At 54.8% G+C, this 56,004-nt stretch carries 57 protein-coding genes and 1 pseudogene (2 of these 58 running past the window's edge); 30 read left to right on the forward strand and 28 right to left on the reverse strand.

All coding sequences use genetic code 11. The annotated features are described in order from the left end of the window. The 15 genes from torA to PGS10_RS22420 all read right to left on the reverse strand — a co-directional run. On the reverse strand, nt 1-1,442 hold the 5' portion of the coding sequence (torA, locus tag PGS10_RS22350; protein WP_315711282.1) for a trimethylamine-N-oxide reductase TorA. It extends 1,078 nt beyond the left edge of the window; only the first 1,442 of its 2,520 coding nucleotides appear in the window; it begins with the start codon at nt 1,440-1,442; its stop codon lies off the left edge, out of view. A gap of 9 nt (nt 1,443-1,451) precedes the next feature. Continuing rightward, nucleotides 1,452-2,615: a NapC/NirT family cytochrome c gene (locus PGS10_RS22355; RefSeq protein ID WP_006798114.1), complete on the reverse strand. Its 1,164-nt coding sequence runs from the start codon at nt 2,613-2,615 to the stop codon at nt 1,452-1,454. Nucleotides 2,616-2,840: 225 nt separating this feature from the next. Next, a complete protein-coding gene (gene ccmI / locus PGS10_RS22360) occupies nt 2,841-3,707 on the reverse strand; it encodes a c-type cytochrome biogenesis protein CcmI (protein ID WP_316423517.1) in 867 nt (288 codons plus the stop codon). Beyond that, nucleotides 3,704-4,171, reverse strand: coding sequence for a cytochrome c-type biogenesis protein (locus PGS10_RS22365; RefSeq protein ID WP_045378283.1), 468 nt, complete (start codon nt 4,169-4,171; stop codon nt 3,704-3,706). Before PGS10_RS22365 ends, ccmI begins: the two co-directional genes overlap by 4 nt. Continuing rightward, entirely contained in the window at nt 4,168-4,725 is a 558-nt protein-coding gene (locus PGS10_RS22370) for a DsbE family thiol:disulfide interchange protein (RefSeq protein ID WP_015370115.1), read from the reverse strand. The genes PGS10_RS22365 and PGS10_RS22370 overlap by 4 nt, the downstream gene beginning before the upstream one ends. After that, complete coding sequence (locus tag PGS10_RS22375) at nt 4,722-6,677, reverse strand: heme lyase CcmF/NrfE family subunit (protein WP_047066758.1); 1,956 nt, start codon at nt 6,675-6,677, stop codon at nt 4,722-4,724. The genes PGS10_RS22370 and PGS10_RS22375 overlap by 4 nt, the downstream gene beginning before the upstream one ends. Then, a complete protein-coding gene (ccmE, locus tag PGS10_RS22380; protein ID WP_015703212.1) occupies nt 6,674-7,150 on the reverse strand; it encodes a cytochrome c maturation protein CcmE in 477 nt (158 codons plus the stop codon). The genes PGS10_RS22375 and ccmE overlap by 4 nt, the downstream gene beginning before the upstream one ends. Continuing rightward, nucleotides 7,147-7,371: a heme exporter protein CcmD gene (ccmD, locus tag PGS10_RS22385; protein ID WP_045395139.1), complete on the reverse strand. Its 225-nt coding sequence runs from the start codon at nt 7,369-7,371 to the stop codon at nt 7,147-7,149. The genes ccmE and ccmD overlap by 4 nt, the downstream gene beginning before the upstream one ends. Further along, entirely contained in the window at nt 7,368-8,114 is a 747-nt protein-coding gene (locus PGS10_RS22390) for a heme ABC transporter permease (protein WP_045378274.1), read from the reverse strand. The genes ccmD and PGS10_RS22390 overlap by 4 nt, the downstream gene beginning before the upstream one ends. Nucleotides 8,115-8,147: 33 nt before the next feature. Beyond that, the gene (ccmB, locus tag PGS10_RS22395; protein WP_045378271.1) at nt 8,148-8,807 is read right to left on the reverse strand and encodes a heme exporter protein CcmB; all 660 of its coding nucleotides are present in this window, start codon (nt 8,805-8,807) and stop codon (nt 8,148-8,150) included. Further along, complete coding sequence (ccmA, locus tag PGS10_RS22400; protein ID WP_316423518.1) at nt 8,804-9,427, reverse strand: cytochrome c biogenesis heme-transporting ATPase CcmA; 624 nt, start codon at nt 9,425-9,427, stop codon at nt 8,804-8,806. The genes ccmB and ccmA overlap by 4 nt, the downstream gene beginning before the upstream one ends. Before the next feature lie 184 nt (nt 9,428-9,611). Continuing rightward, entirely contained in the window at nt 9,612-10,994 is a 1,383-nt protein-coding gene (locus PGS10_RS22405) for an MFS transporter (RefSeq protein ID WP_047050258.1), read from the reverse strand. Between the two features lie 27 nt (nt 10,995-11,021). Beyond that, nucleotides 11,022-12,002, reverse strand: coding sequence for a hypothetical protein (locus PGS10_RS22410; RefSeq protein ID WP_316423519.1), 981 nt, complete (start codon nt 12,000-12,002; stop codon nt 11,022-11,024). Beyond that, nucleotides 11,999-13,141 (reverse strand): hypothetical protein, encoded by a 1,143-nt coding sequence (locus PGS10_RS22415; protein ID WP_316423520.1) that lies wholly within the window; start codon nt 13,139-13,141, stop codon nt 11,999-12,001. The genes PGS10_RS22410 and PGS10_RS22415 overlap by 4 nt, the downstream gene beginning before the upstream one ends. 49 nt (nt 13,142-13,190) lie before the next feature. After that, nucleotides 13,191-14,618, reverse strand: coding sequence for a bifunctional 2-methylcitrate dehydratase/aconitate hydratase (locus PGS10_RS22420; protein WP_316423521.1), 1,428 nt, complete (start codon nt 14,616-14,618; stop codon nt 13,191-13,193). Nucleotides 14,619-15,029: 411 nt separating this feature from the next. Between PGS10_RS22420 and PGS10_RS22425 the strand changes: the two genes are divergently transcribed. Then, nucleotides 15,030-15,917 carry a LysR family transcriptional regulator gene (locus tag PGS10_RS22425; RefSeq protein WP_047044392.1) on the forward strand — a complete coding sequence of 296 codons (888 nt, stop codon included), beginning with the start codon at nt 15,030-15,032 and terminating at the stop codon, nt 15,915-15,917. A 218-nt stretch (nt 15,918-16,135) separates the two neighbouring features. Here the strand turns inward: PGS10_RS22425 and PGS10_RS22430 are convergent, their stop codons facing one another. The 5 genes from PGS10_RS22430 to PGS10_RS22450 form a co-directional block, all read right to left on the reverse strand. Beyond that, nucleotides 16,136-17,350: an acyltransferase family protein gene (locus tag PGS10_RS22430; RefSeq protein ID WP_316423522.1), complete on the reverse strand. Its 1,215-nt coding sequence runs from the start codon at nt 17,348-17,350 to the stop codon at nt 16,136-16,138. A 114-nt stretch (nt 17,351-17,464) separates the two neighbouring features. After that, the gene (locus PGS10_RS22435) at nt 17,465-18,301 is read right to left on the reverse strand and encodes an MBL fold metallo-hydrolase (protein ID WP_316423523.1); all 837 of its coding nucleotides are present in this window, start codon (nt 18,299-18,301) and stop codon (nt 17,465-17,467) included. A 10-nt stretch (nt 18,302-18,311) separates the two neighbouring features. Further along, complete coding sequence (locus tag PGS10_RS22440) at nt 18,312-18,638, reverse strand: hypothetical protein (RefSeq protein ID WP_045395158.1); 327 nt, start codon at nt 18,636-18,638, stop codon at nt 18,312-18,314. A 41-nt stretch (nt 18,639-18,679) separates the two neighbouring features. Further along, nucleotides 18,680-19,243, reverse strand: a complete 564-nt coding sequence (locus PGS10_RS22445; RefSeq protein ID WP_047044385.1) for a peptidylprolyl isomerase — start codon at nt 19,241-19,243, stop codon at nt 18,680-18,682. 94 nt (nt 19,244-19,337) lie between these two features. Next, complete coding sequence (locus PGS10_RS22450) at nt 19,338-20,120, reverse strand: alpha/beta fold hydrolase (protein ID WP_316423524.1); 783 nt, start codon at nt 20,118-20,120, stop codon at nt 19,338-19,340. A 325-nt stretch (nt 20,121-20,445) separates the two neighbouring features. Between PGS10_RS22450 and PGS10_RS22455 the strand changes: the two genes are divergently transcribed. Beyond that, nucleotides 20,446-21,240: an SDR family NAD(P)-dependent oxidoreductase gene (locus PGS10_RS22455; RefSeq protein ID WP_045395163.1), complete on the forward strand. Its 795-nt coding sequence runs from the start codon at nt 20,446-20,448 to the stop codon at nt 21,238-21,240. A 330-nt stretch (nt 21,241-21,570) separates the two neighbouring features. Further along, on the forward strand, nt 21,571-22,179 hold the full coding sequence (locus tag PGS10_RS22460) for a hypothetical protein (protein ID WP_047078453.1): 609 nt from the start codon (nt 21,571-21,573) through the stop codon (nt 22,177-22,179). Between the two features lie 50 nt (nt 22,180-22,229). Here PGS10_RS22460 and PGS10_RS22465 read toward each other — a convergent pair whose 3' ends face one another. After that, entirely contained in the window at nt 22,230-22,991 is a 762-nt protein-coding gene (locus PGS10_RS22465; RefSeq protein WP_047044377.1) for a transporter substrate-binding domain-containing protein, read from the reverse strand. A 321-nt stretch (nt 22,992-23,312) separates the two neighbouring features. Here PGS10_RS22465 and PGS10_RS22470 point away from each other — a divergent pair, with 321 nt between their 5' ends. From PGS10_RS22470 to PGS10_RS22500, 7 genes are read left to right on the forward strand one after another with little or no spacing between them, the layout of a single operon-like run. Then, on the forward strand, nt 23,313-24,179 hold the full coding sequence (locus tag PGS10_RS22470) for a MurR/RpiR family transcriptional regulator (protein ID WP_316423527.1): 867 nt from the start codon (nt 23,313-23,315) through the stop codon (nt 24,177-24,179). 11 nt (nt 24,180-24,190) lie between these two features. Then, a complete protein-coding gene (gene ddpX, locus PGS10_RS22475; protein ID WP_047078452.1) occupies nt 24,191-24,772 on the forward strand; it encodes a D-alanyl-D-alanine dipeptidase in 582 nt (193 codons plus the stop codon). Further along, a complete protein-coding gene (locus PGS10_RS22480) occupies nt 24,769-26,331 on the forward strand; it encodes an ABC transporter substrate-binding protein (protein WP_316423529.1) in 1,563 nt (520 codons plus the stop codon). Before ddpX ends, PGS10_RS22480 begins: the two co-directional genes overlap by 4 nt. Before the next feature lie 60 nt (nt 26,332-26,391). Continuing rightward, nucleotides 26,392-27,411 carry an ABC transporter permease gene (locus PGS10_RS22485; protein WP_047078450.1) on the forward strand — a complete coding sequence of 340 codons (1,020 nt, stop codon included), beginning with the start codon at nt 26,392-26,394 and terminating at the stop codon, nt 27,409-27,411. Next, complete coding sequence (ddpC, locus tag PGS10_RS22490; RefSeq protein ID WP_047044371.1) at nt 27,412-28,305, forward strand: D,D-dipeptide ABC transporter permease; 894 nt, start codon at nt 27,412-27,414, stop codon at nt 28,303-28,305. Continuing rightward, a complete protein-coding gene (locus PGS10_RS22495) occupies nt 28,305-29,294 on the forward strand; it encodes an ABC transporter ATP-binding protein (RefSeq protein WP_047044369.1) in 990 nt (329 codons plus the stop codon). Before ddpC ends, PGS10_RS22495 begins: the two co-directional genes overlap by 1 nt. Further along, nucleotides 29,287-30,231, forward strand: a complete 945-nt coding sequence (locus tag PGS10_RS22500; protein ID WP_015370095.1) for an oligopeptide/dipeptide ABC transporter ATP-binding protein — start codon at nt 29,287-29,289, stop codon at nt 30,229-30,231. Before PGS10_RS22495 ends, PGS10_RS22500 begins: the two co-directional genes overlap by 8 nt. A gap of 570 nt (nt 30,232-30,801) precedes the next feature. On the opposite strand, the gene exaC is transcribed toward PGS10_RS22500, so the two are convergent. Next, nucleotides 30,802-32,322 (reverse strand): acetaldehyde dehydrogenase ExaC, encoded by a 1,521-nt coding sequence (gene exaC, locus PGS10_RS22505; protein ID WP_045395180.1) that lies wholly within the window; start codon nt 32,320-32,322, stop codon nt 30,802-30,804. A 265-nt stretch (nt 32,323-32,587) separates the two neighbouring features. On the opposite strand from exaC, the gene PGS10_RS22510 reads away from it, so the two are divergent. After that, a complete protein-coding gene (locus tag PGS10_RS22510; RefSeq protein ID WP_047078728.1) occupies nt 32,588-34,369 on the forward strand; it encodes a sigma-54-dependent Fis family transcriptional regulator in 1,782 nt (593 codons plus the stop codon). Here the strand turns inward: PGS10_RS22510 and PGS10_RS22515 are convergent, their stop codons facing one another. Both PGS10_RS22515 and PGS10_RS22520 read right to left on the reverse strand, forming a co-directional pair. After that, nucleotides 34,370-34,966 (reverse strand): undecaprenyl-diphosphatase, encoded by a 597-nt coding sequence (locus PGS10_RS22515; RefSeq protein ID WP_047078727.1) that lies wholly within the window; start codon nt 34,964-34,966, stop codon nt 34,370-34,372. Between the two features lie 59 nt (nt 34,967-35,025). After that, a complete protein-coding gene (locus tag PGS10_RS22520) occupies nt 35,026-35,964 on the reverse strand; it encodes a LysR family transcriptional regulator (protein ID WP_047078726.1) in 939 nt (312 codons plus the stop codon). Between the two features lie 102 nt (nt 35,965-36,066). On the opposite strand from PGS10_RS22520, the gene PGS10_RS22525 reads away from it, so the two are divergent. The 3 genes from PGS10_RS22525 to PGS10_RS22535 all read left to right on the forward strand — a co-directional run bounded on the left by PGS10_RS22525 (nt 36,067) and on the right by PGS10_RS22535 (nt 37,581). Next, nucleotides 36,067-36,672 (forward strand): FMN-dependent NADH-azoreductase, encoded by a 606-nt coding sequence (locus PGS10_RS22525; protein ID WP_047078725.1) that lies wholly within the window; start codon nt 36,067-36,069, stop codon nt 36,670-36,672. A gap of 78 nt (nt 36,673-36,750) precedes the next feature. Continuing rightward, the gene (locus PGS10_RS22530) at nt 36,751-37,050 is read left to right on the forward strand and encodes an ArsR/SmtB family transcription factor (protein WP_047044355.1); all 300 of its coding nucleotides are present in this window, start codon (nt 36,751-36,753) and stop codon (nt 37,048-37,050) included. 9 nt (nt 37,051-37,059) lie between these two features. Continuing rightward, a complete protein-coding gene (locus tag PGS10_RS22535) occupies nt 37,060-37,581 on the forward strand; it encodes a rhodanese family protein (protein WP_045395190.1) in 522 nt (173 codons plus the stop codon). Here PGS10_RS22535 and lpxO read toward each other — a convergent pair. After that, the gene (gene lpxO / locus PGS10_RS22540; RefSeq protein WP_045395192.1) at nt 37,578-38,480 is read right to left on the reverse strand and encodes a lipid A hydroxylase LpxO; all 903 of its coding nucleotides are present in this window, start codon (nt 38,478-38,480) and stop codon (nt 37,578-37,580) included. The genes PGS10_RS22535 and lpxO overlap by 4 nt on opposite strands. Nucleotides 38,481-38,688: 208 nt before the next feature. Here lpxO and PGS10_RS22545 point away from each other — a divergent pair, with 208 nt between their 5' ends. Continuing rightward, nucleotides 38,689-38,868 carry a hypothetical protein gene (locus PGS10_RS22545; protein WP_045395194.1) on the forward strand — a complete coding sequence of 60 codons (180 nt, stop codon included), beginning with the start codon at nt 38,689-38,691 and terminating at the stop codon, nt 38,866-38,868. A 40-nt stretch (nt 38,869-38,908) separates the two neighbouring features. Here PGS10_RS22545 and stpA read toward each other — a convergent pair whose 3' ends face one another. Further along, nucleotides 38,909-39,310, reverse strand: a complete 402-nt coding sequence (stpA, locus tag PGS10_RS22550; RefSeq protein ID WP_045395232.1) for a DNA-binding protein StpA — start codon at nt 39,308-39,310, stop codon at nt 38,909-38,911. Nucleotides 39,311-40,027: 717 nt separating this feature from the next. On the opposite strand from stpA, the gene alaE reads away from it, so the two are divergent. Next, nucleotides 40,028-40,477 (forward strand): L-alanine exporter AlaE, encoded by a 450-nt coding sequence (alaE, locus tag PGS10_RS22555; RefSeq protein ID WP_015370082.1) that lies wholly within the window; start codon nt 40,028-40,030, stop codon nt 40,475-40,477. A 64-nt stretch (nt 40,478-40,541) separates the two neighbouring features. Here the strand turns inward: alaE and PGS10_RS22560 are convergent, their stop codons facing one another. Then, nucleotides 40,542-40,904 carry a DUF2002 family protein gene (locus PGS10_RS22560; RefSeq protein WP_015370081.1) on the reverse strand — a complete coding sequence of 121 codons (363 nt, stop codon included), beginning with the start codon at nt 40,902-40,904 and terminating at the stop codon, nt 40,542-40,544. A 149-nt stretch (nt 40,905-41,053) separates the two neighbouring features. On the opposite strand from PGS10_RS22560, the gene PGS10_RS22565 reads away from it, so the two are divergent. Next, complete coding sequence (locus PGS10_RS22565) at nt 41,054-41,401, forward strand: DUF883 family protein (RefSeq protein WP_015370080.1); 348 nt, start codon at nt 41,054-41,056, stop codon at nt 41,399-41,401. Between the two features lie 76 nt (nt 41,402-41,477). Here PGS10_RS22565 and PGS10_RS22570 read toward each other — a convergent pair whose 3' ends face one another. Beyond that, a complete protein-coding gene (locus PGS10_RS22570; protein ID WP_316423533.1) occupies nt 41,478-42,836 on the reverse strand; it encodes a PLP-dependent aminotransferase family protein in 1,359 nt (452 codons plus the stop codon). 90 nt (nt 42,837-42,926) lie between these two features. On the opposite strand from PGS10_RS22570, the gene PGS10_RS22575 reads away from it, so the two are divergent. The 13 genes and pseudogenes from PGS10_RS22575 to leuA form a co-directional block, all read left to right on the forward strand. Further along, the gene (locus PGS10_RS22575; protein WP_047044343.1) at nt 42,927-43,358 is read left to right on the forward strand and encodes a carboxymuconolactone decarboxylase family protein; all 432 of its coding nucleotides are present in this window, start codon (nt 42,927-42,929) and stop codon (nt 43,356-43,358) included. Between the two features lie 183 nt (nt 43,359-43,541). Next, nucleotides 43,542-43,787: a glutaredoxin-like protein NrdH gene (nrdH, locus tag PGS10_RS22580; RefSeq protein WP_047044340.1), complete on the forward strand. Its 246-nt coding sequence runs from the start codon at nt 43,542-43,544 to the stop codon at nt 43,785-43,787. After that, on the forward strand, nt 43,784-44,194 hold the full coding sequence (nrdI, locus tag PGS10_RS22585) for a class Ib ribonucleoside-diphosphate reductase assembly flavoprotein NrdI (protein ID WP_045395202.1): 411 nt from the start codon (nt 43,784-43,786) through the stop codon (nt 44,192-44,194). The genes nrdH and nrdI overlap by 4 nt, the downstream gene beginning before the upstream one ends. Beyond that, nucleotides 44,167-46,311, forward strand: coding sequence for a class 1b ribonucleoside-diphosphate reductase subunit alpha (gene nrdE / locus PGS10_RS22590; RefSeq protein ID WP_047078723.1), 2,145 nt, complete (start codon nt 44,167-44,169; stop codon nt 46,309-46,311). Before nrdI ends, nrdE begins: the two co-directional genes overlap by 28 nt. Nucleotides 46,312-46,321: 10 nt before the next feature. After that, complete coding sequence (nrdF, locus tag PGS10_RS22595) at nt 46,322-47,284, forward strand: class 1b ribonucleoside-diphosphate reductase subunit beta (RefSeq protein WP_015370074.1); 963 nt, start codon at nt 46,322-46,324, stop codon at nt 47,282-47,284. Between the two features lie 345 nt (nt 47,285-47,629). Continuing rightward, nucleotides 47,630-48,832 (forward strand): glycine betaine/L-proline ABC transporter ATP-binding protein ProV, encoded by a 1,203-nt coding sequence (gene proV, locus PGS10_RS22600; RefSeq protein ID WP_045395207.1) that lies wholly within the window; start codon nt 47,630-47,632, stop codon nt 48,830-48,832. Further along, on the forward strand, nt 48,825-49,889 hold the full coding sequence (gene proW / locus PGS10_RS22605; RefSeq protein ID WP_045395210.1) for a glycine betaine/L-proline ABC transporter permease ProW: 1,065 nt from the start codon (nt 48,825-48,827) through the stop codon (nt 49,887-49,889). Before proV ends, proW begins: the two co-directional genes overlap by 8 nt. A 14-nt stretch (nt 49,890-49,903) precedes the next feature. Next, nucleotides 49,904-50,899, forward strand: coding sequence for a glycine betaine/L-proline ABC transporter substrate-binding protein ProX (proX, locus tag PGS10_RS22610; RefSeq protein WP_047078722.1), 996 nt, complete (start codon nt 49,904-49,906; stop codon nt 50,897-50,899). A gap of 228 nt (nt 50,900-51,127) precedes the next feature. After that, nucleotides 51,128-51,283: pseudogene (locus tag PGS10_RS25140) on the forward strand (hypothetical protein); the annotation flags it as partial. A gap of 63 nt (nt 51,284-51,346) precedes the next feature. After that, on the forward strand, nt 51,347-51,877 hold the full coding sequence (gene mprA / locus PGS10_RS22615) for a transcriptional repressor MprA (RefSeq protein WP_015370069.1): 531 nt from the start codon (nt 51,347-51,349) through the stop codon (nt 51,875-51,877). A gap of 131 nt (nt 51,878-52,008) precedes the next feature. Further along, a complete protein-coding gene (emrA, locus tag PGS10_RS22620) occupies nt 52,009-53,181 on the forward strand; it encodes a multidrug efflux MFS transporter periplasmic adaptor subunit EmrA (protein WP_015370068.1) in 1,173 nt (390 codons plus the stop codon). A 15-nt stretch (nt 53,182-53,196) separates the two neighbouring features. Further along, a complete protein-coding gene (emrB, locus tag PGS10_RS22625) occupies nt 53,197-54,735 on the forward strand; it encodes a multidrug efflux MFS transporter permease subunit EmrB (RefSeq protein WP_045395214.1) in 1,539 nt (512 codons plus the stop codon). 137 nt (nt 54,736-54,872) lie between these two features. Next, nucleotides 54,873-56,004: the 5' portion of a 2-isopropylmalate synthase gene (gene leuA / locus PGS10_RS22630; protein WP_047078721.1), read on the forward strand. It continues 527 nt past the right edge of the window; the window shows 1,132 of its 1,659 coding nt (coding positions 1-1,132); it begins with the start codon at nt 54,873-54,875; the stop codon falls past the right edge of the window.

A 56,004-nucleotide genomic window follows, 5' to 3' on the forward strand; every position in this document is an offset into this window, starting at 1 on the left:
ATATCCGGATAGGTGACTTTCGTGCCGTTATAGTCGATGGTCTTACCTGGGTTCGCCAGCGCATCGGCGATGCGCGCCACCGGGAACGGCGTAATATCTTTCGCCGCCGGCGACGTTGGGCTACCGGCGGAGATCCCCGCCAGAATGCCGCCGCGCGCGGTTGGGCTACCGCCTGAAGAGTAGTGATAACTAAAGCCGAAACCGCCGCCGGGCAGGCCAATCTGCCCCAGCATCGCCGCCAGCGTCACCATCATCCAGTGGGCCTGTTCGCCATGATGCTGACGCTGAATGCCCCAGCCGCCCATGATCATGGTGCGATGCTTCGCCATATCTCGCGCCAGCTGCTTGATGGTCTCAGCATCAACGCCGCTGATATCCGCAGCCCAGTTGGCATCCTTGACGACGCCATCTTCTTTACCGTTCAGGTAGGCTTCAAATTTATCGAACCCTACGGTGTAGGTTTTCAGGAAATCTGGGTTATGCAGATTTTCTGCCAGCAGCGTATGGGCTACCCCCGCCATCAGCGCGCAGTCGGTATAGCTGCGCGGGGCGATCCACTCGGCGCCTAATTCACGCGCGCTGTCGCTGCGCACCGGGTCGATACAGATCATCCGGGTGCCCTTTTTCTTCAGCGCTTCAAAGCCCGTCTGGCCGACGTGATCCGGCAGGTTCCAGCTGTTTTTCAGCGTGATCATGGGGTTACAACCGATCATCACCACCAGCTCGCTGTTATCAATCACGTTTGGCCACGCGGTCTGCTGTTCGTAAACTTCAACAGAGCCGACCACGTGCGGCATAATCACCTGCGCCGCGCCGGTGGAGTAGTCACCGGAATAGCCGACAAAGCCGCCCGCCAGGTTCATCATGCGCTGCAGCAGCGTTCTCGGGTTGTGGAACATCCCGACGCTTTTCCAGCCGTAAGAACCGGCATAAATAGATGATGGGCCATGCTCTTTTTGCAGACGGCTGATTTCTCCCGCCACCAGATGCAGGGCTTTATCCCAGCTGACGCGGACCCACTCATCGCGGCCACGCAGCTCCGGCTTACAGTTTTTCGCCCCGCCTTCTAACCAGCTTTTACGCACCATCGGATATTTAATCCGGTTTTCGGCGTGAACCTGATACGGCGCCATGGTAATCAGTTCGTTGGGATACGGATCGTCTTTGATCGGGCGAACGTCAACCATTTTGCCGTCGCGGACGATGGCTTCAAACGCGCCCCAGTGAGCGCCGGTGAGAATCCCACTTTCCGCCTGGCGCAATGCAATAAACTGCGGCATCGCCTGGCTGATGGCCTCCGCCAGCGCCGAACGCGGCCACAGCCCCGCCAGCAGCGGCGCCGCCATCAGGGCGCTGGCGCCAGCCAGAAAACGGCGACGCGTCAGATTCATACCGGATTCCTGGCTCTGATCCGCCATGTCATAATCGTTATTCTTTTTCATCATGGCTCCTTATTGTTTGTCCTGATTGGCCGCTGCTGGCATGTCGCTCGCATGTTTTTGTACGTACTGGGTCAGGAGACGAACCTGTTCCTGAGTCAGTGAAGTACGGCCGGACATACCTTTAACCACCCCAATCCACTGGTTGGCGTTAAAGCGATTCAACTCGGTCAGGCCATGACAGCCGGTACAGTTGTTAGCCATTAATTCAGAAGCGTAACTCCAGATTTTTTGCTGATCGCCAATCAGATTTTTCGCAGGCAGCCAGACCTGCAGATCGACTTCATGCCAGACCTGTTTAGTCTCTTCATCGGTAACGGAGCCAGACACTTTTAACGCTTTGCGAGCTTCTTCGCCCAGCAGCGCGCTCATGATGCGTTTACCGCGCGCGGCGTAGAAGGCTTCGGTAACGCCATCCTGTTGCCAGCCATGAACATCCGCCAGCACCATGTCGCCTTCACGTTTCACCACTTTCACTTCAGTGGAGGCCATCAGGTTACCGTCGTTATGGTCACCCGCTTTCTCGCTCAGCCAGAACGGCTGGGTCTGAATGGTGTAAAGGGTGGTCGCGGTCGCCGGGGTTTTCGCCGCCGCGTTAGCGAGCTCGCTCGCCCCTGCCGCCGCCAGGCCGCTCATGTTCGGCAGAATATGCGCCACGCCTTTATGGCAGTCGATGCAGGTTTCGCCCTCTTTGATCGCGACCGGATGCTGCTTACGGGCTTCAGGAGTCTGTGCCAGAATATCCATCGCTTTATAGTCGTGGCAGGAACGGCAGGTCGCCGAATCGCTCTTCTTCAACCCATCCCAGACGCTCTGGGCCATCGCCAGTTTATGCGCCTCGTATTTTTCCGGGGTGTCGATTTTGCCGGTCATTTCACCCCAGACATCTTTCAGGGCGCCAATTTTGGTCAGCATATAATCGATCGGCTGATGAGGAACGTGGCAATCGGCGCACTCGGCGCGAATACCTTTATCGTTCTGGAAATGCACGCTGCCCTGATATTCCGCCAGAGGCTGCTGCATGGTATGACACGACACACAAAATTCGGTATCGCTGGTTTTATGCATAATAGTCGCAGTGCCGGCCAGCAACACCACGCCAATAATGATCCCAACCAGCAAGGCGATAAATATAATTTTTCGCCTACCAGAGCGTTCCAGTGAAAGTTTACTCATCTTATTATTTAACCCTTTTCCTAAATGAAAGACGCAAAAGTCCCTGCCAGATGGCAATCGTTATATAAATAAATTTATAACGATTACACTCACCTTCTAATCCAACTGTGTTTTTGGAGATTTTCGGAGCCAGGATAATCAGCCGGGGATGATTATCCTGTGATTTCAGAGCGATAACCCATTGCAAATCCAATATGCCTTCGAGCAATACTCACGTTATTTTAATTATTTCAGTGTAGCGGCTTGTTCTTTTTTCGCCCGGTCAATACTACGAATGATAATTTCACGTTGAGTATCATCCGCCGGTAACAGCTGCAGCATCAGCTGCCACGCCGCGATCGCTTTGTCATACTGCTGATGTTCAAAGGCGTTAAACGCCGCGAGGCTCAGCACCCGCACATCGTTATGGTTATTCTTCAGCAACGTATCGAGCAGTTGCTGGGCTTCACGGCTATCGTTGGGATCCGTAGAGTGAAGTAACGCTTCGGTATATCCCAGCTGCGCATCGGCGTTGCCTGGCGCCAGCTGTCGTGCCTTATCAAACGCCTGTAACGCGGCGCCTGGATTATTGAGCACCAGTTGCAGCCTGCCGAGCATCGTCCAGCTCAACTGGTCGGCCGGGTATTGCTGCAGGCGGGTACGTAGCCCCAGCGCCAGTCGAAACAGCTCTTCTTCCGACAACGGTTTGCCCTGCGGATCCATCACCCGCTGCATCAGCTGCGGCGTTTGCTGGACAACTTGCTGCCACTCAACCACGCGGGTCATGTAACTCGTTCGGATAAAAACCCCTACGCATAAAGAGGTTAGTATAATAACCCCAAGAATATACACCCAATAACTACTATTTTTGTGATTCGTTTCGGCAGATTCAGGCAAATCTTCCAATAAATTCAAGCGTAAATCGTCAACCAGCTGCTGTTGCTGCGCCGCGTTCACCGCTGAAATGTCCTCATCAAGCTCCTGCAGGCGCGCCCGATAAATCATATGGTTCATGGTATTGCGGTCAACGCGCTGCCTGCCGCTCCACGGAATAAACAACAGCGCCGCGGTTCCCAGCAGTAAAACCAACATGATGAGCAAAGCGACAATCATTTCAGGGTCCTTTTATTGTCATCAAGCAGCGCCTTTAGGCGTTCCTGTTCCTGCGCGCTCAGTTCGCTGACGCGTTCAGCACGCGAGCGACGGCTTAAACGAAAAATCACCAGCGCGCCGCCCACAACAAAACAAGCCGGCAGCAGCCAGAGGATAATCGTCGCGGGGGTCACCGGCGGTTCGTAGGTCACGAAGTTGCCGTAGCGCGCCACCATATAATCGGTGATTTGCTGATTGCTTTGTCCCTGCTCCATCAATTGCCAGACCTTTTTGCGCATGTCGGCGGCAATCATCGAGTTCGAATCGGCAATACTGTTGTTCTGGCATTTCGGGCAGCGTAGCTGTTCGGTCAACTGGCGGAACTGCTGCTCCTGGGCTTCATCTTTAAATGGATAGGTATCAATCGCCGCCAGCGCCTGAAACGAGAGCAGCGCCGTCAGTAAAGTGATGAGCAGATATTTCACGCGCCCCCCTGCTGGCTATATTTATTCCACAGCGGCAGAATCTCCTGCTGCCAGACCCGCTCGTTCACATCGCCGGCATGGCGGTAGCGGATAATGCCTTTGCCGTCGATGAGGAAAGTTTCCGGCGCGCCATACACGCCAAGATCCAGCCCCAGCATACCGTCGCCGTCAAACACCCCCAGCGCATACGGGTTGCCCAATTCGTGCAGCCAGTTCACCGCTTTCTGGCGATCGTCTTTATAGTTGATGCCAACGATGCGAATACCCTGCGCCGCCAGGGAGCGTAAATACTGATGCTCCGCCCGACAGGTGGGGCACCAGGTGGCCCAGACGTTAATCAGCACCGGCTTACCATTGATAATGTTAGAGGGATCCAGCATGACATCCGGTTTTTCCAGTGACGCCAGGCGGAAATCCGGCAGAGGCTTACCCACCAGCGCCGATTCAAGCACGGTAGGATCGTCGCCGTCGCTGTTGCGCATTAGTTGCCACATCAGTGCCGCCGCCAGAATCAGAAAGATAGCCAGCGGTAAATATAAGACTTTGCGGTTCATGACGCGTTCTCCGGCAGTGATTTACGTAAGCGGTAACGTGGGTCCAGAATGCACAGCACGCCGCCAAACGCCATTAACATCCCGCCGAACCAGATCCAGCGAACAAAAGGTTTATAGTACAAGCGCACCGCCCAGCTACCGTCGGCCAGCTCTTCACCCAGCGCAGCGTACAGGTCGCGTACCAGCCCGCCGTCGATGGCGGCTTCGGTCATTTCCATCCGGCTGCTGCTGTAAATGCGTTTTTCCGCCCGCAGCGTACTCACGTGACGGCCATTTTGAGAAACTTCGATCACCCCTTCACCGCCGAAGTAGTTCGGCCCGGTGATATCCCGCACGTCACGGAACACAAAGTGATACTGGTGGATATCGACGCTATCGCCCGGCTTCATCCGCACGTCACGTTCGATGCTGTAATTCTGACTGAAGGCGATGCCAATGACGGTGACCACCAGCCCTACGTGGCCGGCGACCATTCCCCAGTGACTGCGTCCGAGGCGGGTCAACCCGCGCCAGAAGGGATGGCGGTCGGTGGCGCGCTCCACCACTTCCATCACGGTAAGCACGAATGCCCATAGCGACATCAGCAGGCCAACCACGGTCATGGCTTTAATACGATCCTGCATCAGCCACGGCAGTGCGATGGCCAGTACGATGGCAACCACCGCGGCAATCAGCAGCCGCTTACGCAGCTTGTGGAATTCATCGCGACGCCAGCGCACCAGCGGCCCGATGCCAAGCAGCAGCGAGAACGGGATCATCAGCGCAATAAAGAGGGAATTAAAGAACGGCTCGCCGATAGAAATGCTGCCTAATCCCAATAACTTATGTATCAGCGGCAGCAGCGTTCCCAGCAGTACCACCAGCATGGCGGCAATCAGCAGCACATTGTTGCCCAGCAGCAGCGACTCGCGCGACCACAGTTCGTGACGCACCCGGGAGCGTACCTTGCCGCCTTTGATGGCGAATAACAGCAGCGAACCGCCGATAGTGATCACCAGCAGCGCCAGAATAAACATGCCGCGCGTAGGATCAGAAGCGAAGGAGTGTACGGAAATCAGTACCCCGGAACGCACCAGGAAAGTACCCAGCAGGCACAGCGAGAACGCCAGAATCGCCAGCAGCACGGTCCAGGATTTAAAGCTGCCGCGCTTTTCGGTGACCGATAGCGAGTGGATCAGCGCGGTTCCCGCCAGCCACGGCATCAGGGAGGCGTTTTCTACCGGATCCCAGAACCACCAGCCGCCCCAGCCGAGCTCATAATAGGCCCACGCCGACCCCAGCACGATACCGACCGTCAGAAAGCTCCACGCCGCCAGCGTCCACGGGCGTGACCAGCGCGCCCACGCGCTATCAAGACGCCCGGTCATCAGCGACGCAATGGCGAAAGCGAAAGCCACGGAGAAGCCCACGTAGCCCATGTACAGCATAGGCGGGTGGAAGATCAGCCCGATATCCTGCAGCATCGGGTTCAGATCGCGCCCTTCGATGGGGAAATCAGGTAGCGTGCGCACGAACGGATTTGAGGTCAGCAGGATAAACGCCAGGAAGCAGAAGGAGATCATCCCCATCACCGCCAGCACGCGCGAAGAGGCTTCCAGCGGAATATTACGGCTCAGGGCCGCGACCGCGCAGGTCCAGCCGCTCATCAGCAATACCCACAGCAACAACGATCCCTCGTGCGCCCCCCAGGTCGCCGCGACGCGATACCACACCGGCAGCAGCGTATTCGAGTTACTGACGACATACAGAACGGTGAAGTCATTCACCACAAAGGCGTACACCAGAATGAGAAACGCCCCGAGGATGGCGGCAAACATCGCTACCGACAGCGGCTTCGCCAGCGCCATCATCCGCGCATCCTGCCGCATCGCGCCCCAGCTGGGAAATAGCGCCAGCAGGCAGGAAATGCCCAACGCCAGGCACAGCAGGAAGAGGCCGATTTCAGGGATCATTGCGCGGCTCCCTGCGGCTTCTCAGCCGGATGATGATTCTCTTCCATCGCTTCTTTCACTTCCGGAGGGGTGTAATTTTCATCGTGTTTCGCCAGCACTTCTTTCGCGCGGATATGCGTCCCGTCCTGCAGCGTCCCCTGGGCTACGACCCCCTGCCCTTCGCGGAACAACGCCGGCAGGATCCCGGTATAGCTCACCTCGACGACGCCGCGGGCATCATAGAGTTTGAAGGTCACATCGAGGGTTTTATCGTCACGCTTCACGCTGCCGGGCATCACCATGCCGCCGATACGTAGACGCTGCCCCGGCTCTGGCTTCTGGCCATTTTCCCGTTTACCGTATATCACTTCGCCCGGTGTATAGAAGAGATCGATATTGGAGCTTAATGCATACATCACCAGACCAACGGTCAGCGCCAGCCCCCCAATCACTCCGCAGGCGAGCCAGAGACGTACTTTACGCCGAGGATTCACAACGCATCTCCCTTCATTGACCTTTGCTTACGCGCCGCCGATACCCGGCGCTCGCGCGCCATCTGCCGGCGTATATCCGCCAGTAGCGCCCGGCGCTGCCAGCGGGTGTGGATGAACAAAATCAGCAGCGCGATGACCGTCACTGCAACCGCCAGCCAGACATAAAAGGCGTAGCCGCCCATCTGCCAGAAATCGCTCCAGGAGTGAAAAGCGCTGGTCATGAGTTCTCCTCACGCTTACTTGCGCCAGCCAGCGCCACGACCCACGGGCGGCGGCGCTCCTGCAACAGAATTAAATTACGCATACGCATTAATGTCAGAGTAATAAAGAGGAATAAGAAACCGAAAATGGTTAAACGCAACGGCATGCGCATCGACGGGTCGATGGTTTTCTGCATATTGGTCGAGCCCTGATGGAGGGTGTTCCACCACTCCACGGAATAATGAATAATCGGCAGGTTGACCACCCCGACCAGCACCAGTATCCCGGCGGCGCGCCCGGCCAGCCGGCGATCGTCAAAAGCGTGATACAGGCCAATCACCCCGACGTATAAAAACAGCAGGACCAGTTCGGATGTCAGACGCGCATCCCACACCCACCAGGTTCCCCACATCGGTTTTCCCCACGCGGAACCGGTCACCAGCGCAATAAAGGTATAAACCGCGCCTGGCAGCGCCATCGCCATCACCGCTTTATCCGCCATTTTCATCTGCCAGACCAGGCCGACAAAAGCGGTCACGGCCATTGAGCCGTAAATCCCCATCGACCACATCGCCGCCGGGACGTGCAGATACATGATGCGATAGCTTTCACCCTGTTGATAATCTGCCGGGGCGTAGACAAATCCCCAGACGCAGCCCACCACCAGAAACAGCGCGCTGAGGATAGCCATCAGCGGAATGCATCGTCCGCATACGCTATACAGGCGCTCTGGAATGGCGAGTTGATGTAACACTTTCCACATTTTTTTTGCCTCATTGCCCCGAGGGAACGGGAATTATTGCACGCTAATTCTGAGTGCCGCCGCGGTAGCAAACGGACTTAAAGTGGCGCTTCCTGCCAGAAAGGCGCCAAGGATGGCCATATAGCCGTCAACCGGTAACTGCATCTGCGCCGCGCCCACGGCGGCGGTGGCGAAAATCAGTAACGGAATCATCAGCGGCAGCACCAGCAGGCTCAGCAATACGCCGCCGCGCCGAAGGCCGACGGTCAGCCCCACGCCGATGGCGCCAATAAAGCTCAGCGTTGGCGTGCCCATCAATAGCGTCAGGGCCAGCACCTGCCACTCCGCCGTCGAAAGTCCGAATAACATGGCGATCAGCGGAGAGATTATCAGCAGCGGCAGCCCGGAGACCACCCAATGCGCCGCAATCTTTGCCAGCACCACCAGCGACAGCGGTACCGGCATCAGCATCATTTGCTGCAGCGAGCCATCCAGCCAGTCATCGCGAAACAGCCGGTCCATTGCCAGCAGCGAAGAGAGCAGCGCCGCCACCCACACAATGCCCGGCGCAATCTGCCGGAGCAGCTGCGGTTCAGGGCCGATACTGAGGGGGAACAGGGTGATAATAATCAGGAAAAACCACAGCGGGTTGATAATTTCGGCGTAATTGCGAAAGGCAAGGCGCAGGTCGCGCCAGAATATCTGCTTGATCATGCCGCAGCCGCCTCATCGTCATTCAGCATAATCGTGCGTAAGGGAACGCAGAGCGGGCGCAGGGGTTGATGGGTGGTCAGGATGACCGCACCGCCCTGGCCGACGTGCTGCTCCAGCCGGGTGGTCAGCGTTTGTACGCCAGCCGCATCGAGCGCGGTGAAGGGTTCATCTAAAATCCAGAACGTCGCGCGGCTGAGCCATAGTCTCGCCAGCGCGACGCGCCGCTGTTGCCCTGCGGAGAGTTGCGCTACGGGAACATCTTCAAAGCCCACCAGCTCAACCTGCGCCAGCGCCTGCCATCGCGCCTCAATGGTCGCCTCGGGATGGTAAAAGCGCAGATTTTCGTCCGCCGTGAGCGCCCCTTTCACCCCAACCTGATGACCGAGCCATAAGAGCTGCGCGTGCCAGCTATCGCGAGTACGCCGCAGCGGTTTGCCCTGCCAGAGAATTTCCCCTTCTTCTGGCGTCGATAACCCGGTTAAGAGATGTAATAACGAGGTTTTTCCCGCGCCGTTGGGGCCTGAAATTTGAATAATCTCGCCTGGCTGTACCGAAAACGATAAGTGGGTAAAAAGGGTTCGTTCATCCCGCAGGCAGGCGATATTTTGTATGTCCAGCATCAGAAAGCAGGTCCAGTCCGGGCGTCAGCGCATTCAAGTGCCTTATTATAACGAAAGAAAACAATCTGTTTTGCTGAATGTATTAAAAATTTTATACCGGAGCTAAGCGGGTAAAAATGCTAAAAACACATAATCGAACATGCCAGTAGCGGTTGCATTTTCACCACTACCGGCATTCCCTTCTTTAGCGATGCAAGCGTAAGGTGCTGGCAATAGAGGATATTGCCGCAATAGCGCAGGCGAAGCCAAACACATAAACGGCAAACTGTGCGCCGCCTGGGCCGGTTAAGCCGTTCAACAGCGCAATGACCATCGCCACCAGCGCCGCACCGATGGACTGCCCTGTCGTCCTGGCCGTTGATAGTACGCCGGAGGCCGTTACCGTGCGATTTGCTGAAACATTGGCAAACATCTCCTTGTTGTTTGGCGGCAGGAATAAGCCATACCCCACCCCGCAAACGGCAACGCGCCACAAGAAATCATTCACCGTCGCAGCGTGCGGCAATAGCGCCAACGACCCTAAGCCAAGACAAAAGATAACCACCCCGACGGTAGAAATTTGCGTCGGATTAAAACGGTTTGACAGTCTTCCCGCTACCGGGGCACAGAAGGCGACAGCCACCGGCCACGGCGTAAAGATAAACGCCGATTCAAGCACTGAATAGTGATAGCTATGTTGCAACACAAACGGTAAGCCGACCAGCGCCATTCCCTGAGCCACGAACATAGAGACGGATGAAAGCACCGCAAAGCTATATTGCCGTGAACGAAATATATCAAGCGGCAATAAGGGGTGCTTTGCTCGTGTCTGGACGATAATAAAGAAAGCAAATAACGCCACTGACGCCGCCGCGCAATAGATAAGCGTCAGGCTCTCCCAGCGGCCAATTTGATCGACTGCCACCACCATTAAGCCCAATGCTGCTGCCGAACTCAGAGCCCCTGCCCAATCAAAGCCCTTCTCCTTTTCGTTATCCGCCCCTAATGAAATCAGGGAGAAAATAATCGCAGCGCCGCCAAGCGGGATATTGATATAGAAAAGCCACGGCCAGGAAAGATACGAAATGATAAGTCCGCCCAACGCCGGACCGATTGCCGTGCCAACCGCAAAGGCCAGCGCATTCAGCCCGAATATCGTTCCTAGCGCGCGAGGTGGAAAAATAACCCGGTACAATCCCAGCCCCACGCTTATCATGACCGCATAACTTACCCCTTGTAGTATCCGCATGGTAACCAGTACGCCAAAGGTCGGCGCAAGGCTACAGCCCAGCGAAGAGAGCGTAAATAACACCATTCCCGCCGTGTAAAAACGCTTCTCACCGATTCTGCTGCCCAGCGACGCGCAAATCAGCATCGTCGCCGCGCTGGCTACCTGATAGCCGTTGGTGATCCAGATACTGGACGCCGAATCGACCTGTAACGCACTGGCAATGGTGGGCAATGCGATATTGACAATAGAGCTATCCAGCGCCGCCATCAGCACGCCAATTAATATGGCCGCGGCGGCTAAATAGCGCCTCGGCGCCTCAAAACCTTGATCAAGAGTACTACTACTTACCAACGACATATCCGCAGGTCCTTTATTAGAATGAAATTACGCGCACAGACTTTCGCTCGCGACACTTGTCCCTTCGAGATAGGTCAGCATCCCAAGCATAAGTACCTCCTCAGGCCGGGCGATAACCGGAGAGCGCGGCGTTTTCCACGGCTGCTTGCTGCCATTAATACGGATGCTCCTGAGGAAGCAGTAAGCGGTGAGGACATAAAAGCGATGACGCATATTCTCGCCCATTATCGGCAGCAGCCCGGAAATACCGCCAATTTCCGGAATTTCGCTGAGAATATTGCCGTAATCCTGTTTCGCCAGAACAAACATGAGCGCGTCAGACATCGGAACCATTTTCACTGCGTCTTCAACCTCGGCTGCCAGCTCATGCCAGAACGAAAAAGCAAAGCGCGAAAAGCCGAAAAGGGGATCGAGGCCACTGACGGAAAAATCAGGATCGATGAAATGAGTCAATGAACGTTCTTCGTCATAAAGCACGTTGCCAAAGTGAAAATTGAAATGAGCCTTTTCTACCGATCGGAATTCTTCACCACGCGCCATCTCGATCGCTTTTTCGATAACCTCTCTGGCGGTAATGCTAAAACGGACGCCATTCAGTAAAACCGGTTTATCAAACAGATCGTGCGCAAATCGCGTAGCTTCCCACTCCTCCTGCAACCTGGCTGGCATATCGCTGACCCGTGCAGGTTGGTTTTCTATCTCCAGTCCAATCGCGGTTTGGATGTTCTCCAGGGCATTCAGAACTATTTTGCGCCGCGCCGCGAGCGTCCTTTGTTCATCAAGCACGATAGCCGATAGCGGAAGTGAGGCTTTCTTTTCCAGAACATAAAACTGACGTCCGGCGGCAACCCCCTCATGTAACACCGGCACCATCAGTTCCGGATAAAGAGTATGTAACGCGCGGATTTGCTCAACCTCAGCCTTTAGCTTGCTATTGAAATCAGGAGACATGGCGGTTTTCACCACAAAACCAGAATTTAAAAAATCAACGGTATGGGAACGTGTCATTTTTCAATCTCCTGAAAGGTCGCCACCGGTAGACCTTGGGCAATATTGCGCGCAACGGCGCGAACAACTGCGGTATACCCTACCGAATTGTTAACAAAGGACTGGATAATCACTTCGCTCAGATTCTGCTTCGCCAGATATGTGGGTCGAAGAATGAGTAAATGGTTAGCGTCAGAGAGAATTGTCGAACAGCGGCGCTCATAAGCATAAGCGCGTCCCCCAAGAGGCGACCGCGAGGCCATCACTACATGAGGATGCAGCTTGTTCACGCGCTCAATGGCAGCTTCAATTAAACCAGTCGTTAAAGCACCGTTATCTTCGACGATAAAGCGGTTAATCTGATAGCCAGGGGCATGAACTGGCGCGCGAAGCGACACCGTATTCACCAACGGCGCCCACGGCATGACTTTTTTCTGGCTCATGGCAATTTGCGAGAAGCTGGGACGCAGATTGTCGCGAGCATCCTGCATACGGCCTTCAAAGGAGCGAGTGCCAAGTACGCCATTCGGCGTATCTGGATGCACAATATCGGTTTCAACCGACACAATTTGCGAAGCGTTGCCATGGATAGCATTTAGTGCCTCAACCACAACACGTAATGAAGCATGCATCCCATTGGTCTGGCAGGAACCCAGACAGTACATACCAGAACTTACTACCTTACGCTGAATCGTACTGATATCGTCACTCGTCAGATCGCCAAGGCAGCCATAAATACTTTTTAGGCTATCAGCCTCAGCGACACCCAGCACTACATTGGCCAGCTCCTGCATGTTGCGAGCAACAGGACTGTGCCGATCCATATCCTGTTTGCTGGTGGCAATAAAACCGATATCAAAGCGCCCGTTAACGGGTGGGCACACTTTGGCTAAATCGCCAAAGAAGAAATGAATTTCACGACCGTCAATTTGCAACGTATCGTCATTGATTATCTCGACCCGGGACTGGATGCCAGGTTGCGCCATCGCCAGACGCGCCACAATGCCATCAATCGGACGTAACTCCGGATAGTGTTTATCAGTAGCAGGCGGATTCGTTACTACGGTCTGCACCACGAAACCATCATTCTGCGGATCGTTTTGAATCAACAGATTTGCGCCAATCTCTGCACCACAGCCAACCAGTATTGCCTTTTTCACTTCATTCACCTTTAGCGTTATAAATTTATGTCAATGATTCAGAAATGGATTAATGCCAGGAAAAAAGTTTCAGGAACTCATTAACAGACATAGTCTCAAGCGCCGGGCCAGTGGTTAGGATATCGGCCAGTCTGTCCGCCCGATCGCGTAGCGGGCTGTCTGAAAGATTCAGATGGAATTTGGTTAACAGTGCGTCAAAACACTCCTCACGACGGCGGACGTGACCAAGCGGATATTCAATAAGCTCGGCAATCTCCTCCGTCATTCCACGACATTTAATGTACAGCGCATTCGGGATCGCGCGTTTTTCTGGGTCGTAGTAGCTTTCGGTAAAAGAAGGACGTTCAGTACAGGTAATTTTGTGGCGTAAGGCTTCCAGTTGCGGATCGCAGGCCAATGGCTCATGGAAATCCCTAATCGTCAGATTTCCAGTTTGTAGCCCTACCGCTACCATATATTGCAGGCAGTGGTCGCGATCGGCTGAGTTATTCAGCACACCTGATTTATCAATAATTTGAATCGCCGGACGCGTCGTTTCTACGCGAACATATTCGATTGATTCAGGTGAATAACCGGCGGCAAGTATTTTTTTACGCAGGTTAATTGCCGCCTCGACCGCGGTCTGAGCATGATATTCAGCAGGATTGGGAACTTTAAACAATATATTATTGATGACGAAGTCTGAGAGATCTCGCGTCAGGTTGAACGACTGACCGCGTAGCACCGCATCATCAAATCCCCAGCGTTTAGCCGTTAACGCCGTCGGATACCCCATCTCATCTGCCTGGGCAAACAGCGCCAATTGCAGTCCGCGAGCTGTGGCATCGCCGGCGGCCCATGATTTACGGGTGCCTGCATTAGGTGCATGTCGGTAAGTTCTGAGCGCATGGCCATCAATTATCACGTTGGAAAGCGCACTCAGCGCCTGATCCTTCGATAATCCCATGATCTGTGCAGCTGCAATCGCCGAAGCCACCTTGACCAGCACGACATGATCAATACCTAGCGCATTAAAACAGTTCGACAGGCACAGTACGCCATGAATTTCATACGCCCTGACCATGGTGTTCAGAACCGCCGCCATACTTACCTCTGGCTGGGCGCTATCGGAGAGGCTCCGCCACGCGGCAGCGGCCAGGATTGCCCCAAGGTTATCGGACGGATGTCCCCACTCTTGCGCCAGCCAGGTATCGTTAAACTCAAGCCAGCGGATCATCGAACCAATTTGAAAAGCCGCTTCGATTGGCCCTAACCGCAATGACGTCCCCATGACCGGGACCCCCTGAGGGTTGCGACTGAATTGCGCGCTGCGCATGAGTCTGGAACAGTCGGCATCTGTAGAGGCGGCTATCGCACAGCCTATTGAATCCAGCAGACAAAAACGCGCCATCCGGAGCGTCTCATTATTAAAGGCTGTTTGCTCGTAGGCATAATCAACCAGATCGATCATTATTTTATCAAACTCAGCGTGCGCCATGTTTTATCCCATAAACGAAATGAAGGTTTCATCAATACGAGTAATAAAGGCCAGAAAAGCGAGATGACTGAATACAAGAGGATGTGTAACCACTTGATTATAAAATGAATAATTGGCCTTACTGATTAAATCGTAATTGGCGCGGCAATAAAAAACCAGCGAATAAAATCGAGGTATTCATCGAAAAGATTGATACCTTAATGATATTCAACAGAGCATGGCTCATTGCAATGGAGATTCAGGGCATACGAATTGATATACGAATAAGCTTATTGATGTCGAACGTCTTCGCTGTGACGCTCTCTGGCCAGCACTACCAACACTGGCAATTAGAAACATGATGACAAAACAAACGTCACAAATTATAAATACAATCGCAACATTAAACTAACTTTTAGCATGAGGTCTCAAATGAAGCTAAGTGAACTTCTTGCGTTCGTGACGGTGGTGGAGACAGGGAATATAACCCAAGCCGCAGAGCGCCTGAATCGAGTGCAATCAAGCATTTCCCACCGAATACGAAGTCTCGAGGACAACCTGGATGTCACCCTGTTAGACAGGAAAACCGAAGGATGCACTCCCACAGCGCAAGGCCAGATACTTTATGAGTATGCACTCAAAATTCTGAACCTGGCGGACGATTGCAAAAACAACATTTCCTACTCTAAAAGCAGTCAGTTGACGATAAGAGTTGGAATAATTGAATGTTTACCCCCCTATATTATTAGTTCCTTGATTGATTTAGGCCAGGAGCTGGGCTGGAACATCGACATATCAATCGGCAACACAATTAGTTTGCTCAGCGCCTTTGATAAAAACGAATTTGATGCGGTAATTATTGGCGCCGGATTTTCCAATACACAACATGCACGTTCCATATTGCTCTCAAGCGAGCTGGTAATTATCACCGAGAAAAATCAACCTCCCATTACTGATATCTCCAGTCTGGATGGCGAAGTCTTTTTGCTCAGTAGTAAAAAATGTGCAACGTCTACGCGCAACTTCAATGTGCTGTTCAATGAAGGCAATATCACGCCAAAACGTGTCGTTGAATGCGGATCTTATCCAGTGCTGTTCTCAAGCATTGCCGCGGGTAAAGGGGTATCGTTGGTGTTGCGCTGTTCTATTAGTAGTGAAGTTAAGAGCAAGATTAAGATTCATCAGCTCTCCGGGCAGTTCAATGACTTCAAAATCGAGTTGGTGTACCGAACAGACTGTGCCTATCTGGATATCGCCAAATTCACCGGTATGATGACCTCTGTGTTCCAGGATCCTCGGCTGCGCGATATCGGTTATTAACTAACTCATATGAACTGCATAAATTATGCTCGCACCACATTATAAAATACACCTACCTATTGAAGACGATCGGTAAAGGTGATTAGCGGGGATATGTTGTCATTCAAGGAAAATCTTGTAGAAAGCTGCGGCTTTCATACTGATTAAGCAGTAAAGCGTGGGAGTGCATCTCATTGACGCATGCCTCCCACCAGAAATGCTGAATATTCAATCTGTCATCATGAGGGTTCGCGCAGGCTGACCAACCTTCTTTCCCGAAACTTTGCCAGAATCGTTTTCATCATCGGTACTTCGAAGTATTTGTATAAAAAAGCGGCGAAAGCAATTGACAGAACCAGAGCAACAGCGATAAGCCCAATCCCTTCAGCTAAATCAAACTTTCTCCCTGCCGTTAAATTCAAAAAATAAAACAGTACTAAGAAATGAACCATATAGAATGCATAAGAGATCTCTCCTAACCAAACCGAGGTTGGCGAATTCAATGCAGTTTTCCTGGTTTTCAAGTCATCGCCGGCAAAAGAGGTAATTAACAAGCAAACAGGAATGATAAATACGACACTCATACTAAATTGGTATGGAATATACATAGAAGCAATATACGTTGCCACCAGTAAGGCAAGTGATACCGTTTTCGACAACATAATTGCCCGGCCATTGATGAGTAGTCGTGCAGCAAACATACCGGCCAGAAACTCAAAAATACGTGCCGGAGGGAAAATATACGAAATCCAGAAATGATGTTGAGAAATAGGGAATGCTCCCATCATTTTATTCGGTTCAGCCCACAGATAGATCGCAACCTGGACTGCTAACGATGCCATTGTGACCAACAACAGAGCAAATAAATCATGCTTTGTCGGGATCGTCTTCATAATCCGGTAAAGGAATGGAAAAGAGAGATAAAACATAGCTTCGATGCATAAAGACCAACTCGGCCGGTTACCAACGAAAAAGTAATGTACATCGTTAAACCAGGTATTCACCAACAGCAGATTGGTCGACCATAATTTATATTGATAAATACTGACTGCACCAATTAAAAATGCAACCAACCATGTCAGGAAATGTGTTGGATAAATTTTAGCAAAACGCCGCAGATAAAAATCACCAACGGTATCCGTATCTTTCGCGGACCATACCATGATAAACCCGCTCAAAATAAAGAAGTATGACACTCCCAGCCAACCAGCTTTACCGACAATAACGGTATAGATATGTTGAATCGTCGGATTGGCGAATGGGGCGAGATCGCTGGGCAGTGATGCATGAAATAAAAAAACTAAAAAAGCAGCCCAAAACCTGCTTCCGGTGATGGAAGGAAGCTTAGGCCGCACTGAAAATGCTCCTGCCGCTATTGATTGCATCCCTGGCGTGATATGTGCTTCACCGTAAAGCTCATCACTACTCATTTCTTTTGTTATTACAGAACTCATTACACTCCTCCACAGATGGTATTTTTATATCACCAAGTTATTCTGAAATAGAAAGATGATTACTGGTATAAAAATTAATAACGGCAAAGCAGTATCGACTCAGATTAATGTCTATTACTCATCAGTAATAATGCAATATCCTGTGTTAAGCTTTTTAATATAACCAAAACCCTGCTCACCAAAATGCATACCGCCAACAAGAACTTGATCGGAGCTGGCCATCTCAAGGATGCGCGCACGCGTCTCCGCTGCCAACTGAGGATCATAATCAAAGGCGATAGTGACATCCGGCTTTAATAGCTGAATATGTGGGAAATGCACAATATCCCCCCAAATCAATAGGCTGTTATGACTCCCGACAATGCTATAGCCGGTATGTCCAGGTGTATGGCCTTTCAAGGGAATAGCATGTATGCCGGCAAGCACTTCACCATCATCAATTAACTGAAGCCGATCTTGATACTGTTTAAAAACGCTGCGCGCCAACAGGAAATTACCTTTAACGCGATCGCTGACCGTCGCAAACTGGTTATCGTCTTGCAGATAATCATATTCATCACGACTGATGAATAGCTCCGCGCGAGGAAATATAGCTTCTCCCTGAGCATTAACCAGGCCACCAATATGATCGGGATGAGCATGAGTGAGTAGAACGGCATCAATATCATCTGGTTGCAAGCCCAGTTTAGCTAAATTCTTAACTAAACCGCCCCCCCAACCTTTAATGCCACCAGCACCGCTATCAATGAGGATATTCTTCCCCTGCTGTTGCACTAAAAAGGTATTGATATGAACTGAATTTGGTTCCTCAGGACAGGATTTTTGCTGAATGGCCCTGCACTCCGTTTCATCTACATTTGCCAGTAGCCCGAAGTCAACCTGCAAGTAGCCATCGCTAACCGCAGTCACTAAGACATCCCCAAGGTCCTTCATTGGCAATTTTTCATTCATATTTTATCCTTTAATTTTTAGCGAAAATATTATTGGCTTGATAAAGGAAACAGCGAATTCTCGCCACAACGCCGATCCTCTCTTTAATTAACAAATCTACCTGATGTAAAAATTCATTCATCACCGGCTCGCTACGAAATATTTCTTGTCTGAGTTTTGCCTCGACATAAACTGGCGTACCATAGCCGATTTCAGCAGTGAGATAAGTAATGTGGATATTATTGTCTTTAGCTTGCAGTATCTCTTTGGCTAAATTTGCCAGGGCAATCGAAAATTCAGCAAAGGCGGCGGAATCCAACCGATATCTTGCTGATGTAGATACAGTAATACTGGGCATTTAGAAACTACTCCTGCAACAGGTATTTTAGCAACGTGGAACTACACGGTATGGGTAGTCACCAGACGCATGCGTTTAATCACATCCGGATTAACCACCGTGCCCAACTCGGCATCACCACGGCGGAGTTTATCCACCCATTCCATTCCTTTGGTAACCTGACCAAAGACGGTATAGTTTTGATCTAAATATCGAGCGCGGGTTGAGGTGATAAAAAATTGATGGCAAGCACTGTGCGGATTTCGCGATCTGGCCATGCCAATAGTGCCGCGTTCAAACGGCAAATGATTAATCTCCGCAGCCAGTTTTGGCATTACGCTGGGATCAAACCGTGTATTTTGTAGCGGCTCACCAGTTTGCGCCATAAACCCATCAATAACCCTGGAAAAAGGCATACCATCATAAAATTTAGACTGTACGAGTGTCTTAATCCGCGCCACATGATTAGGGGCAATATCAGAAAATAACTTTATCGTGACGATGCCACTATCCAACTCCATCTCAATAGTATCATCTGCAGAACCTAGCCATTTTAACGCGGCAGGCAACGCGACGGCTCCCGCACATAATCCCAGGCAGCCGCCAATAAATAACCGACGATTCATATCATTTACTCCATTCTGGCGACAGAAATTACCGCCTGTCGCTGCATTTGCTCATTAGCCGCGCTGATTGGCCCCTTATCGCGGCATTGATCTATTAATGTGTTTGCGCTTTCTCAATAAATGTAATGATCTCATCGGTAAGCGCATCCGGTTTTTCTAAATTAGGTAAATGTGAAGCGCCGGGGATAACATGTAATTCGGCATTACGCTTTTTCGCCAGACGTTGCGCGTAGTCTTGCGGAGTCAGCTTATCTTCCGCTCCCCTGACTATAACCGCACTAACGTCATGGATATTCATATTAGTCAAATCAGTATCGGCAATAGCTAAAGAACACCCGGAGAAAGCTTCGACCGTTGTATTGCGCAGCATTTTCCTCAGACCGTCAGCCTCAGGCGAGTCGATAAATTGCGGCGTGACCCAATTACTGATAATTCCTCTCTCAAGGTGCTCAAGACCATGCTGGAAAACATCCTCCGCCCTTGCGCGCCATAGCGAGGGCGGAGCGGCATTCACCAGCGAAGTATCAATAATCACCATTCCCTGTACGCGTTGCGGTAATTTGAAGCCAATCCATTGTGCTATCGTGCCGCCAATTGAAACACCGACGACATAGAACTTATTGATGTTCAGATGATCGACGACAGCAATAACATCATCGGCAAGATCTTCCATTGAAAAAGGCAACGCGTCGACGGCACTGAGTCCATGTCCGCGAATATCCAGGCGGACTACTCGATAACGCTCGGTTAATCGCGGCATTTGCAGATCCCAAAGATGCATATCCGTTCCTAACGAGTGAAGAAGAATCACTGTCGTCGCATTTTCTGGGCCCTGTACATCGACGTGCTGAGTTAATTTCAGTGGTCGGATAAACATTTAAAATCTCCGTATGCTTATTTTTACTTTTATCATTGACTCCGGATGCCGGTACACAGGCTCAGACGCACGGTTATACCAAAGTAATGTTTATCTGTTTAAGCTATCCCGCAAGCGCACTCATCAGGAAAAACGTGAGGTTATTTCCCGCATTAACATCGGATAAATGTTCTTATCTTGTTAGTACTGCTAGTATTATTAGAGTAATTTAATCCTGTGCTCTAACGGATAATTTCGATATCGCTATCGAATTTGTTGATGTGGTAAAGCCCCCCAATTCCCACCTGCTACGCTTACTACTCCATTCCATAAAAAAGGCTCAACCATGAATATTGATTTATCGGGGAAAGTCGCGCTGGTAACGGCGTCCACGGCCGGTATTGGTTACGCCATTGCGAAGGGGCTGGCGGCCAGCGGCGCGGAAGTGATTATCAACGGCCGCAGCGAACATAGCGTTAATGCGGCGATGGCGCGGCTGCAACAGGAGGTGCCGGGATTCAGGCCCTATCCCGCAGTGGCCGATCTCAGTGACGCCGCCGGGGTGAGTCAACTGCTGCAGGCGGTGAATGAAGTCGATATCCTGGTGAATAACGCCGGTATTTACGGCCCGCAGGATTTTTACGCCACCGATGACGCCACCTGGGAAAACTACTGGCAAACCAACGTGATGTCAGGCGTTCGCCTGTCACGCGCGCTGTTGCCCGCCATGGTGCGTAAAGGCTGGGGACGGGTGGTCTTTATCTCCTCCGAATCGGCACGCAATATTCCCGCCGATATGATCCACTACGGCGTGACCAAAACCGCGCAGCTGTCGCTGGCCCGCGGGCTGGCGAAATACGTCGCCGGCAGCGGCGTCACCGTAAACAGCGTGCTGCCCGGCCCGACCCTCTCAGACGGTTTTGCCGAAATGATGAAAGAGGAAGTCGCCCGCACCGGTAAGCCGCTGGAACAACTGGCGAAAGAGTTTGTTATGGCGCAGCGCCCCGCTTCCGTTATTCAGCGTGCGGCCTCGGTGGACGAGGTGGCCAATATGGTAGTCTACGTCTGTTCGCCGCAGGCTTCTGCCACCTCCGGCGCCGCGCTGCGGGTCGATGGCGGCGTGGTCGATGATATTGTCTGAATTACCCGCTAAGCAGGGGGAGCAAAGCTCCCCTGAGATTGATGACAAACCTCATGCAACCGTTGGACTTACAGATTGCAAGAGACAAATAACAAGGAAAATCAATTTATTGGTTTTCGGCTGATAACCACAAAGAAGGAAAAACCACGCTTTTTCCTTCTTTGTCAGCAGTCTGGGGGGAGCAAAGCTCCCCTTTCTCACCTGCAGTTGCGCTATTTAGCGCTAAATAGCTCAAAAGGTTTAAAACACGCCGCGATGTCGCACAAAGTGAACAGGAAGCAACATTCATGATACTTATCATTGCTGTTTTGAACATAAATAGTGGTGTTAATGTCTGTCATCAGAAGCTTACTTTTCTTTCTCGGCGCGGCGGCGGCTTCCGCCATCGCGGTACTTTGTCTGTGGGTGGATATTCGGGTGTTTGGCAACGATATTCCGGAGATTTCGCTTACCGAGGTGGTGCAGGAGGGCGTGCTGGCGATAATCGTGCTGATTCACTTCCTGCTGGCGAAAAAATATGAGCTCCTGCGCTACTGTAATATCCTCGTTGGCGGCTTCTTCCTGGCGATGCTGATCCGCGAACTGGACGCGCTTTTTGACCTTATTTCTCACGGTAGCTGGGTATGGTTCGCGCTGGCAACGACGATAGCCGCGCTAATCGTGCCACTGCGCCACTCTCGTCAAACGCTGTCGCAACTGGCGCAATATACCCGCACGCCTTACTACGGCATGATGATAAGCGGCCTGCTGGCGATTCTGGTCTTCTCACGACTGTTCGGCATGCATGGCTTATGGTACGCCGTACTTGATGAGAACTACGCGCGGGTGGTGAAAAATACCGTTGAAGAGGGTAGCGAGTCGTTCGGCTACATGCTTTGCCTGACCGCCTCGATTGGCTACTACTGCTACTTCCGCTATCAGGCGCGACAGAAAAGCTAATCCACTGCGCCGCCAGAATCTGATGCTCTGGCGGCAGCACGAATCATGAATTACCCCTGAATTTTCCACTTCCGCTTGAGCACATTTTTGTCCTGGCTATCCAGCCAGTGGTTCACTTTCTCAAGCAGCGCCGGATTATCCTTATTCATCATATAGACCTTATAGCTGGCGGTGCCGGGAAACGGTGTCTCATTCGCTACGCAGAACACGCCGGGCTCCTTGCTCTGGTAATACTCCCCTTCAATCAGGTCGGTCACCATCATATCGGCCGTTTTTTGCCGTAACGCCTGCAGATTATCGACATTGTTCTGCACGCGAATGATCTGCGCATGCTTGATGTGCTCATCAACGAAACTTTGGTTAGTGCCGCCGGGGTTCACAATCACCTTCACATTCGGCTGGTCGATTTTTTCAAGGCTGCCGAGCGCTGGCGCGGCGCTGCAGTTAGCGAGGGCGATTTTGCCATTGGCCACCACCGGATGGCTCAGGGAGAAATCTTTCGCCCGTGCCGCCGTCTCCGTTACGCCGCCCATGGCGATATCAAACTTATCGGCTTTTAAATCAGTCGATAGCGTTGGCCAACTGGTGATAATAAACGTCACCTTCACCCCCAGCGTTTTACCCAGATCGTGCGCCATATCGACGTCGTAGCCGATAAGTTCGCCAGCGCCGTTATGAAACGCCAACGGCGCGTAGTCCCCCGGTACGCCGACTTTTAACTCGCCGCTTTGTTGAATCGACTGCATATCGCGCGCATGGCCCGCCAGTGCGGCCAGGGATAGCGTCAGGGCAAGCACCGCCTTCACTTTCATTTTATGATCCTTTTTTAATCATCAGTTTTTTGGTTATCACTCTGTCTGTCGCTGACGGCAAGCAAAATTATCTCTCTACCGCTCCGGCCCACAACCACATTGTTAACGATATGTTTTATTTTTGTGATGCACAACCAGGATTCATTGCACCTGATTTGTGCAATGAATAACCAAATCCTACGCTCAGGATCCGCTCACCTCCCAATAGATTAGCGATATTGCTGGAAATACTATTTCCCGCAATAGCTGGCACACATCGTGCTTTGTTAATTGAGTATCAGAATTCTGTTAAATGAGAGCGAACTATCATTAAGGGCAGAGATGAACGATAGCAACGGCTTGTTTCACATTATTGAATCCACTTTCAGCCAGCTCACGCCGAGCGAAAAGCGTATTGGCAGTTGGCTGTTAAGCCATCGGGAGCATATCCCGTTTGAGACCGCCGACAGCATTGCGCAGGCCACCGGCACCAGCGGGATAACCGTAGGCCGCTATCTGCGCAAGCTGGGCTATCGCAATCTCGATGACGTGAAGCACAGCCTGAAAGAGCCCGCATCAACGCCCTATCGCCAGTGGGGAGTGATTGACCGGCTTGACTCCTGGTCACAGCAGCAGACGCAGCCGGATCGCGCTAGCCTGTCGTTGCAGATGGAGCTGGATGCCATTCGCTATGTCTACCAACTGGCGCAGGAACCGACCTTCGCCCGCGTCAGTCAACGCATCGCCGAGGCCGACGCGGTTATCATCATTGGCATTCAGTCGACTCGCGGCATCGCCAACACGTTCTTCAGCCATCTGGAATACCTGCGCCCGCGCGTGACCTACGCCGACGGCAGCTCTGGTAGCTGGCTGGAATCATTGAATTCTGAATACCAGCACCCCTATGTGGTGCTGACCGATACCCGCGCTTACTCCGTCGCCGCGCGCCAGTTTTGCCGGGTCGCCTGCGAACGCGGAGTTGCCACCGCGCTGGTCACCGATATCTGGTGCCCGTGGGCGCGCGACTATCCGGTTGATTTACTACAGGTGAAAACCGATACCGGCCACTTCTGGGATTCGCTGGCGCCGATCGGTTGTCTTTTTAATCTGCTGCTCTCCGCGGTGGTGGAACGGCTGGGGCCGAGCCTCTCCAGCCGCCTTGCCGCGAACCGCGCGCTGCAGCAGGAATTTGGTCAGTTTGAACGTTAAGGAAATTTTCGATGAGCCATCTTTCCCTGGTGGATATCGCCGCGCGTTTTCCCACGCTGCCTGTCGACCTGAAATACGCCACCGCCGATAACATTACCGGCCAACCGATTTATCGCGAAGCCCGCTGCCTGCTGCACCCCGATGCGGCCGTCGCGCTGGAGAAATCCATCGCCATCGCTGCGCTTGCGGGCTATCGCCTGCTGGTGCTTGACGCCTATCGTCCACAGCGCGCCCAGCAGCTGCTATGGAATGCCTGCCCGAACCAGGATTACGTCGTGCCGGCCGATATCGGTTCCAACCACAGCCGCGGCACCGCCATCGATGTAACGCTACTCGATGACCACAACAACCTACTCGACATGGGCACCGCCTTTGACGAAATGGACGATCGCTCGCATCCCTACCACCCGGCGGTGGCGCAGGAGGCGCAGCGTAATCGCCTGTTACTGAACGCCATTATGTTCGGCGGCGGCTTTAAAGGCATTACCACGGAATGGTGGCACTTCGAACTACCGGGCGCGGCCGATTATCCGCTACTCGACGATGTTTTCGCCTGTTTCTCCCCCGCTCAGATTGACGGAGTTTCACCATGAACATGACTCGCCCAGCATCCTTAGGTTTTCGCCCGTTACTGTTAGCCGCCGCGCTCTGCGCCGCCATCCCTTCCGCCTTTGCCGCGGTGCCGAAAGATATGCTGGTGATCGGCAAAGCCGCTGACCCGCAAACGCTCGACCCGGCCGTCACCATCGATAACAATGACTGGACGGTGACCTACCCGGCCTATCAGCGGCTGGTCAAATACAAAACCAATAATGGTAAAGGTTCCACCGATGTCGAAGGGGATCTCGCCGAAAACTGGCAGGCCTCCGACGACGGCAAAACCTGGACCTTCGCCCTGCGCAAAGGCGCGCAGTTTGACGACGGCTCGCCGGTGACGGCAGAGGCGGTCAAACTCTCTTTTGAACGCCTGATGCGTATTAAACAGGGGCCATCGGAGGCGTTTCCCAGCGGGCTGAAGGTAGATGTCGTCGATCCGGCCACCGTTCGTTTCACGCTGCCGGAATCTTTCGCGCCGTTCCTGCATACCCTCGCCAATGACGGCGCCTCCATCATTAACCCGGCGGTGCTGAAAGCCAACGCCGCCGATGACGCCCGCGCCTATCTGGCCGAGCACACCGCGGGCTCCGGCGCGTATAGCCTGCAGCGCTGGCAGAAAGGCCAACAGTTGGTGCTGGTGCCCAACCCGCACTTCAGCGGCAATAAGCCGGCCTTTAAGCGCGTCACGGTGAAAATCATCGGCGAAAGCGCCGCCCGTCGTCTGCAGTTGACTAAAGGCGACCTGGATATCGCCGACGCCCTGCCGGTCGATCAGTTTGCGGCGTTGAAGAAAGAGGACAAGGTGGCGGTCTACGACTACCCGGCACTGCGCGTCACCTACCTGTATCTCAACAACAGCAAAGCGCCGATGAACCAGGCGGATCTGCGCCGCGCGGTGTCGTGGGCAACGGACTATAAAGGCATGGTCGACGGCATTCTCGGCGGTAACGGTAAGCAGATGCGAGGGCCGATCCCCGATGGCATGTGGGGCTACGACGCCAGCGCCATGCAGTATTCATTAGATCTCGACAAAGCCAAAGCGGCGCTGGATAAGGTGGCGGATAAGCCGAAAACGCTGACGTTCCTCTACTCCGATAACGATCCGAACTGGGAGCCGATTGCGCTCTCCACCCAGGCCAATCTGCAGGCGCTGGGTATCCAGGTCAAGCTGGAGAAACTGGCCAACGCCACCATGCGCGAGCGCGTGGGTAAAGGTGATTACGACATCGCGATCGGTAACTGGAGCCCGGACTTCGCCGACCCCTATATGTTTATGAACTACTGGTTCGAGTCGGACAAAAAAGGGCTGCCGGGAAACCGCGCGTTCTACGACAACCCGCAGGTTGATGCGTTGTTGAAACAGGCGGTTGCCACCACCGATCAGGCGGCGCGAACCAAAGATTATCAGCAGGCGCAAAAGACCGTCATTGATGACGCCGCCTACGTCTATCTGTTCCAGAAAAACTATCAGGTCGCCATGAACAAAGAGGTGAAAGGCTTCGTTTTCAACCCGATGCTTGAGCAGATTTACAATATCGCCGACATGCACAAGTAGCGGGCCGTCTCTCCATCTTGTCTGGTCGGGCCGTCACAGGCCCGGCCGAGGAGCGTCATCATGAGTTTCTGGGGTTTAATACGACAGCGCTGTTGGGGGCTGATATTAGTCGTCGCCGGCGTCTGCGTGATTACGTTTATTATTTCGCACCTGATTCCCGGCGACCCGGCGCGGCTGCTGGCGGGCGATCGCGCCAGCGATGAAATCGTCCGCCATATTCGCCAGCAGCTGGGGCTGGATTTACCGCTCTGGCAGCAATTTGCCCGCTACGTTAACGCCCTGCTCCACGGCGATCTCGGCACCTCGATTCGCACCGGCCGCCCGGTACTGGAAGATTTAAAAACCTTCTTCCCGGCGACGCTGGAGCTGGCCTTTTGCGCGCTGCTGATTGCCCTGCTGGTTGGCATCCCGCTCGGCGTGCTGTCGGCGGTATACCGCAATCGCTGGACCGATCACCTGGTGCGCCTGATGGCGCTGACCGGCATCTCGACTCCGGCATTCTGGCTCGGTCTCGGAGTAATCGTCTTGTTTTACGGCAAGCTCGACTGGCTGCCCGGCAGCGGCAGGCTCGATGACTGGTTCGATCCGCCCACCCGCGTCAGCGGTTTTTATCTGCTGGATTCACTGCTGGAAGGCAATGTCGAGGTCTTCTTCAATGCCCTGCAGCACCTCATTTTACCGGCAGCCACCCTTGCCTTCGTTCATCTTGGCATCGTCGCCCGGCAGATCCGCTCGGCGATGCTCGAGCAGCTCAATGAGGACTACATTCGTACCGCGCTGGCCAGCGGCCTGCCGAAATTCACCATTGTGGTGCGCTATGCGCTACCCAACGCGCTGATCCCCTCTATCACCGTGCTCGGGCTGGCGCTGGGCGATCTGCTGTACGGCGCGGTGCTCACGGAGACGGTGTTCGCCTGGCCGGGGATGGGCGCCTACGTGGTGTCTTCGATTCAGGCGCTCGATTTCCCCGCCGTGATGGGCTTCGCCATCGTGGTCTCCTTTGCTTACGTACTGGTCAACCTGGTAGTCGACCTGCTCTATTTATGGATCGACCCGCGCATGGGTCGGGGAGAAAGCTAAGTGATGATGACTCAGGAACAACCGCTTCCACGGCCAAAGGCTGAAAAAAGCGGCCACTGGAAGCGTCGTTGGTGGTTGATCCGCCAGAGCCCGCTAACGCTGATTGGCGCGGCGATCATGTTGGTTATGCTGTTTTTAATGATCTTCTCGCCGTGGCTGACGCCGCACGATCCTAACGCCATTAATCTTGCCGCGCGTCTGCAGGCGCCGTCGTTCGCTCACTGGTTTGGTACCGACGAGGTTGGCCGCGATCTGTTCAGCCGCGTGCTGATCGGCAGCCAGCAGTCGGTGGCCGCCGGGCTGGCGGTGGTATTGATCGCCGGGATCAGCGGTTCGCTGCTGGGCTGCCTCTCCGGGGTATTGGGCGGGCGCAGCGACGCGCTAATTATGCGCTTGATGGACATTATGCTGTCGATTCCGTCGCTGGTGCTGACCATGGCGCTGGCGGCGGCGTTAGGCCCGAGCCTGTTCAACGCGATGCTGGCGATCGCCATCGTGCGTATTCCATTTTACGTGCGACTGGCCCGCGGCCAGACGCTGGTCGTGCGTCAGCATACTTTCGTCGAGGCCTCGGTGACGTTTGGCGCCTCGCGCTGGCATCTGATCAGCTGGCATATTCTGCGTAACGCCCTGCCGCCGCTGGTGGTGCAGGCCTCGCTGGATATCGGCAGCGCGATCCTGATGGCCGCCACGCTCGGTTTTATTGGCCTCGGCGCCCAGCAGCCTACCGCGGAATGGGGCGCGATGGTCGCTAACGGTCGCAACTACGTGCTCGATCAGTGGTGGTACTGCGCCTTCCCCGGGGCGGCGATCCTGATCACCGCCGTCGGCTTTAACCTGTTTGGCGATGGCATCCAGGATCTGCTGGATCCCAAGGCCGGAGGGCGCAACTAATGGAAAATAGGGTCTTAACTATCGATAACGTTCGCCTGAGTTTCCCGGTCTATCAGGGCCAGGTCAACGTGCTGAATAATATCTCGCTGCACATCGATCGCGGCGAAATCGTCGGCGTGGTGGGCGAGTCGGGTTCCGGTAAATCGGTGACCGCGATGCTGGCGATGCGTCTGCTCTCCGCCGGCAGCTATCATATTCATAGCGGCGCTATCACCCTGATGGGCCACGATATGCTCACCCTGACGGAAAAAACGCTACGCGATATTCGCGGCAGCAAGGTCGCGATGATTTTTCAGGAGCCGATGACCGCGCTTAACCCCACCCGACGCATCGGTAAGCAGATGGTAGACGTCATCCGCCAGCACCGTCCCATGTCGCTGCGTGAGGCGCGCGCCCGCGCCGTCGAGTTGCTGGCGGATATGCAAATCGCCGACCCGCAAAGCGTGCTCAAGCGCTATCCTTTCGAACTCTCCGGCGGCATGCGCCAGCGGGTGATGATCGCTATCGCCTTTTCTTGCGAGCCCGACCTGCTGATTGCCGACGAACCGACCACCGCGCTGGACGTCACCGTGCAGCGTCAGGTGTTGCGCCTGCTGAAGCAAAAGGCCCAGGCGACCGGCACGGCGGTGCTGTTTATCAGCCACGATATGGCGGTGGTTTCTCAGGTGTGCGATCGGCTGTACGTCATGTACGCCGGCGCGGTCATTGAAAGCGGCAAAACCGCAGAGGTGCTGCAACATCCCCAGCATCCCTACTCTATCGGTCTGTTAAACAGCGCCCCCGATAATGGCGAACCGCGCGCGCCGCTACGTTCTATCCCCGGCACCGTGCCGAATCTGGCGCGTCTTCCCGCCGGCTGCGCCTTCCGCGAACGCTGCTTCGCCGCGGGTGAAGCCTGCGGTATTACCCCTACGCTGCAGGCTCATGATAACGCCGCCGACAGACAGGCTGCCTGCTGGTATCCGCAACGGGAGAATGCCCATGTCTGAGACGCTATTAACCCTCAATGATGTGCACCTGACGTTCGCCGCGCAGAAAAACTGGCGCGGGAAAGTCATCGAACGCGTCTATGCGCTAAATGGGCTGGATATGACGGCCAGACGCGGCGAAACCTTAGGGATCGTGGGCGAATCCGGCTGTGGGAAAAGCACCCTGGCGAAGCTGCTGATGGGCATGCTAAAGCCCTCTTCCGGCCACTTCACCCGCGCGCCGGCGCGCGGCGAAAACCAGAGTGGACGCATGCAGATGGTGTTTCAGGATCCGCTCTCGTCGCTGGATCCGCGGCTACCGGTCTGGCGCACCATCACCGAACCGGTGTGGATCCAGTCGCGCATGCCTGAAAAGGCGCGTCGCGATCTCGCCGAGCAGCTGGCGCTACAGGTGGGGATCCGTAGCGAATATCTCGATCGGCTGCCGCACGCTTTTTCCGGCGGCCAGCGCCAGCGTATCGCCATCGCCCGCGCGCTCTCGTCGCAGCCGGAGATTATCGTGCTCGATGAGCCGACTTCGGCGCTGGACATCTCAGTGCAGGCGCAGATCCTTAATCTGCTGGTCGAACTGCAGCAGCGGCAGAATCTCACCTACGTGCTGATTTCGCATAACGTCTCGGTGATACGTCATATGAGCGATCGGGTGGCGGTGATGTATCTCGGGCAAATCGTTGAAATGGGCGAGGCGCGGCAGGTGCTGGATAATCCTGCGCATCCTTATACCCGGCTATTGATGGAGTCGGTACCGCGTATCGGCTCACCGTTAGGCGAAGGCGTGCGCAATACCGAACTACCGGGCAACCGCCGGCTGCCGACGGGCTGCTACTTTCGGGAACGCTGTCCTTACGCCAGCCAGGGCTGCGAACGGCCTCAGCCGCTGGAGGCGCAAGCGAATGGCGCGCAGGTCCGCTGCTGGAAAGCGCAAACAATAAGATGAGACCGGACGCCGCCCGGCGCTACTGTTATCGGTTTGCAACGGTTTTGTGTACGGAAAACATGTGCTTTGTGTTAATTCAGAGCACATTGCGCTCCCGATATTTCTTCTGCGTTATGGCTCTCATGGCGCAGGGAGCGCACAGAGGGCGGCCAGTCGCCGCCGCCCTCTGTACTCCCGGGCTCTGGCCGCCAAAATCGCCACTTCGTGGTACCTTCGACTTATCCCTGCAGGCTCCGGGTCGGGCCGAGGCTGCGTCCCTGCAAGTCACGGCCCTCAGCCCGCATCCATGCGGGCTGCCCCGGCCTTCCGGGAACGTCTCAGCGATTTTGAGGCCACCAACACCGGCAGTTTCAGCCAGCATGGTGAATAAATTAAAGGCAGGCCGCACAGACCGTAGGCCGGATAAGGCGAAGCCGCCATCCGGCGCAAAAGCGGCGCCTTATCCGCGGATATTGCCCGGCGGCGCTGCGCTTGCGCGGGCCTACAGATCCAGTGCAATGAGTGGCCCAGTGCCATAGGTAGCCCGGGGAAGGCGCTTACGCCGCCCCCGGGTCAGCCGTTATAAATGAATCAGAACAGCCCCAACGGCGCAGTGCCGTAGCTCACCAGCAGGTTTTTGGTCTGTTGATAGGCTTCCAGCGCCATCTTGTGGGTTTCCCGCCCGACGCCGGACTGCTTATAGCCGCCAAACGCGGCATGCGCCGGGTAAACGTGATAGCAGTTAGTCCACACTCGTCCGGCCTTGATGCCGCGCCCCATGCGGTACGCCAGGTTGGTATCCCGCGTCCATACCCCGGCCCCTAAACCAAACTGCGTCTGGTTAGCAATCGCCAGCGCCTCAGCCTCGTCCTTAAAGGTGGTCACGCCGATGACCGGGCCAAAGATCTCCTCCTGGAAGCTGCGCATCTCGTTGTGCCCTTTAATCAGCGTCGGCTGAATATAGAAGCCGCTATCCAGCTCGGCGGTAATGCTCGCGCGATCGCCGCCGGTGAGGATCTGCCCGCCTTCATCACGAGCGATCTTGATATACGACAGGATCTTATCGAACTGCTGGCGTGATGCCTGAGCGCCGATCATCGTTTCGGTATCAAACGGATCGCCGCGACGGATCTGCATCACTTTCGCCATTACCCGCTCCATAAACGGCTCGTAGATCGATTCGTGGATCAACGCGCGCGATGGACAGGTACAAACTTCCCCCTGATTGAAGAAGCCCAGTACCAGCCCTTCCACCGCCTTCTCGATGAACTCCTCCTCACCATCCATTACGTCGGCGAAATAGATATTCGGCGATTTGCCGCCCAGCTCAACGGTACAGGGAATAATATTCTCCGCCGCGCAGGCCATAATATGACGGCCCACCGGCGTCGAACCGGTAAAGGCAATTTTGGCGATCCGCTTGCTGGTGGCTAGCGCTTCGCCGGCCTCTTTGCCAAAGCCCTGTACCACGTTCAACACCCCAGCCGGGAACAGATCGCCGATGATTTCCATCAGCAAAGTAATACTTAGCGGCGTCTGCTCCGCCGGTTTTAAGACCACGCAGTTACCTGCCGCCAGCGCGGGCGCCAGTTTCCATGCCGCCATCAGCAGCGGGAAGTTCCACGGAATAATTTGCCCGACCACGCCCAACGGTTCGTGGAAATGATAAGCCACGGTGGTATCATCAATTTCGGCGGTACTACCTTCCTGCGCGCGCAGACAACCGGCGAAATAACGGAAATGATCGACCGCCAGCGGCAGGTCGGCGTTCAGGGTTTCACGGATCGGTTTACCGTTATCCCAGCTCTCCGCAACCGCCAGATACTCCAGATTCTCCTGAATGCGGTCGGCAACCTGCAGCAGAAGATGGGAACGCTGCTGTACCGAGGTTCGCCCCCAGGCGTCCGCCGCCCGGTGTGCCGCATCAAGGGCAAAATCAATATCTTTGGCGTCGGAGCGGGGAAACTGCGCAATGTTGCTCCCATCGACGGGAGAAGTATTCATGAAATATTCGCCGCTTAACGGCTCGACGAATTTACCATCTATGAAGTTGCCGTAGGCCGATTTGAATGAAACCAAAGCGCCCGGTTTGCCAGGATGAACATAACGCATAGCAATCTCCTTCTGTAGGGTTAAGGCGCAGCGGCGTGGTGTTTTTTGCTATTGTCCGCTGCACGCTTTCTCCTGTAGCAGGGGTTATGCCAACTTTATGCACTCCTAATAAACTTAATAATTTTCAAATAATTAAATATATCCCCTTGCCAATTCGCGTCCTCTTTGTCGCACAGGATCCCGCTTCTGTGTTGCGAATCGCAACATCAATAAAACCAAATAGCTACAATATTGCAACACAACCCAGCCGACCACGAGGTGCGCCGTGCAAGGAAATCCGTTCACTATCACCCCCGAGGCGCAGTCCAGCGCGCTGCTGAGCGACTCCTGGCAACGCAGCCAGCGCTACGGCCTGCAGCCAACGAGCGACGAGTTTCCGCGCCTGCGCGGCGGCGAACTGGCCGACGTGCTGGAAAGCAACCGCAGCCTACAGCGGCTGGCGCAACCGGTGGCGACGCCGCTGGCGCAACGTGCCGCCGGGCTGCAATCGGTAGTTATTCTTTCCGATGCCAGCGGGCTGGTGCTCCAAACCTTCGGCAATAGCGCGGCAATGAAAAAAGCGCAAAGCTTCGCGCTGGAGCCTGGCAATATCTGGAGCGAAAGCGGTCGCGGCACCAACGCTATCGGTACCGCGCTGGCGATTGACGACAGCTGCGAAGTCGAAGGCCGTCAACACTATTTAACCCGTAATCAGGATTTGTACTGCGCGGCGGTACCCCTACAAAGCCCCGATGGCCAGATTGCCGGGGCGCTGGATATTTCCGGCCCGGCGCATATCCCGCATCCCCACTCTCTGGCGTGGATTAAAGAGGCCGCCAAACAGATTGAATATCTGTGGGTGAAACAGAGCCTGCATCCGCAGCAGTGGTTAATGAGCCTGCACTCGCGGGTGCAGAAGCTCGATAGCGCCGAAGAGCTGCTGCTGGTCTTCTCCGATAACCTGCTGACCGCGGCCAATCGGCTGGCCATCCGCGAACTGGGCCTGCAGGCTGGACAGATAGGGCAAATGACCTTCCAGCAGTTGTTCCCCCGCCTGACGCAAACGGCGGTTAGCGTGCCGCTGCCGATGACCTTCCAGCAACGTGGCTACTACTACCGTCTGCGCGCGCCAACCCGCGCCAGCGTCGCCGTCCCCGCGCAACCAGCGCTCAACCTGCCGTTTTGCGCGTCCGGCGAAGGCGAGAAAATGGTCCGCTTACTCAACGCCGGTATCGCATTGTGTATCGAAGGGGAAACCGGCTGCGGTAAAGAGTTCCTCAGCCGTGAGTTGCATGCGCATAGCCGCTGGCGCAGCGGTAAATTCGTCGCCATCAACTGCGCGGCCATCCCCGAATCGCTGATTGAATCGGAGCTTTTCGGTTATCAGGCGGGGGCCTTTACCGGCGCGAATAAAAACGGCTATATCGGCAAAATTCGCGAAGCCGATGGCGGAGTGCTGTTCCTCGATGAAATCGGCGATATGCCGCTGGCTCTGCAAACCCGTCTGCTGCGGGTATTGCAGGAAAAAGAGGTCATGCCGCTGGGCGGGAATCGCAGCGCGCCGGTGAACTTCGCCTTGATTTGTGCCACCCACCGTCATCTCGCGCAGCGCGTCGCCGAAGGCGCGTTTCGCGAGGACCTGCTCTACCGCCTGCGCGAATACGCTTTTACCATCCCGCCGCTACGCCACTGGTCTGAACTCAAGCAGTTTATTCCTGCGCTGTGGCGCTCGCTTGGCGCGGCAGAACGCCATATCACGCTCTCCGATGCGCTGATTCATCAACTGACATTATGTCGTTGGCCGGGTAACGTGCGTCAGTTGCAAAGCCTGCTCAAAGTCCTGTTGGCGCTGGCGGACGATGGCGAATGCCTGGGCGTCGCGGCGCTGCCCGAGGAGTATCAAAGCGCGCAGCAAACCAGCGCTCCAGGCGGGCTTCAACAACATGATGCAAAGCTGATTGCCGATACGCTGGCCCGCTTTAACGGCAATGTGAGTAAAGCGGCGCAGGCGTTAGGCGTCGCGCGCAGCACGCTGTATCGACGGGCCGCGCGCGTACAAAGGAAGTGACTACGGCGTAAAGCGCGCCGGCAGCCAGGAAAAGAGACGGCGACTCAGCGCTTCGCACAGCGCCACCAGCGTCTGCCCCAGCCGTTGCCAGATCACTTTTGCCACGCAGAGGCCCAGTGCTGAAATCAGCGCCGCGCCCAGCATATCCAGCGGGAAATGGACGCCGAGAAAAATACGCGCCCACGCTACCGGTAGCGCCGCCGCCAGCACCAGCAGCCCCATGCCGCGCAGGCGTAATGACAGCAGCGCGAAGGCGGCGCTGAACATTACGGTGCCGTGATCGCTTGGGAAAGAGTTATCCGCCGGGTGGCTTATCCAGGTATGGCCCAGCGGCATCATAAACGGCCGCGGATGGAACCACAGCGTTCCACAGGCAAACCCCAGCCCTAACGCTATCAAAATCGTCATGGCGCAAAACAGCGCCTGTCGATGCCCCTGCCGACCGCCAAGGAACCATAATCCCAGCAATATCGCCGGGACTAAAAGGATAATCCAGCTGGCGGAGAATCGCGCCAGCAGCAATAGGCTGTCCGGCGTACCAGGCCCGGCATTCAGCGAGAGGAAGGCGCTCTGGTTAAACGTTTCTAACAGGTTCATGGCGAGTTCTCGTCACAGTCATCATACTGTCATTATCGCCAGAATACCTTAAGCCCGGATTAACCTGACGCTGAAGAATCCTCCTGGTTTTTACCACCGGCTAACTGCTGCGGCAGCCGCGCCAGCAGTTCATCTACCATTACGCGAATTTTCTGCGGCACCCATGCCGCTTCCGGCCAGACGGCGCTGATCGCAAAGCTGCCGCTGACCGACGACGGCAATATTTGCTGGAGTTCTCCCCGCGCTAGTTCGTCGGCCACCAGCCAATCCGGCAGCCAGGCGATTCCCAGCCCGCTTTTTGCCGCCGCGGCGATGGCGGCGAAATCATCCATTGCCAGTCCGGGCTGAGGGCGAAACGCGAGCGCCGCTCCCTGCGCATCGCGCAAATGCCATTTCTGCATCTGCCCGGCGTAGAGATAGCCAATAGTAAGATGCTCGTGCAGTTCTTCCGGCGTCTGCGGCGCTGGCCGATGTCGTAGATATAACGGCGATGCGCAAAGAATCATGCCGTGCTGGCCTAAACGCCGGGCCTTAAGAAAGCTGGAGTCGCTCAACGCGCCGATACGTATCGCCATATCGAACCCTTCTTCAAACAGATTGACCTGGCGGTCGCTAAACGACAGCTCGAGCTTAAGCTCAGGATAACGTTGGCTAAGAGGAAACAATATCGGCGCCACGCAGCGCTGGCCAAACAGCACCGGCAGGCTGATTCGCAGCCGCCCTTGCACCTGGGTTTTCCCGCGCTGAATTTCATTTTCCGCATCCCGCAGGTTATCCAGCGCCCGGCGGGATTGCAGATAAAAGACCTCGCCTTCTTCGGTCAACGCCTGCCGACGCGTGGTGCGCTGAAACAGCGCGACGCCGAGCCGCTGCTCCAGCCGGGAAATGGTCTTGCCGACGGCGGAGCGCGTCACGCTCAGCTTCTCAGCGGCTTGCGCAAAGTTGCCGCACTCGACGACGGCGACAAATACCGGGATCGCATTTAAATCACTGCGCATTGATTGGTTCCCGAGTGGATACAATGATAAAAAATAATGTCACTACTGGAGAAAAAAAGACAGTGTTACCCTGCGGACCATCAACTTTATAAGGAGTCCGTCATGAGTAACGTATTGATTTTAAAATCCAGCATCAACGGTCCGGCGTCGCTAACCAACCAGCTAATAGATGAATATATGCAGACCCGCCGCGAGGCCGGTCATCAGGATTCGGTCGTCGAACACGATCTGACCACCCTCGCCTTGCCGAAACTCGACGGCGCGCTGTTTGCCGCGCTGCGCGGCGCGCAAGACTCGCGTCCGGCGATTCAGCAAGGGGTTGCCCTCTCTGATTCACTCATCGCCGAGTTAAAGGCCAGCGATCTGCTGGTGATCGGCGCGCCGATGTATAACCTCAACGTGCCAACCGATCTCAAAAACTGGTTCGATCTGGTGGCGCGAGCGCGGGAAACCTTCCGCTATACCGAGACCTGGCCGCAGGGGTTGGTTGAAGGCGTGCGTGCGGTGGTTATTAGTTCGCGCGGCGGCGTCCATGACGGGCAACCCAGCGATGCGGTCACCCCTTACCTGCGCGCGGTGCTGGGATTGATGGGGATTAGTGACGTTGAATTTATCTATGCCGAAGGGATGGATATTCGCCCGCACGGCCGTGATGCAGGTATCGCCCACGCCCGCCAGCATATTGCCAGGGCCGCTCAGCTGGCGTGATATCCGCTGCTTCTGCGGGCTGGTAAAGGGTCAGTTTTTATTTTAGAATAATCTAAATTTAGAAAAGACTAAAATAAAATGACCACAGCACAACAACTGCAGGCCAGCGCCGGGGAAGCCGCTGTCCTGCTGAAAGCGATGAGTAATCCCCACCGGCTACTGATTCTGTGCATGCTTTGCGAAGCCCCGCGTACAACCGCGGGAGACCTGGCGCAAATCACCGGCCTGAGCCCTTCCGCCACCTCTCAGCATCTCGCGCGGATGCGCGATGAGGGGCTTATCGACAGCGAACGCGACGCCCAGCGCCTGCGCTATTTCATTACCCATCCCGCCGTTCAGCAGGTTATCGCCACGCTGAAAACCATTTACTGCCCGTAAGGAGTCCTTATGACTATCGCCACCGTTACAGCCAACGAAGCCCAGGCGCTTATCGCCCAGGGCGCACGGCTGATTGATATCCGCGCTGCCGACGAATACGCTCGTGAGCATATTCCGGCGGCGACGCTGCTGCCATTAGAGCAACTGACTCACGGCGCGGCGCTCAATGCGCAGCCGGGAGAAACAATCATTTTTCACTGCCAGGCCGGCTCGCGCACGCAAAATAACGCCAGCCTTCTGGCCACCGCCGCCGCGCCCGCGCAGGTTAAGCTACTGGCTGGCGGTATTCAGGCATGGCGAGCGGCGGGTTTGCCGATAGTCGAAGATAAATCCCAGCCGCTGCCGCTAATGCGCCAGGTGCAAATCGCCGCCGGCGCGCTGATTTTGCTGGGAGTAGTGCTGGGATACGCCGTCAACAGCGGCTTTTTCTTGCTGAGCGGTTTCGTTGGCGCGGGGCTCACTTTCGCTGGCCTCACCGGTTTCTGCGGCATGGCGCGCCTGCTGGCGGTCATGCCGTGGAACCGACGTTAAAACGCCTGCCAGATGAGTAGCGCAATGCCGCCGAAAAGTAGCCATTTGACGATGTAGTAAACCGTTTTATTCCATTTTTTCAAACGCTTGCCGACAATGCGGATTTGATAAATGTAGCGGAAGCTGCGGTTAATCCCGCCGGTACGGTCGCCGATATCGTTCGGCGCGGCGGCGGCGCTCATTAAATTTCGCCCCAGCCAGTGGTTCACCTTCTGCGCCCAGCGGTAACGCATGGGCCGTTCGATATCGCAAAACAGAATCAGCCGGTTCTCACCGCTGGTATTTTCCGCATAGTGAATATAGGTTTCGTCAAATAGCACGCCTTCGCCATCGCGCCAGCTATAGCGTTCGCCGTCCACTTCAATAAAACAGCGATCGTCATTCGGCGTCGCCAGCCCAAGATGAAAACGCAGCGACCCGGCATAAGGGTCACGGTGGCGAGGCAAACGGCTACCATCAGGTAACGTGGCGAACATTGCCGCTTTAACCGAAGGAATGCCGCGCAGCAGTTCAGTCGTTTTTGGACATAGCTGGCTTGCGGAGGGATGCGCGTCTTCATACCATTTCAGGTAAAACCGTTTCCAACCGGTTTTAAAAAATGAGTTAAATCCGGCATCATTATATTTTTCCGCCGCTTTTATTTGCTCCAGACGCTGCAGATTAATCCCCTCTTCACGAATAACCAGCCAGTTCTTTTGTAATATCGCAAGTTCCGGAAACGTCTCCGGACGCAGAAACGGGGTATTCGGCACACGCGAAAAGAGGTACATAAACCCGTTAAGAGGAGCGGTAAAAGTTGAATGGTCGGAAAGCTGACGCCAGAAACGATAGCGAACTTTTCCGCGATAATGGACGTAGAGCACAGCAATTATAATAATAAGTAAAATGATATACTTCATATTCGCTTATCTGACCATGTTCTGTTTTGAATCATTCTGCGCCAGCAGTCTCAGTTTCACTCACCGCAGCGCCACAAAAACCATTAACAAAGATAATACATCTACCCATAAATTGTTTTAACAAAAAGCAGCACGATCGTTGAATCCGTCAGCATCGTTGAGCTATCGTTTAGGTTCTTAGTTGTTACCAATGCTCAGGAGAGACACCATGTTTACAACAGGCGATCTGGTACAACCGCGCGTCGGCGGGCCAAAATTGAAGGTAGTGGAAGTGAATGGCGATAGCCTGATCGTTGTTCAGGCGAGTAACGAGCAGGGTGAGAAATTTACTCTGAAAGCGGTTGATGTTACGCCTTATACCGAAGAAGGCGATTTCGGCGTTTGCTAAGCAAAACGGTGGGTTTCCCCACCGTTTAAACAATCTCTGTTTAGATCAGGAAGCTCTCAAGTGATTGCCCCTGCGCGACGGCCAAAGCGATCGGCTTGGGCATACGGCCCTGGCCAGTCCAGGTTTTTTCTGCGCCGGTATGATCGGTGTAACGATATTTAGCCGGGCGCGGCTGACGTTTTTTACTGCTTTTCGCCGGGGCCATTTCATGCAGCGCTAATTCATCAGGTGAAATACCGTCAGCAACCATTAATTCCAGCCAGGTATTAATTTTTTCCTGATATTCCGCCTGCTGCTGTTGCGTCTTCTGCTGCTCTTCACGTTTTTCTTCAGTGACGATCCTGAGTTTTTCCAGCATCTCTTCAAGCACGTCAGTGGAGAATTCACGCGCCATAGCACGCAGTGAGCGAATATTATTCAGTTTTTGTAACATAAAAGACATAAAGATCAAAAATCCCAAATCGAAAAAATAAAACAAGAATTACCTGGTCAGTTTAATAGATATGTATATTTATTTCCAGCCTTAGCTTATTCAAATAAATATGTACAGGATTACGCCTATGAACGCGCTGAAATTTATTGGTGGGCAATATCGAAATAGAACACAAACTCTGACTGGCGCGGATGAATAATGCATAGCGCGACATAATAATATTCATAATATTATATTTATAGCCACGTCAGTGAGTTATAAAATCATCGCCGGTAAAACAGGAACGCCAATGGCTTTACGATGATGAATGAAAATTCACATAATCCGAATAAAAACCATTTTTTACATACAGCAGTAAATGCTAATGAACCGGTATTTATACGGTAAATAACGCCAAAAGCGACAGCCATCACATAACGCATTCAGATACCCGCTTTATCCACCACACTTCTCCTGCCACGCCCGATCGCCATCTGACAAAGCGAAATCATATCTATTTGATATAAAACGAAATAATCAAACAAAGGAACAAAAGTAGCGCAAGTTAAACAAAACGCCAGCTCGCAGAGTGTTTTATCGACAAAAAGGCGATAAATAAAAATTTATAGCTAGTTGTCACTTACTATTCAGAGATATACTCTACACACATCAAAACAGGCAGCCCAAAACCGCTACACCATGCGCACTTTTCGGCGTTATTGACTTCATTTTTCGAGGAGCATACCGATGTTCTCTGCTCAATCCCGCTTGCGTCATGCGGTAGCAGACACCTTTGCAATGGTGGTCTACTGCACCGTTGTCAATATGATGATCGAAATTTTCCTCTCCGGAATGACTTTTGAGCAGTCGTTATCTTCACGACTGGTCGCGATCCCGGTCAACATTATTATTGCGGTGCCTTATGGCTTCTATCGCGACTTCGCTATGCGCCAGGCGCGCCGAATCAGCACCTCGGGATGGATGAAGAACATTGCTGATGTCGTCGCGTATGTGACTTTCCAGTCGCCGGTGTATGTATTAATTCTGCTGTCGGTAGGCGCAGACTGGCATCAAATTGCCGCCGCGGTCAGTTCAAACATTCTGGTATCAATGATGATGGGTGCAGTATACGGCTACTTTCTCGACTTCTGCCGCCGCCTGTTCCGCGTCAGCCCTTATCAGCAAGCTAAAGCCTGATCCTCATCTTTCGGCGACTGGCCGCTGCCAGTCGCCTGCTTCAAAGCAGCCCGCATTAGATTATTCAGCCGTGAGACATCTGCGGCTGCGCCTCGCCAAACAGACCGTTCAGAAAACGCTCAAGCGCCATCCGCGAACTAAAACCATGTGGAATACCGTAATGCTGCTGCGCATCACCCGCCAAATAGAGCGGGAACTGTTCATAATGGTCGCAAGTTTTAATCTCGCTGGCGGGTTCCGCCAGTGAATTACTGCGCTCTTTAAGCGCCGGATGAATAACTAAAGCGGTACGCCCCATGCGCGCTTCGCGGTTCACATAAACATAATTATCGCCACGGCGATATCCATACGCTTTTTGCGTCACAACATCCATGGTGAAGCCGGCTTTTTCAAGAACACGCGCCACCTCATCGGGTCTTAAATACATACTGATTCCTCGTTATCTTTTACCGCACATTTACCTTACCTTATTCACGAATAGCAGCGCTTTCAGAAAATTCCATAAACTCCCGCAAAAGCATAATGCAAAATCATGTCCTACACTTAATAACTCGAATGGAAAAGAGGGAGAAACCAATGGCTAACCGTGTGAACCGCAACGACATTGATGAAAGCGCCGAGGATATTCATAACGAAGTCAGCCAATTAGCGGATACGCTGGAAGAAGTGCTGAAATCATGGGGTAGCGATGCGAAAGATGAAGCAGAGAACGCGCGTAAAAAAGCGCAGTCGCTGCTGAAAGAGACGCGCGCCCGCCTGAACGGCAATACCCGCCTGCGCCAGGCGGCCTATGATACCGTTGAACGCGCCCGCGATGCCGCCGGCTGCGCCGACAGCTACGTGCGTGATAAACCCTGGCAGAGCGTTGGCGCCGCCGCCGCCGTTGGGGTGTTTATTGGCGTTTTGCTTAATTTGCGTCGATAATAGTATCGATAGACTACATGTGAAGATAACAAATACGCGTCTGACCCTGCGTCCCAATGGTGCGCAGGGTTTTTTATTATTCCACGCTGGCCAGCGCTTGCTTAAGTTCGCCTACCACTTCACGTGCCATCACCGCCGACGTGATATTGGTAAAACTCATCAATAGCCCGCCCTCACCACGGCTAAGCATGCGCCAGTCGCTCAACGCCTGCACCGCCAGCCCGGCACGTTGGCAGCGACGGGCCTGCTCGCGATCGTCCCCCTTCACCGCCATCACCAGTTGGATCCCGCCGGACTGCGGTACCACCTGAAAACCCTGCGCCTGCAGCGCCGACTCCAGCCACTGCCTGCGCAACGCGTAGCTGGCGCGCATTTTTTTTAGATGACGCCAGAAATGCCCGTCATTGATGAAGTCCGCTAACGTCTGCTGCCATAAGGTCGGCACATTACAGTGGCTCAATTCGGCCTGACAACGAAACCGCGCCGCCAACGGCTGCGGTACCACCAGCCACGCGACGCGCAGCGCGGGAAACATCGATTTACTAAATGACCCGGCGTACAGTACCCGCTGTGGCGCATCGAGGCTTTTCAGCGGCGGTAGCGGCTTCCCCTGATAGCGAAATTCACTGTCGTAGTCATCTTCAATAATCCAGCTATCGCGCTGCGCCGCCCACTGTAATATCTGTCGACGTCTCTCCAGCGACAGGGCCACGCCGAGCGGGCTTTGATGCGCTGGAGTTAACAGCGCAAAGCGCGCCTGAGGATAGTGTGTCTGCGCCCAGTCGATATTCATTCCCTGTTGGTCAACCGGTACCGGATCGATATTGACCCCCGCCGCGCTAACCACCGGGCGAATGAACGGATATCCCGGATCCTCCATCCACATATGCTGCCCCGGCTGCGCAAGGGTACGCAAAATCAACGCCATCGAGGCCGCATAGTTGCCGCTAATCACAACCTGCTCCGGCTGGCACTCGATGCTGCGCGACAGGCGCAAATAGTCGACAATCGCCTGACGGAGAACCGGTTCGCCGCAGGGATCGCCGGGCGTGAGGTCGAAGCGCGATTGCGTCCGTAGCCGCCGCCCCATCACCCGCGCCCACAGCCCGCGCGGAAAAAGATCCAGTGCCGGCAACCCCATTTGAAAAGGCAGCGGCGCGGAGGATCCCCGGCCCGTCGCCGGTCGCTGAGTCGTGACCTGCCGCGGGCTCAGCCGCTCGCTGACAAAGGTGCCCGCCTGGCCGCGGCGCTCCAGCCAGCCCTGGGCCACCAGCTCGCCCCAGGCATTTTCAATAGTCGCCCGCGATACGCCAAGCTCCTGCGCATAAACTCTGCTCGCGGGCAGACGGCTTCCCGGCGCCAGCTCGCCATTCTCAATCGCTGATTTCAGCTGGCGGGCGATACGCTGGTAGTGCGGCACTTTTTTGGCTTCCATTATGGTCTGCTTTTTTCATCACAATATGGCTATCTAATGCAGTCCATTATAGTGCTATTTTGCCCGGGTCTTAGAGAGGAGAACTGCAAGATGACCACATTACGTCAGCCGTATAGCGAACTGAGCCCGGAAATCTATAAGGGGTTGGTTCAGGCCAGCATAGCGCTGGAAAAAAGCGAATTGGGCAGCACGATGGTGGAGCTGGTCTATTTGCGGGTGTCGCAAATTAACGGCTGCGCTTTTTGCCTTGAGATGCACAGCAAAGCGTTACGCAAAGCCGGCGTTGACCAGAGCAAACTGGATGCGCTGGCAGGCTGGCGCGTAAGCGCCCACTTCAGCGCCGCGGAACGCGCGGCCCTCGCATGGGCGGAATCGGTAACCGATATCGCAGCCAGCCACGCCGAAGATGAGGTGTACCTGCCTTTAGAAGAGCATTTTACGCCCCGCCAGATTAGCGATTTAACCTTCGCCATCAGCCTGATGAACGCCTTCAACCGTCTGGCGGTCGCGATGCGGATGTAATTTTCGCGTATCGACTTCCCTCCCCCGCCAGGCTAGTTGGTGGGGGATAATTTATCGAAAAACTCTATATATTGCGTGGTTGAAGTTTTAAATAACTACATCTAGTATTTCCTGAACGGTAAGCCCATAACGTTCGGCGCGATGTTTTACGCCGTCTTGTTATCTTAAATGGAAATACGAATCATGCGCATTATTATTTACACTAGAAATGACTGCGTGCAATGCCATGCCACCAAACGCGCGATGGAGAGCCGCGGTTTCGCCTTCGATATGGTCAACATCGACCAACACCCGGAAGCCATCGACATGCTGCGCGAGCAGGGATTCCAGCAATTACCGGTGGTGATAGCCGGGGAAACCCGCTGGTCGGGCTTCCGCCCCGATATGATTAATCGCCTGCGTCCCGCCGCGGCTACGGCCAGCCTATGAGCCTCATCGTCTACTTCTCCAGCAGCTCTGAAAATACGCATCGCTTTGTGCAGCGTCTGGCGCTGCCTGCCGTGCGCATCCCGCTCAACGAGCGCGAGCGAATTCAGGTAGACGAACCCTATATTCTCATCGTCCCCAGCTACGGCGGCGGCGGAACGGCAGGCGCCGTGCCGCGCCAGGCGATCCGCTTTTTAAACGACCCGCATAATCGCCGGCTGATTCGCGGCGTCATCGCCGCCGGTAACCGTAACTTCGGCGAGGCCTATGGCCGGGCGGGAGAGGTCATCGCGCAGAAATGCGGCGTGCCGTATCTGTATCGTTTTGAGCTGATGGGTACCCAGCAAGATGTCGACAACGTGCGTAAAGGAGTAAGCGAATTTTGGCAACGACAACCGCAGAACGCGTAACCGCCGGGGCGTCTGATTTCCACGCCCTCAATGCGATGCTGAACTTATACGACAGCAATGGCCGCATTCCCCTGGAAAAGGACCAACAGGCGGTCGAAGCATTTATCCATAGCCACGTGCGCCCCAACAGCGTACCGTTCGCCGGTCTGGAGGAGAAACTGCAATGGCTGAGCGACGAAGGTTATTACGATCCGGCAGTGCTGGCCCGCTATGAACGTCGTTTCGTGCTGGCCCTCTTCGCCCACGCGCATCAACACGGTTTTCGCTTCCGTACTTTCCTCGGCGCGTGGAAGTTCTACACCAGCTATGCCTTACGCACTTTCGACGGCAAACGCTACCTGGAGCATTTCGCCGACCGCGCCTGCATGGTGGCGCTAACCCTGGCCCAGGGTGATGAAATCCTGGCGCGACAGCTGGCCGATGAGATCCTCTCCGGGCGCTTTCAGCCAGCGACGCCGACCTTCCTCAACGCCGGTAAACAGCAGCGCGGCGAGCTGGTCTCCTGCTTCCTGCTGCGTATCGAAGATAATATGGAGTCTATCGGCCGGGCGGTGAACTCCGCCCTGCAGCTGTCGAAACGCGGCGGCGGCGTGGCATTTCTGCTCTCCAACTTGCGCGAAGCGGGCGCGCCGATTAAACGTATCGAAAACCAATCCTCCGGGGTGGTGCCGGTGATGAAAATGCTGGAAGACGCCTTCTCTTACGCCAATCAGTTGGGAGCGCGTCAGGGGGCCGGCGCGGTTTACCTTCATGCCCATCACCCCGATATTTTACGTTTCCTTGATACCAAGCGGGAAAACGCGGATGAGAAGATCCGCATCAAAACCCTGTCGCTGGGAGTAGTCATTCCGGATATCACCTTCCAGCTGGCGAAAGAAGACGCGCAGATGGCGCTGTTCTCGCCCTATGACGTTGAGCGGCTGTACGGCAAAGCCTTTGGCGATATCGCGGTCAGCGAGATGTATGCGCAACTGGTGGCCGATGACCGCGTTCGCAAACGCTGGATCCGCGCCCGCGATCTGTTCCAGCGGCTGGCGGAAATTCAGTTTGAATCCGGCTATCCGTACATCATGTTCGAGGATACGGTGAACCGCGCCAACCCGATCGCCGGGCGCATTAATATGAGCAACCTGTGCTCGGAGATCCTGCAGGTCAACAGCGCCTCCACCTTTGACGAAAATCTCGATTACGCCACCGTTGGCGAGGACATTTCCTGCAATCTCGGCTCGCTGAATATCGCCCACGCTATGGATTCGCCGGACTTCGCCCGCACCGTCGAAGTGGCGGTCCGCGGCCTGACAGCGGTCTCCAATATGAGCGATATCCGCTCGGTGCCATCGGTGGCGGCGGGTAATGCCGCATCGCACGCCATTGGCCTTGGGCAGATGAACCTGCACGGCTATCTGGCCCGCGAAGGGATCGCCTACGGCAGCCCGGAGGGGCTGGACTTCACTAATCTCTATTTCTACACCGTCACCTGGCACGCCCTGCGCACCTCTATGGCGATGGCGCGCGAGCGCGGAGTACGTTTTGCCGGGTTTGAGCAGTCGCGTTACGCCAGCGGCGACTATTTCCAGCAGTATTTGCAGGGTGAATGGCAGCCGAAAACTGCCAGGGTACGCGAACTGTTCGCCCACGCGGGCATTACCCTGCCCGACCGTGAGATGTGGCGACAGCTACGCGACGACGTGATGCGCTACGGCATTTATAACCGCAATTTGCAGGCGATCCCGCCGACCGGTTCGATCTCTTATATCAATCATGCCACCTCCAGCATTCATCCGATTGTGGCGAAAATCGAGATCCGTAAAGAAGGTAAAACCGGCCGCGTGTACTATCCGGCGCCGTTTATGACTAACGACAATCTGGCGCTGTATCAGGATGCCTGGGAAATCGGCCCGCAAAAAATTATCGATACCTATGCCGAAGCCACGCGACATGTCGATCAGGGGCTGTCGCTGACGCTGTTCTTCCCGGATACCGCCACCACCCGCGATATCAACAAAGCGCAAATCTACGCGTGGAAGAAAGGTATCAAGACGCTGTATTACATTCGCCTGCGCCAGCTGGCGCTGGAAGGTACCGAAATCGAAGGCTGCGTGTCCTGCGCGCTGTAAGGAGAACAGGATGACCCACTTATCGCGCATCAGCGCCATCAACTGGAACAAAATCGAGGATGACAAAGACCTCGAGGTGTGGAACCGCCTGACCAGCAACTTCTGGTTGCCGGAGAAGGTGCCGCTGTCCAACGACATTCCACACTGGCAGACTCTGACGGCTCAGGAGCAGCAGTTGACCATCCGCGTCTTTACCGGACTGACGCTGCTCGACACCATCCAGAATACCGTCGGCGCCCCGGCGTTGATGACCGACGCCCTCACTCCACATGAAGAGGCGGTGCTGTCGAACATCAGCTTTATGGAAGCGGTGCATGCTCGCTCCTATAGTTCGATATTCTCCACCCTGTGTCAGAGCAAGGATGTCGATGCCGCCTACGCCTGGAGCGAGGAGAACGCTCCCCTACAGCGCAAAGCGCAGTTGATGCTCAATTACTACCAGGCCGATGAGCCGCTGAAGAAAAAAATCGCCAGCGTGTTCCTCGAATCTTTTCTTTTCTATTCAGGGTTCTGGCTGCCGATGCATTTTTCCAGCCGCGGCAAGCTGACCAATACCGCCGATTTAATCCGTCTGATTATTCGCGACGAAGCGGTGCATGGTTACTATATTGGCTATAAATATCAAAAAGGGTTGGAAATCGTCAGCGCCGCGAAGCGCGAAGAGTTGAAAAATTTCGCCTTTGATCTGCTGATGGATCTGTACGATAACGAACTGGCCTATACCCGCGAATTGTATGCCGACAGCCCGTGGCTCGACGACGTCAACGCGTTCCTCTGTTACAACGCCAATAAAGCATTGATGAACCTTGGCTATGAGGCGTTATTCCCGGCGGAAATGGCCGCCGTAAACCCAGCCATCCTCGCGGCGCTGTCGCCAAACGCCGATGAAAATCACGACTTTTTCTCCGGCTCCGGTTCTTCTTATGTCATGGGTAAAACCGAAGCAACCGCCGACGACGATTGGGACTTTTAACCGCGCGATCGCTGGGGAATATATCGACATATTCTCCAGTGATCTATTTCACATTATTCTTTATTATCACACAAATAATCTACTGACCATTCCCTCGTCATATTTCCTTCATTTAAGCCAATTTTCCCATTCATTATTCATGCATAATCAAAAAATATCATCAGCCGTATATGATGGCTCAGCCCTTATATCATGGGCAATTCAGCCAGAGTTCTCCTTTCAGATTTTGGCTAGCTATTCACATCGAGGGTTGTCACAGAATCTCAGTATGTTAGGGTGTAAACAGGTAATAAACTTCACCAGGTACGATATCGATATAATTAAAGACAGGAAATCATTTATTGCATGGCAATTAAATTAGAAATTAAGAATCTCTATAAGATATTTGGCGAGCACCCGCAACGCGCGTTCAAATATATTGAAAAAGGACTTAGCAAAGAGCAAATACTGGAAAAAACGGGGCTATCGCTTGGCGTTAAAGACGCCAGTCTGGCCATTGAAGAAGGCGAGATATTCGTCATCATGGGACTTTCCGGCTCAGGAAAATCCACCATGGTTCGCCTTCTCAATCGCCTGATTGAACCCACCCGCGGGCAGGTGCTGATTGACGGCGTGGATATCGCCAAAATCTCAGATGCCGAGCTTCGCGAGGTGCGCAGGAAAAAGATTGCGATGGTTTTCCAGTCATTCGCCCTGATGCCGCATATGAACGTGTTGGATAACACCGCCTTCGGTATGGAGCTGGCCGGCGTTTCCGCCGAAGAGCGCCAGCAGAAAGCGCTGGATGCGCTACGTCAGGTGGGGCTGGAAAATTACGCTCACGCCTATCCCGACGAGCTTTCCGGCGGGATGCGCCAGCGCGTCGGCTTAGCCCGCGCATTAGCGATCAACCCCGATATTCTGCTCATGGATGAGGCCTTCTCAGCGCTTGATCCTTTAATTCGTACTGAAATGCAGGATGAGCTCACCAAATTACAGGCGAAGCATCAACGTACCATCGTCTTTATTTCCCACGATCTTGATGAAGCTATGCGTATTGGCGATCGTATTGCCATTATGCAAAATGGCGAAGTGGTGCAAATTGGCACCCCTGACGAAATTCTGAATAACCCGGCGAATGATTACGTTCGTACTTTCTTCCGCGGCGTGGATATTAGCCAGGTATTTAGCGCTAAGGATATTGCCCGCCGTAGCCCGGTTGGCCTGATTCGTAAAACCCCCGGTTTCGGCCCGCGTTCGGCGCTGAAATTATTGCAGGATGAAGACCGCGAATATGGTTACGTCATTGAACGCGGTAATAAGTTTGTCGGCATTGTCTCCATCGACTCTCTGAAAAGCGCGCTGAGCGAAAATCAGGGGCTTGATGCGGCGTTAATTGACTCCCCGCAGCCGGTGGAAGCACAAACGCCGCTCAGCGACCTGCTCTCCCACGTCGGCCAGGCGCCCTGCGCCGTCCCGGTGGTGGATGAAGGGCACCAGTATCTCGGCATTATTTCAAAACGCATGCTGCTACAGGCTTTAGATCGCGAGGGGGCAAACAATGGCTGATCAATCGAATCCATGGGATACCGCTGCGCCAGCGGATAACGCGGCGCAGTCCGCCGACGCCTGGGGCAACCCAACACCCGCGCCCGCTGACGGCGGCGGCGCCGACTGGCTTAATAGCGCGCCTGCGCCGCAGCCAGAACATTTTAATATTATGGATCCGTTCCATAAAACGCTGATCCCGCTTGATAGTTGGGTCACCCACGCCATCGACTGGATCGTGCTGCACTTCCGTCCGCTGTTCCAGGGGATCCGCGTGCCGGTGGATTATATTCTCAGCGCTTTCCAGCAGCTGTTGCTGGGGATGCCGGCGCCGGTGGCGATTATTCTCTTCGCCCTGATCGCCTGGCAGATCTCCAGCGTCGGCATGGGTATCGCCACTCTGGTCTCGCTGGTAGCCATCGGCGCTATTGGCGCATGGTCGCAGGCGATGGTCACTCTGGCGCTGGTGCTTACCGCGCTGCTGTTCTGCATGATAATCGGCCTGCCGCTGGGGATCTGGCTGGCGCGTAGCCCGCGAGCGGCGAAAATCATCCGCCCGCTACTTGACGCGATGCAGACCACACCGGCGTTCGTCTACCTGGTACCGATCGTCATGCTGTTCGGTATCGGCAACGTTCCGGGCGTGGTGGTGACCATTATCTTCGCCCTGCCGCCAATTGTCCGCCTGACCATCCTCGGGATTAACCAGGTACCGGCAGACCTCATTGAAGCTTCACGCTCCTTCGGCGCCAGCCCGCGCCAGCTGCTGTTTAAAGTCCAGCTGCCGCTGGCGATGCCGACCATCATGGCCGGCGTCAACCAGACGCTGATGCTGGCCCTGTCGATGGTCGTTATTGCCTCGATGATCGCCGTCGGCGGCCTCGGTCAAATGGTGCTGCGCGGTATTGGCCGCCTGGATATGGGGCTGGCGAGCGTCGGCGGGGTCGGGATCGTTATCCTCGCGATTATCCTCGACCGCCTGACCCAAGCCGTCGGCCGTGATTCCCGCAGCCGCGGTAATCGCCGCTGGTACGCCACCGGACCTCTGGGGCTGATTACCCGCCCTTTCTGTAAATAAGAGAAGGAATAACGATGCGACATACTACACTCCTTGCCACAGCGTTTACCGCCCTCGTCACGACCAGCGCGTTTGCTGCCGAGCTGCCGGGTAAAGGCATCACCGTGAAACCGGCGCAGAGCACCATTTCGGAAGAAACTTTCCAGACGCTGCTGGTCAGCCGCGCGCTGGAAAAACTGGGCTATACCGTCGAAAAGCCGAGCGAAGTCGACTATAACGTCGCCTACACCTCCATCGCCTCTGGCGATGCCACCTTTATCGCCACCAACTGGCAACCGCTGCACGATGATATGTACGCGGCGGCGGGCGGCGATAAAAAATTCTACCGTGAAGGAACCTTCGTTACCGGCGCGGCACAGGGCTACCTGATCGATAAGAAAACCGCCGAGCAGTACCATATTAAGTCCATCGACCAGTTGAAAGATCCGAAGATCGCCAAACTGTTCGATACCAACGGCGATGGCAAAGCCGACCTCACCGGTTGTACCCCAGGCTGGGGCTGCGAGGCGGTCATCAACCATCAGATTGATGCCTACGGGCTGAACAATAAAGTGGTCCATAACCAGGGCAACTACGCGGCGATGATGGCCGATACCATCGCCCGTTATAAAGAAGGCAAACCGATTCTTTATTATACCTGGACGCCGTACTGGGTCAGCGACGCGCTGAAACCGGGTAAAGATGTGGTCTGGCTGCAGGTGCCGTTCTCCTCCCTGCCGGGAGAACAGAAAGATATCGACACCAAGCTGCCGAACGGCGTCAACTATGGCTTCCCGGTGAACACCATGCACATCGTCGCCAACAAAGCCTGGACCGAGAAGAACCCGGCGGCGGCGAAGCTGTTTAGCCTGATGAAGCTGCCAATTGCCGATATCAACGCCGAAAACGCGATGATGCATGCCGGTCATGCTTCAGAAGCCGACATCAACGGCCACGTTGATGGTTGGATTAAAGCCCACCAGCAGTTGTTCGACGGCTGGGTAAAAGAAGCGCTGGCGGCGCAGAAGTAATTTCTCCCCTCTCCCCACGGCGGTTTGCCGTCGTGGGGCTGCCCTTTCCCCCATAGCAGCATGAAACGAATATGCCTAAAAAAGCGGATATTCTGATTTCCCATTTTCGCGATTGTGAAGCCATCACGCCGTCTGCTAAGGTGAGCAAATCTTTCCAGGCGTAATTTTCACCAGCGTTATCAATAAGTCACCGATATGGAAACGCCTGCTCCCCGACGTCAGCGCCATTGGCTACCAACACGGGTAGGTTGCGCCGCGTTCAGGTTGAGCTTACAGGCGACGAACAGCATTATTATCCCTACGCAACTCAGCGCTTTAGCCTATGGTTTGGCATGGAAAATCGGCGTCTCGCCGGAGATTTTAAGTATTAATAGTGACCGATAATTCATTTGCTTTATTTGTCACAATAGTTATTATATCGGCTGTAATTAATGAGGTTATACCCAAATGGATAGTTCGTTTACTCCCATTGAGCAGATGCTCAAATTCCGCGCCAGCCGCCATGAAGATTTCCCTTTCCAGGAGATTCTCCTCACCCGTCTCTGTATGCACATGCAGGGTAAGCTGCTGGAAAACCGTAACAAAATGCTGAAAGCGCAAGGGATTAACGAGACATTATTTATGGCGCTGATAACGCTTGAGTCTCAGGAAAATCACAGCATTCAACCTTCCGAGCTGAGCTGCGCGCTGGGTTCGTCACGCACTAATGCCACCCGTATCGCCGACGAACTGGAAAAACGCGGCTGGATCGAGCGTCGTGAAAGCGACAACGATCGTCGCTGCCTGCATCTGCAGCTAACCGACAAAGGTCATCAATTCTTGCGCGAGGTATTACCTCCGCAGCACAACTGCCTGCACCAGTTGTGGTCTTCTTTGAGCACTGCGGAAAAAGACCAGCTGGAGCACATCACCCGCAAACTGCTTGGCCGCCTCGACCAAATGGAAGAAGACGGCGCGCTGGCGGGATCCCTGCGCTAAGCACGGAGCCGCACAACATTTTGAGTTGCAAGGAACACGGTCAGGCCAGCAGATTTTCTGCTGGCCTTTCTGGTAAACAGGTCGGCTCAGCCGATGTGAAATAATAAGAATGTAAAATTGTGGAGAATCAGATGAGCGAAAATGCGGCGAGCCAAACTCCGCAGCAATCAGGCAGCAAGAAAGGGAAACGCAAAGGCGCCCTTCTGCTCCTGACCTTGCTCTTTGTTATTGTGGCCGTAGCCTACGGCATTTATTGGTTTTTAGTCCTGCGTCATTATGAAGAGACCGATGACGCTTATGTGGCAGGGAACCAGGTACAGATCATGGCGCAGGTTTCCGGTAGCGTCACCAAGGTCTGGGCCGACAACACCGACTTTGTGCAACAAGGCGATCCGCTGGTCACCCTCGACCAGACCGACGCCCAGCAGGCGTTTGAAAAAGCCAAAACCCAGCTGGCGGCAAGCGTGCGCCAGACTCGCCAGCAGATGATCAACAGCAAGCAGCTGCAGGCGAATATTGACGTCAAAAAAACCGCCCTCGCCCAGGCGCAGGCAGACCTTAATCGCCGTATCCCGCTGGGCGCCGCGAACCTGATTGGCCGCGAAGAGCTGCAGCACGCTCGTGACACCGTCGCCAGCGCCCAGGCCGAACTCGACGTCGCTATTCAACAGTACAACGCCAATCAGGCGATCGTACTGGGCACCAAACTGGAACAGCAGCCTGCGGTGCTGCAGGCGGCGACCGAAGTCCGCAACGCCTGGCTGGCGCTGCAGCGTACGCAAATCGTCAGCCCGATTAGCGGCTACGTTTCCCGCCGCTCGGTGCAGCCTGGCGCGCAGATTGGCACCACTACCCCGCTGATGGCGGTGGTTCCAGCCACCAACCTGTGGGTTGACGCCAACTTTAAAGAGACCCAGCTTGCCCATATGCGTATCGGCCAGCCGGCGACCATCGTCAGCGATATCTACGGCGATGACGTGAAGTACACCGGTAAAGTGGTCGGCCTGGATATGGGTACCGGCAGCGCCTTCTCCCTGCTGCCGGCGCAAAACGCCACCGGTAACTGGATCAAAGTCGTCCAGCGTCTGCCGGTTCGTATCGAAATAGATGCTAAACAGCTGGCGCAACATCCGCTGCGCATCGGCCTGTCGACGCTGGTTGAAGTAGACACCAGCAATCGCGAAGGCGAGATGCTGGCAAGCCAGGTACGTAGCTCGCCGGTCTATGAAAGTAATGCCCGTGAAATCGGCCTTGAGCCGGTAAATAAACTGATCGACGGTATCATCCAGGCCAACGCCGGATAATTCGGGGTGAGCGTAATGCAACAGCAAAAACCGCTCGAAGGCGCGCAACTGGTCATCATGACCATTGCGCTGTCGCTGGCGACTTTCATGCAGGTGCTGGACTCCACTATCGCCAACGTGGCTATTCCGACCATTGCCGGTAACCTTGGCTCGTCGCTAAGTCAGGGGACCTGGGTCATCACCTCGTTTGGGGTGGCGAACGCTATCTCCATCCCAATTACCGGCTGGCTGGCTAAGCGCGTCGGCGAAGTGAAACTCTTCGTCTGGTCGACGGTGGCATTCGCCATCGCCTCCTGGGCCTGCGGGGTGTCAAATAGCCTGACGATGCTGATTTTCTTCCGCGTGATTCAGGGGATCGTCGCCGGTCCGCTGATCCCGCTATCGCAGAGTCTGCTGCTCAGCAACTACCCGCCAGCGAAGCGCTCAATCGCGCTGGCGCTGTGGTCGATGACGGTCATCGTCGCGCCGATTTGCGGCCCGATTCTCGGCGGCTATATCAGCGATAACTACCACTGGGGCTGGATCTTCTTCATCAACGTGCCGATTGGCGTGGCGGTGGTTCTCATGACGCTGCAAACCCTGCGCGGCCGCGAAACCCGCACCGAACAGCGGCGTATCGACGGCGTCGGGCTGGCGCTGCTGATTATCGGGATCGGCAGCCTGCAGGTTATGCTCGACCGCGGTAAAGAGCTCGACTGGTTCGCTTCCAACGAGATTATCATCCTGACCATCGTGGCGGTGGTGGCGATAAGTTTCCTCATCGTCTGGGAGTTGACCGACGATAACCCGATAGTCGACCTGTCGCTGTTTAAGTCGCGTAACTTTACCATCGGCTGCTTGTGTATCAGTCTGGCCTATATGCTCTACTTCGGCGCCATTGTATTGCTGCCGCAGCTTCTACAGGAGGTATACGGCTACACCGCCACCTGGGCCGGTTTGGCTTCGGCGCCGGTCGGGGTGATCCCGGTCATTCTGTCGCCGATTATCGGCCGCTTTGCCCATAAGCTCGATATGCGGCGGCTGGTGACCTTCAGCTTTATTATGTATGCGGTGTGCTTCTACTGGCGCGCGTGGACCTTCGAACCGGGAATGGACTTTGGCGCATCGGCCTGGCCGCAGTTTATCCAGGGCTTTGCGGTGGCCTGTTTCTTCATGCCGCTGACCACCATCACTCTCTCTGGCCTCCCGCCGGAGCGGCTGGCGGCGGCATCGAGCTTGTCGAACTTTACCCGAACCCTTGCCGGCTCCATCGGTACCTCAATTACCACCACCATGTGGACCAACCGCGAGGCGCTGCACCATGCGCAGCTCACCGAGTCGGTGACGCCGTTCAACCCCAACGCCCAGCAGATGTACGATCAACTACAGGGTATGGGAATGACCCAGCAGCAGGCTTCCGGCTGGATTGCCCAGCAGATAACCAACCAGGGGTTGATTATCTCCGCCAACGAAATCTTCTGGGTCTCAGCGGGGATCTTTATCCTTCTGCTAAGCCTGGTGTGGTTCGCCAGGCCGCCGTTCAGCGCCGGCGGCGGTGGCGGAGGCGCGCACTAAGTATCAACAAAAGGGACCTACGGGTCCCTTTTTTATTGCCGCGACCTTGTCCATTTCGCGCTAGCTTCTGTCCATTTCGCTAAAGCCGCCGATGCGTTATGTCATGCAGGATAAAGCTCCGACTACAGGAGAACATCATGCTGACCAATCCTTGCGAAAAATACAGCCCTTATCCGCCTATCGTCCTGCCCGATCGCCAGTGGCCCGAGCGGCAAATCACTACCGCGCCGCGCTGGCTTTCCACCGATTTGCGCGACGGCAACCAGGCGCTGGCCGAACCGATGGATGCCGCACGCAAGCTGCAGTTCTGGGATCTGTTGCTTGAGTGCGGTTTTAAAGAAATAGAGGTCGCCTTCCCCTCCGCCTCGCAAACCGACTTCAACTTTGTGCGCCAGCTGATTGACGAGCAGCGCATCCCTGAAGATGTCACCATTCAGGTACTGACTCAGGCGCGGGAAGAACTCATAGCGCGAACCTTTGAAGCGCTGCGCGGCGCCCGACAGGCAACCATCCATCTCTACAATGCCACCGCGCCGCTGTTTCGCGAGCTGGTTTTCGGCATGGAAAAGGCCGAAGTGATCGAGCTCGCCACTCGAGCCACCCGGCTTATTCGTCAGCATTGCGAACAGCAGCCGGACACCCGTTGGCAATATGAATATTCACCGGAAACCTTCTGTTTTACCGAGCCGGAATTCGCCCTTGAAATCTGCGAAGCGGTGGCGGAAATCTGGCAGCCCTGCGGCGAACGGCCAATGATTATTAATCTTCCGGCAACGGTCGAAGTCAACACGCCGAACGTCTACGCCGATCGGATTGAATATTTTTGCCGCCACTTCTCGCGCCGCCAGGATGTGTGTATCAGCGTGCATCCGCATAACGATCGCGGTACCGGCGTCGCCAGCGCCGAACTGGCGGTGATGGCCGGCGCCGATCGCGTGGAAGGCTGTCTGTTCGGCAATGGCGAGCGCACCGGCAACGTCTGTCTGGTCACGCTGGCGATGAATCTCTATAGCCAGGGCGTGGATCCGCAGTTGCGCTTTACGCAGATGAATCGGGTAGTGGAGATCGTCGAGAACTGCAACCAGCTCCCGGTACATCCACGGCATCCCTGGGCAGGCAGTCTGGCCTACACCGCCTTTTCCGGTTCGCATCAGGATGCCATTAAAAAAGGGTTTGATGCCCGTAAGCCGGGAGATCGCTGGCAAATGCCGTATTTACCTATCGATCCACAGGATATCGGCTGCAGCTATGAAGCAGTGATCCGCGTTA

Source organism: Klebsiella sp. 141153 (assembly GCF_032601995.1).
Lineage (GTDB): Bacteria > Pseudomonadota > Gammaproteobacteria > Enterobacterales > Enterobacteriaceae > Klebsiella > Klebsiella aerogenes.

What these genes read in the sequence shown, in the direction of transcription:
- ccmA (WP_316423518.1), bottom strand. Translation starts at nt 9,427, where the DNA reads ATGCTGGACATACAAAATATCGCCTGCCTGCGGGATGAACGAACCCTT.
- stpA (WP_045395232.1), bottom strand. Translation starts at nt 39,310, where the DNA reads ATGTCTTTTATGTTACAAAAACTGAATAATATTCGCTCACTGCGTGCT.
- PGS10_RS22565 (WP_015370080.1), top strand. Translation starts at nt 41,054, where the DNA reads ATGGCTAACCGTGTGAACCGCAACGACATTGATGAAAGCGCCGAGGAT.
- mprA (WP_015370069.1), top strand. Translation starts at nt 51,347, where the DNA reads ATGGATAGTTCGTTTACTCCCATTGAGCAGATGCTCAAATTCCGCGCC.
- PGS10_RS22450 (WP_316423524.1), bottom strand. Translation starts at nt 20,120, where the DNA reads ATGTTTATCCGACCACTGAAATTAACTCAGCACGTCGATGTACAGGGC.
- PGS10_RS22525 (WP_047078725.1), top strand. Translation starts at nt 36,067, where the DNA reads ATGAGTAACGTATTGATTTTAAAATCCAGCATCAACGGTCCGGCGTCG.
- emrA (WP_015370068.1), top strand. Translation starts at nt 52,009, where the DNA reads ATGAGCGAAAATGCGGCGAGCCAAACTCCGCAGCAATCAGGCAGCAAG.
- PGS10_RS22535 (WP_045395190.1), top strand. Translation starts at nt 37,060, where the DNA reads ATGACTATCGCCACCGTTACAGCCAACGAAGCCCAGGCGCTTATCGCC.
- nrdF (WP_015370074.1), top strand. Translation starts at nt 46,322, where the DNA reads ATGACCCACTTATCGCGCATCAGCGCCATCAACTGGAACAAAATCGAG.
- PGS10_RS22530 (WP_047044355.1), top strand. Translation starts at nt 36,751, where the DNA reads ATGACCACAGCACAACAACTGCAGGCCAGCGCCGGGGAAGCCGCTGTC.
- PGS10_RS22440 (WP_045395158.1), bottom strand. Translation starts at nt 18,638, where the DNA reads ATGCCCAGTATTACTGTATCTACATCAGCAAGATATCGGTTGGATTCC.
- PGS10_RS22375 (WP_047066758.1), bottom strand. Translation starts at nt 6,677, where the DNA reads ATGATCCCTGAAATCGGCCTCTTCCTGCTGTGCCTGGCGTTGGGCATT.
- PGS10_RS22545 (WP_045395194.1), top strand. Translation starts at nt 38,689, where the DNA reads ATGTTTACAACAGGCGATCTGGTACAACCGCGCGTCGGCGGGCCAAAA.
- PGS10_RS22515 (WP_047078727.1), bottom strand. Translation starts at nt 34,966, where the DNA reads ATGAACCTGTTAGAAACGTTTAACCAGAGCGCCTTCCTCTCGCTGAAT.
- nrdH (WP_047044340.1), top strand. Translation starts at nt 43,542, where the DNA reads ATGCGCATTATTATTTACACTAGAAATGACTGCGTGCAATGCCATGCC.
- PGS10_RS22460 (WP_047078453.1), top strand. Translation starts at nt 21,571, where the DNA reads ATGTCTGTCATCAGAAGCTTACTTTTCTTTCTCGGCGCGGCGGCGGCT.
- ccmI (WP_316423517.1), bottom strand. Translation starts at nt 3,707, where the DNA reads ATGATTGTCGCTTTGCTCATCATGTTGGTTTTACTGCTGGGAACCGCG.
- PGS10_RS22470 (WP_316423527.1), top strand. Translation starts at nt 23,313, where the DNA reads ATGAACGATAGCAACGGCTTGTTTCACATTATTGAATCCACTTTCAGC.
- PGS10_RS22445 (WP_047044385.1), bottom strand. Translation starts at nt 19,243, where the DNA reads ATGAATCGTCGGTTATTTATTGGCGGCTGCCTGGGATTATGTGCGGGA.
- proW (WP_045395210.1), top strand. Translation starts at nt 48,825, where the DNA reads ATGGCTGATCAATCGAATCCATGGGATACCGCTGCGCCAGCGGATAAC.
- alaE (WP_015370082.1), top strand. Translation starts at nt 40,028, where the DNA reads ATGTTCTCTGCTCAATCCCGCTTGCGTCATGCGGTAGCAGACACCTTT.
- PGS10_RS22405 (WP_047050258.1), bottom strand. Translation starts at nt 10,994, where the DNA reads ATGTCGTTGGTAAGTAGTAGTACTCTTGATCAAGGTTTTGAGGCGCCG.
- lpxO (WP_045395192.1), bottom strand. Translation starts at nt 38,480, where the DNA reads ATGAAGTATATCATTTTACTTATTATTATAATTGCTGTGCTCTACGTC.
- PGS10_RS22520 (WP_047078726.1), bottom strand. Translation starts at nt 35,964, where the DNA reads ATGCGCAGTGATTTAAATGCGATCCCGGTATTTGTCGCCGTCGTCGAG.
- PGS10_RS22455 (WP_045395163.1), top strand. Translation starts at nt 20,446, where the DNA reads ATGAATATTGATTTATCGGGGAAAGTCGCGCTGGTAACGGCGTCCACG.
- ccmB (WP_045378271.1), bottom strand. Translation starts at nt 8,807, where the DNA reads ATGATCAAGCAGATATTCTGGCGCGACCTGCGCCTTGCCTTTCGCAAT.
- PGS10_RS22500 (WP_015370095.1), top strand. Translation starts at nt 29,287, where the DNA reads ATGTCTGAGACGCTATTAACCCTCAATGATGTGCACCTGACGTTCGCC.
- ddpX (WP_047078452.1), top strand. Translation starts at nt 24,191, where the DNA reads ATGAGCCATCTTTCCCTGGTGGATATCGCCGCGCGTTTTCCCACGCTG.
- PGS10_RS22570 (WP_316423533.1), bottom strand. Translation starts at nt 42,836, where the DNA reads ATGGAAGCCAAAAAAGTGCCGCACTACCAGCGTATCGCCCGCCAGCTG.
- PGS10_RS22370 (WP_015370115.1), bottom strand. Translation starts at nt 4,725, where the DNA reads ATGAACCGCAAAGTCTTATATTTACCGCTGGCTATCTTTCTGATTCTG.
- PGS10_RS22575 (WP_047044343.1), top strand. Translation starts at nt 42,927, where the DNA reads ATGACCACATTACGTCAGCCGTATAGCGAACTGAGCCCGGAAATCTAT.
- PGS10_RS22355 (WP_006798114.1), bottom strand. Translation starts at nt 2,615, where the DNA reads ATGAGTAAACTTTCACTGGAACGCTCTGGTAGGCGAAAAATTATATTT.
- nrdI (WP_045395202.1), top strand. Translation starts at nt 43,784, where the DNA reads ATGAGCCTCATCGTCTACTTCTCCAGCAGCTCTGAAAATACGCATCGC.
- ccmD (WP_045395139.1), bottom strand. Translation starts at nt 7,371, where the DNA reads ATGACCAGCGCTTTTCACTCCTGGAGCGATTTCTGGCAGATGGGCGGC.
- proV (WP_045395207.1), top strand. Translation starts at nt 47,630, where the DNA reads ATGGCAATTAAATTAGAAATTAAGAATCTCTATAAGATATTTGGCGAG.
- PGS10_RS22420 (WP_316423521.1), bottom strand. Translation starts at nt 14,618, where the DNA reads ATGGCGCACGCTGAGTTTGATAAAATAATGATCGATCTGGTTGATTAT.
- emrB (WP_045395214.1), top strand. Translation starts at nt 53,197, where the DNA reads ATGCAACAGCAAAAACCGCTCGAAGGCGCGCAACTGGTCATCATGACC.
- PGS10_RS22410 (WP_316423519.1), bottom strand. Translation starts at nt 12,002, where the DNA reads ATGACACGTTCCCATACCGTTGATTTTTTAAATTCTGGTTTTGTGGTG.
- exaC (WP_045395180.1), bottom strand. Translation starts at nt 32,322, where the DNA reads ATGCGTTATGTTCATCCTGGCAAACCGGGCGCTTTGGTTTCATTCAAA.
- PGS10_RS22560 (WP_015370081.1), bottom strand. Translation starts at nt 40,904, where the DNA reads ATGTATTTAAGACCCGATGAGGTGGCGCGTGTTCTTGAAAAAGCCGGC.
- PGS10_RS22495 (WP_047044369.1), top strand. Translation starts at nt 28,305, where the DNA reads ATGGAAAATAGGGTCTTAACTATCGATAACGTTCGCCTGAGTTTCCCG.
- PGS10_RS22480 (WP_316423529.1), top strand. Translation starts at nt 24,769, where the DNA reads ATGAACATGACTCGCCCAGCATCCTTAGGTTTTCGCCCGTTACTGTTA.
- PGS10_RS22465 (WP_047044377.1), bottom strand. Translation starts at nt 22,991, where the DNA reads ATGAAAGTGAAGGCGGTGCTTGCCCTGACGCTATCCCTGGCCGCACTG.
- proX (WP_047078722.1), top strand. Translation starts at nt 49,904, where the DNA reads ATGCGACATACTACACTCCTTGCCACAGCGTTTACCGCCCTCGTCACG.
- PGS10_RS22435 (WP_316423523.1), bottom strand. Translation starts at nt 18,301, where the DNA reads ATGAATGAAAAATTGCCAATGAAGGACCTTGGGGATGTCTTAGTGACT.
- PGS10_RS22485 (WP_047078450.1), top strand. Translation starts at nt 26,392, where the DNA reads ATGAGTTTCTGGGGTTTAATACGACAGCGCTGTTGGGGGCTGATATTA.
- PGS10_RS22430 (WP_316423522.1), bottom strand. Translation starts at nt 17,350, where the DNA reads ATGAGTTCTGTAATAACAAAAGAAATGAGTAGTGATGAGCTTTACGGT.
- PGS10_RS22425 (WP_047044392.1), top strand. Translation starts at nt 15,030, where the DNA reads ATGAAGCTAAGTGAACTTCTTGCGTTCGTGACGGTGGTGGAGACAGGG.
- PGS10_RS22390 (WP_045378274.1), bottom strand. Translation starts at nt 8,114, where the DNA reads ATGTGGAAAGTGTTACATCAACTCGCCATTCCAGAGCGCCTGTATAGC.